The 57671-nt window shown below is 46.0% G+C and carries 38 protein-coding genes (2 of these 38 running past the window's edge); 9 read left to right on the top strand and 29 right to left on the bottom strand.

What is annotated here, in order from left to right:
* Positions 1-289, top strand: the 3' portion of a protein-coding gene (locus tag AB3N00_RS04420; protein WP_413033490.1) for a hypothetical protein. 263 nt of this gene lie to the left of the window's left edge; the window shows 289 of its 552 coding nt (coding positions 264-552); the start codon falls outside the window, past its left edge; it ends in the stop codon at positions 287-289.
* A gap of 111 nt (positions 290-400) precedes the next feature.
* Here AB3N00_RS04420 and AB3N00_RS04425 read toward each other — a convergent pair whose 3' ends face one another.
* The 4 genes from AB3N00_RS04425 to AB3N00_RS04440 all read right to left on the bottom strand — a co-directional run bounded on the left by AB3N00_RS04425 (position 401) and on the right by AB3N00_RS04440 (position 9915).
* Entirely contained in the window at positions 401-6094 is a 5694-nt protein-coding gene (locus AB3N00_RS04425; protein WP_413033491.1) for a pectinesterase family protein, read from the bottom strand.
* Between the two features lie 228 nt (positions 6095-6322).
* A complete protein-coding gene (locus AB3N00_RS04430; protein ID WP_413033492.1) occupies positions 6323-7468 on the bottom strand; it encodes a glycoside hydrolase family 88/105 protein in 1146 nt (381 codons plus the stop codon).
* A gap of 31 nt (positions 7469-7499) precedes the next feature.
* Positions 7500-8999, bottom strand: a complete 1500-nt coding sequence (locus AB3N00_RS04435; protein WP_413033493.1) for an extracellular solute-binding protein — start codon at positions 8997-8999, stop codon at positions 7500-7502.
* A 58-nt stretch (positions 9000-9057) separates the two neighbouring features.
* Positions 9058-9915: an ABC transporter permease gene (locus tag AB3N00_RS04440; protein WP_413035185.1), complete on the bottom strand. Its 858-nt coding sequence runs from the start codon at positions 9913-9915 to the stop codon at positions 9058-9060.
* A 414-nt stretch (positions 9916-10329) separates the two neighbouring features.
* On the opposite strand from AB3N00_RS04440, the gene AB3N00_RS04445 reads away from it, so the two are divergent.
* Positions 10330-11214 carry a carbohydrate ABC transporter permease gene (locus AB3N00_RS04445; protein WP_413033494.1) on the top strand — a complete coding sequence of 295 codons (885 nt, stop codon included), beginning with the start codon at positions 10330-10332 and terminating at the stop codon, positions 11212-11214.
* Between the two features lie 129 nt (positions 11215-11343).
* Here AB3N00_RS04445 and AB3N00_RS04450 read toward each other — a convergent pair whose 3' ends face one another.
* Complete coding sequence (locus AB3N00_RS04450) at positions 11344-13587, bottom strand: AraC family transcriptional regulator (protein WP_413033495.1); 2244 nt, start codon at positions 13585-13587, stop codon at positions 11344-11346.
* Between the two features lie 235 nt (positions 13588-13822).
* On the opposite strand from AB3N00_RS04450, the gene AB3N00_RS04455 reads away from it, so the two are divergent.
* Positions 13823-14617, top strand: coding sequence for an AraC family transcriptional regulator (locus tag AB3N00_RS04455; protein ID WP_413033496.1), 795 nt, complete (start codon positions 13823-13825; stop codon positions 14615-14617).
* Positions 14618-14677: 60 nt separating this feature from the next.
* Here AB3N00_RS04455 and AB3N00_RS04460 read toward each other — a convergent pair whose 3' ends face one another.
* Positions 14678-15424: an SDR family NAD(P)-dependent oxidoreductase gene (locus AB3N00_RS04460; protein ID WP_413033497.1), complete on the bottom strand. Its 747-nt coding sequence runs from the start codon at positions 15422-15424 to the stop codon at positions 14678-14680.
* Positions 15425-15746: 322 nt separating this feature from the next.
* Here AB3N00_RS04460 and AB3N00_RS04465 point away from each other — a divergent pair, with 322 nt between their 5' ends.
* Positions 15747-16193 (top strand): Lrp/AsnC family transcriptional regulator, encoded by a 447-nt coding sequence (locus AB3N00_RS04465; RefSeq protein WP_413033498.1) that lies wholly within the window; start codon positions 15747-15749, stop codon positions 16191-16193.
* Between the two features lie 78 nt (positions 16194-16271).
* Here the strand turns inward: AB3N00_RS04465 and AB3N00_RS04470 are convergent, their stop codons facing one another.
* From AB3N00_RS04470 to AB3N00_RS04525, 12 genes are all read right to left on the bottom strand, one after another.
* Entirely contained in the window at positions 16272-17825 is a 1554-nt protein-coding gene (locus tag AB3N00_RS04470) for an acetamidase/formamidase family protein (protein WP_413033499.1), read from the bottom strand.
* Between the two features lie 233 nt (positions 17826-18058).
* Entirely contained in the window at positions 18059-20611 is a 2553-nt protein-coding gene (locus tag AB3N00_RS04475; protein ID WP_413033500.1) for a glycosyl hydrolase family 95 catalytic domain-containing protein, read from the bottom strand.
* Positions 20608-21753: a glycoside hydrolase family 88/105 protein gene (locus AB3N00_RS04480; protein ID WP_413033501.1), complete on the bottom strand. Its 1146-nt coding sequence runs from the start codon at positions 21751-21753 to the stop codon at positions 20608-20610. The genes AB3N00_RS04475 and AB3N00_RS04480 overlap by 4 nt, the downstream gene beginning before the upstream one ends.
* 70 nt (positions 21754-21823) lie before the next feature.
* Complete coding sequence (locus AB3N00_RS04485) at positions 21824-23881, bottom strand: glycoside hydrolase family 65 (protein WP_413033502.1); 2058 nt, start codon at positions 23879-23881, stop codon at positions 21824-21826.
* 47 nt (positions 23882-23928) lie between these two features.
* Positions 23929-26208 carry a helix-turn-helix domain-containing protein gene (locus AB3N00_RS04490; RefSeq protein WP_413033503.1) on the bottom strand — a complete coding sequence of 760 codons (2280 nt, stop codon included), beginning with the start codon at positions 26206-26208 and terminating at the stop codon, positions 23929-23931.
* 225 nt (positions 26209-26433) lie between these two features.
* Positions 26434-27759: a Gfo/Idh/MocA family protein gene (locus AB3N00_RS04495; protein ID WP_413033504.1), complete on the bottom strand. Its 1326-nt coding sequence runs from the start codon at positions 27757-27759 to the stop codon at positions 26434-26436.
* Positions 27756-29288 carry an extracellular solute-binding protein gene (locus tag AB3N00_RS04500; RefSeq protein ID WP_413033505.1) on the bottom strand — a complete coding sequence of 511 codons (1533 nt, stop codon included), beginning with the start codon at positions 29286-29288 and terminating at the stop codon, positions 27756-27758. Before AB3N00_RS04500 ends, AB3N00_RS04495 begins: the two co-directional genes overlap by 4 nt.
* Before the next feature lie 22 nt (positions 29289-29310).
* A complete protein-coding gene (locus tag AB3N00_RS04505; protein WP_413033506.1) occupies positions 29311-30180 on the bottom strand; it encodes a carbohydrate ABC transporter permease in 870 nt (289 codons plus the stop codon).
* Positions 30180-31139, bottom strand: a complete 960-nt coding sequence (locus tag AB3N00_RS04510) for an ABC transporter permease subunit (RefSeq protein ID WP_175396576.1) — start codon at positions 31137-31139, stop codon at positions 30180-30182. The genes AB3N00_RS04505 and AB3N00_RS04510 overlap by 1 nt, the downstream gene beginning before the upstream one ends.
* 395 nt (positions 31140-31534) lie before the next feature.
* Complete coding sequence (locus tag AB3N00_RS04515; protein ID WP_175396574.1) at positions 31535-32263, bottom strand: amino acid ABC transporter ATP-binding protein; 729 nt, start codon at positions 32261-32263, stop codon at positions 31535-31537.
* Positions 32256-33701 carry an amino acid ABC transporter substrate-binding protein/permease gene (locus AB3N00_RS04520; protein WP_413033507.1) on the bottom strand — a complete coding sequence of 482 codons (1446 nt, stop codon included), beginning with the start codon at positions 33699-33701 and terminating at the stop codon, positions 32256-32258. Before AB3N00_RS04520 ends, AB3N00_RS04515 begins: the two co-directional genes overlap by 8 nt.
* Before the next feature lie 381 nt (positions 33702-34082).
* On the bottom strand, positions 34083-35318 hold the full coding sequence (locus tag AB3N00_RS04525) for an MDR family MFS transporter (RefSeq protein WP_413033508.1): 1236 nt from the start codon (positions 35316-35318) through the stop codon (positions 34083-34085).
* 147 nt (positions 35319-35465) lie between these two features.
* Between AB3N00_RS04525 and AB3N00_RS04530 the strand changes: the two genes are divergently transcribed.
* Positions 35466-37238 (top strand): ABC transporter substrate-binding protein, encoded by a 1773-nt coding sequence (locus AB3N00_RS04530; protein ID WP_413033509.1) that lies wholly within the window; start codon positions 35466-35468, stop codon positions 37236-37238.
* Between the two features lie 127 nt (positions 37239-37365).
* Here the strand turns inward: AB3N00_RS04530 and AB3N00_RS04535 are convergent, their stop codons facing one another.
* Together AB3N00_RS04535 and AB3N00_RS04540 are read right to left on the bottom strand one after the other, a co-directional pair.
* A complete protein-coding gene (locus AB3N00_RS04535) occupies positions 37366-39087 on the bottom strand; it encodes an ABC transporter ATP-binding protein (protein ID WP_413033510.1) in 1722 nt (573 codons plus the stop codon).
* A 473-nt stretch (positions 39088-39560) separates the two neighbouring features.
* Positions 39561-40187, bottom strand: coding sequence for a spore coat protein (locus AB3N00_RS04540; RefSeq protein WP_413033511.1), 627 nt, complete (start codon positions 40185-40187; stop codon positions 39561-39563).
* Between the two features lie 171 nt (positions 40188-40358).
* Here AB3N00_RS04540 and AB3N00_RS04545 point away from each other — a divergent pair, with 171 nt between their 5' ends.
* Complete coding sequence (locus tag AB3N00_RS04545; protein ID WP_413033512.1) at positions 40359-40856, top strand: spore coat protein; 498 nt, start codon at positions 40359-40361, stop codon at positions 40854-40856.
* 94 nt (positions 40857-40950) lie between these two features.
* Here AB3N00_RS04545 and AB3N00_RS04550 read toward each other — a convergent pair whose 3' ends face one another.
* The 3 genes from AB3N00_RS04550 to AB3N00_RS04560 all read right to left on the bottom strand — a co-directional run bounded on the left by AB3N00_RS04550 (position 40951) and on the right by AB3N00_RS04560 (position 49131).
* Positions 40951-41814, bottom strand: coding sequence for a manganese catalase family protein (locus AB3N00_RS04550; RefSeq protein ID WP_413033513.1), 864 nt, complete (start codon positions 41812-41814; stop codon positions 40951-40953).
* Between the two features lie 164 nt (positions 41815-41978).
* Positions 41979-44813 (bottom strand): glycoside hydrolase family 2 TIM barrel-domain containing protein, encoded by a 2835-nt coding sequence (locus AB3N00_RS04555; protein WP_413033514.1) that lies wholly within the window; start codon positions 44811-44813, stop codon positions 41979-41981.
* A 280-nt stretch (positions 44814-45093) separates the two neighbouring features.
* Positions 45094-49131, bottom strand: coding sequence for an S-layer homology domain-containing protein (locus AB3N00_RS04560; protein WP_413033515.1), 4038 nt, complete (start codon positions 49129-49131; stop codon positions 45094-45096).
* A gap of 274 nt (positions 49132-49405) precedes the next feature.
* Here AB3N00_RS04560 and AB3N00_RS04565 point away from each other — a divergent pair, with 274 nt between their 5' ends.
* Complete coding sequence (locus AB3N00_RS04565; protein ID WP_413033516.1) at positions 49406-50608, top strand: MFS transporter; 1203 nt, start codon at positions 49406-49408, stop codon at positions 50606-50608.
* The gene (locus AB3N00_RS04570) at positions 50601-51236 is read left to right on the top strand and encodes a TetR/AcrR family transcriptional regulator (protein WP_413033517.1); all 636 of its coding nucleotides are present in this window, start codon (positions 50601-50603) and stop codon (positions 51234-51236) included. Before AB3N00_RS04565 ends, AB3N00_RS04570 begins: the two co-directional genes overlap by 8 nt.
* A gap of 113 nt (positions 51237-51349) precedes the next feature.
* Here the strand turns inward: AB3N00_RS04570 and AB3N00_RS04575 are convergent, their stop codons facing one another.
* A complete protein-coding gene (locus AB3N00_RS04575) occupies positions 51350-51784 on the bottom strand; it encodes a DUF3888 domain-containing protein (protein ID WP_413033518.1) in 435 nt (144 codons plus the stop codon).
* A gap of 231 nt (positions 51785-52015) precedes the next feature.
* Here AB3N00_RS04575 and AB3N00_RS04580 point away from each other — a divergent pair, with 231 nt between their 5' ends.
* Positions 52016-53782, top strand: coding sequence for a methyl-accepting chemotaxis protein (locus tag AB3N00_RS04580; protein ID WP_413033519.1), 1767 nt, complete (start codon positions 52016-52018; stop codon positions 53780-53782).
* A gap of 195 nt (positions 53783-53977) precedes the next feature.
* Here the strand turns inward: AB3N00_RS04580 and AB3N00_RS04585 are convergent, their stop codons facing one another.
* The 5 genes from AB3N00_RS04585 to AB3N00_RS04605 form a co-directional block, all read right to left on the bottom strand.
* The gene (locus AB3N00_RS04585) at positions 53978-54322 is read right to left on the bottom strand and encodes a DUF2642 domain-containing protein (protein WP_413033520.1); all 345 of its coding nucleotides are present in this window, start codon (positions 54320-54322) and stop codon (positions 53978-53980) included.
* Between the two features lie 91 nt (positions 54323-54413).
* On the bottom strand, positions 54414-55040 hold the full coding sequence (locus AB3N00_RS04590) for an ABC-2 transporter permease (protein ID WP_413033521.1): 627 nt from the start codon (positions 55038-55040) through the stop codon (positions 54414-54416).
* Positions 55033-55899: an ABC transporter ATP-binding protein gene (locus tag AB3N00_RS04595; protein WP_413033522.1), complete on the bottom strand. Its 867-nt coding sequence runs from the start codon at positions 55897-55899 to the stop codon at positions 55033-55035. The genes AB3N00_RS04590 and AB3N00_RS04595 overlap by 8 nt, the downstream gene beginning before the upstream one ends.
* Positions 55896-56279: a GntR family transcriptional regulator gene (locus AB3N00_RS04600; RefSeq protein ID WP_413035186.1), complete on the bottom strand. Its 384-nt coding sequence runs from the start codon at positions 56277-56279 to the stop codon at positions 55896-55898. Before AB3N00_RS04600 ends, AB3N00_RS04595 begins: the two co-directional genes overlap by 4 nt.
* Positions 56280-56437: 158 nt before the next feature.
* Positions 56438-57671: the 3' portion of a PQQ-binding-like beta-propeller repeat protein gene (locus tag AB3N00_RS04605; protein ID WP_413033523.1), read on the bottom strand. Its footprint extends 173 nt past the window's final position; the window shows 1234 of its 1407 coding nt (coding positions 174-1407); its start codon lies off the right edge, out of view; its stop codon occupies positions 56438-56440.

The following is a 57671-nucleotide window of genomic DNA, read 5'->3' on the forward strand; positions in this document are numbered from 1 at the left end:
TTTTGCTGACAAACCGGTGAATTACAGCTACGTGCTCTTGGCTTTGCGTGCTGCGGGAATCCAACAAGCTTCACTTCAACCAGAAAATATGAAGTTCACGGTTTATCAGGAGCTTGAGAATTACGTAGATCTGGACTATACGATGGATCTTATGTTAGACAAGCAAAATGGAAAAATAGAACGTGTTCCATTGGAAGGCAGACTATCACTTGTAAATAAAGATGGCGCTTGGCTTATCCAAGCTGATGATTTTGACGATGCGGCTTTTTTAAAGTTAATACCTCAATAACAACAAATAAAAGGACGCCAGATGCTGGCGCCCTTTTTTTTTGCTTGAAATGTCGTAGGTGTATAGTACGTCCGACAACCTCAGATCGCTCAAACTTTACCGCCTCAACGATTAACGTTTTACAACAACTTTCACAGCTGATTTTGTTTTGTTCCCTGCTTTATCCACTGCCTCGTAAGTAATCGTATACACACGATCCTGACCTTTGCCCTTGCCTGTACGTTCGGCACGGAGCTTGAATTCGAAATCAGGTGTACCGTACGTGGCTCCTTGAATGTCAGGTGACTTGTTTCCATGACCTTTCCCCTTATCAGGCTGGTTGCTTGTAATGGATACAAGTTTGACTGATGCTACGCCTGTTCCCTGATCTGTCGCATCTGCTTTGACCCGAATGGTCTCCATTTTGTTCGCATTGGCTTTCAGAATGGGTTTATTCACTTTTAGGTTTAACACGGGTGGAGTGGTGTCCTTTGCACTTTGAGTTGTGAAGCTGATCGTATATATTTTCTCACCACCATCCTGTCCAGTAACCTTCACCATTGCCTGACCAGGTATAACGACTGCTTGCTCCACTTCCACAACTGACCTCTCGGATGCAGCATCCGCTGAAACAACAGGCAGCGTACTTCCAGCCTTAATCTCAACCTCATAATTCTTCTGAGCCGGATTAAACCCCGCCAGAAGACTGCCGTCTACGGATAAACTGGCCAGATCCCGATTGGTGCTAACCAATGGGACGTCTAATGATGGATTCCAGTTATCAGGTCCCGCAAAGTGCTGAGCCGGAAGGTAGTTTTCTGCTTCTTCCGCAGTCAACTGTGTGGACCAATGGTATCTTTCTTTGGCATTGGCACCAGGCCCAAAAGTGGCAAACTCGGCGAAACGAGCTGTCTTTTCATTATCGGCATTGCTCCAATTGTTCCATCCTGTAGGGCTAATATGTTCATCCATATAACTGTTAATGTAGGCTACGTTGGCATGCGCACGCCAAGGTCTGCCAAGAGCTACTTTCCCAGTCAGTCCGGGTTCGGCAGTGATTCGGCTATTGAGGAATACATATCCCGGCTTACCTTCGGCCGTAGAGGCCGCTGTCACGTAACCATTACTCAGACTATGGATAATGCTGTTTTCAAAGAGAGCAGCAGCGTTGCCAAATATGAAGTCCACATCGCCTTCAATATAACTGTCAACATAATACTGTCTGCCATCATTGACATACAATGTGTCTTGCCAACCCTTCAGGCTGACATCACGGAACACGAGGCGATCTCCGCGTGCAAAAAGGGCTACAGCTTGCCCGGCATTGTCACCCGCATCATTCTGAATCGTCAGATGCTCGGCTGTAAAGTCATTCGTCTGAACTCTGAAGCTGTAGCTGTTCGATGTGCCAAGCGGATTCCCATTTCCGTCAAGTGTGCTGGCCGAATCCCCGTATACTAATATCGTCCCTTCACGGCTCTCACCTATGATCCGCAGATAAGTCTTGCTGGAGGGTACGTTTAGCTTCTCACGATATATACCATCCTTGATTTGGATTACCGTTGGAACGGTAGCATTGTCCGGGCTTGCATCAATCGCATCCTGCACCTGTTCGAATTGTGCACTGCCATCCGAAGCAACCGTCAATGTCGTTGCTGGAATTTCAGATACAGGAACAGATGGCAATCCCTCTCCAGCTTCGTTGCTTGCAGTGACCATGTAATAATAGATGCTGCCATTAGTCAGTCCCGAGTCGGTGTAAGACACACCATTCAACTCCGCAGCAACGGATGTAAACGGTCCTGCGGGAGATTCACTGCGTTTCACAGCGTAGCTGTTTGCTCCCTGGACAGCATCCCAGCTTAAAATAATTTCACCATCATCCGGCTCTGCATGGATTCCTGCCGGAGGGGATGGTGTTCCGTCATCAGCGGATGGTCTTGTTCCTGTCGGTGCAGAATCAAGACTATGAGTATCTTCATTTACAGCAGTAACTTTGTAATAATAAGGCGTTCCATTCATGAGTTCTGTATCAGTGTAGGAGGTTCCTGATTGGCCCTCAGCGACAACTTCATACGTCCCGTCTAATGCGGTTGTTCTTTTAATCTGATAGGTAGCCGCTCCCTCGATCGGTTGCCATTGAATCTCGACCGAACTCGGTTGAGATTTCACTATAGGCTCAGGTGTTGACAACGCTCTGGACGGCGTAACAGCAGCAGGAGTCGAATCCGCTCCTTCGCCACCAATACCGGTTGCTGATACGACATAATAATAGGTTGTTCCATTATCCAGTCCGCCATCCTGATAGGAAGGTTCTGTTGTTTTGGCAGCCACGGTAGTAAAAGGGCCTTCTGCCTGTACGCCACGTTTTACCGTATAATAGCTCGCCTGTTCGACTGGCTGCCAGTGCAGATCTGCCTGTGCATTTCTGGATTTGGCTTGTAGTTCCTGGGGTGCTTCAGGTTTCACAGCATCTTCCGAAGGTGTCACTTCTACCCGATTGGAAGGTCCGCTCTCTCCAGAAGCACCTGATGCGGTAACGACATAATAATAGGTTGTTCCGTTGGCAACGGATTCGTCGACAAAGGTGTTACTTGCCACTTCCGAAGCGATTAATTCGTATTCTGCTTCTTCCCCTGAACTGCGTTTGACATTATAGGTTGATGCTCCTTCGGCTTCTTCCCAGTTCAGTCTGACCATCCCGTTTCCAGGCTGTGCAGTCAGTCCTTTTGGCGTTGCGACAGGCTCAACATAAAGTCGCAGGTTGTCGTAATATATCGTTCCTTTGCCTGTGCCAGGTGTTTTGGCCAAAATGCGGCCAATTCCATCGGTGAGCACATCCGCCTGAAACGGAACGTTATCTGCGACTCGCACATTATCGATATAGATATCCGCTTTTTGCGCGGCCACATTGGCAGTAATCTTCAGGTTATACCATTGATGGTTTGCAGGAGCATCGATCAACTTGTGATCCGCACCATCTCTCTTGTAAACCAGTGTATAGGTGTCTTCTGCTGCAGGAGCAGACGGTTTGCGGATTTCTATCGAAAGTGGTGTACGATTCCCTGAGCTGTTCTGCAGCTGCAATACATACGACGTCCCCGGCCAGGATGGTGACATGATATCCGTTTCCAATACAAAGCTGCCCAGCTGGGGTTGAAAAGGACGAACGAATTGCGTAATACCTGGCGCATTATCATACAGTTTCAGAGCCTTTGTTGACGTATTGCCAGTAGTCCCAGAAGGTATTTCAGCCACCTCAACTTCATGGTCTGCATCCTGGGGATCAGGGAGCACGGCATATCCAGGTGGTGTTTGGTTAACCTCTACTCCCTCATAGTCGTCATTAATGTATTCAATGGTCTCCAGTTCACCTTCCGGTACAGCATGGGCTTCGGCCGAGAAAAAACTGATTCCCTTGTCGTTCTCTGCCTTTACAACATAGTAATACGTCTTTCCAACAGTCAGGTCAGGATCTGTATAAGAAGAAGTCGTTATCCCTTTAACGAGTTCCGTGTATGGTCCTCCAGGTATGTCCGCACGGAAAACAGAATACGAGAGGGCATTGTCCACCTCATCCCAGGATAAAACGACCGATTTCGGACCTGATTCCGCCAACAGGTTGGCTGGTGCCAAAGGGAAATCTGCATCAAGCTGCCGAACGGTTGCATCGGAGAATACGGATGTGTTCAGTTTATCCACTTCGTCGTCCGGTTTGGATGCATCAGCCGCAAGTCCCAAATAAACGGTACTGCTCATTGGAAAATCTACAGCATTCATAACAGTCCAGTTGGTCCCGTCTTTGGAAACGAGAGATGTAATCTGATCACCAAGTCGGACCATTTTCACCCAATAAGGAAGAGTGATGAAGGCCTCAGGTTCCTGAATAGAAACCTCTCCCCCCTCTGTTTCACGCGTCAAACCAAGCGTTTTTTGCCCGCCTTTGACATAGGAAGTCATTAGGGCAACAAATGGCGAGGAATCGTCCAAACTCTCACGAATCATCACACCTGCTTCAGCCCCGTCATCCGTCGCCGTCACATGATCAACCCGGGCCACGATCTCGCCGTTGCCTTCCAGGGTCTGATACGCATAATGGAAACGATCCGAAGCGCCAGCAATGTCACCTGCCGATTTTACAGTTACATCCGTCTCGGCTGCACCAAGCTGTGTATGACCGGCAATGCCAGGTGTTCCGATGTCTGTTGAAGTCCATGGAGAAATACTGCCTTCCTTATTAACATGCACCGCAACATTGTTGGATTGTGTAGCCGTTCCTGTATCGTCAATTGCACGAACAGTGAGATAATGCGTACCGTCCTTCACATTATCCCAAGTTATAGAGTAAGGTGCGGAGTCATCTTCGCCTAATTTAATATCATTTTGATAAAATTCCACCTTCGAGATCGTACCATCCGGATCAGAGGCTGAGGCTGCAATTTCGATCGATGAACCCTCAGTGGCAATCGTATGGTTGGAAGGAGAATCTATGGATGCTGCGGGACTCGCTGATCCATTGCCTGCAATGCTGTTCAGATACATTTCAAGATGGGTGTAGCCCGTTTCGTGAATACCGTTTCGGTCAGAGGCATCATTCGGATTCAACCCTTGAGCTATTTCCCACTCATTCGGCATCCCGTCATGATCATCGTCTTCCAGTGTAGAGAGCACTTCCTCAAACTCCAGATATCCTCCCACTTCTTTTTGCGAATTGATATGCTGACCGGAACGGTTTTTAACATCATTAACGATTCTTGCATCAATGGCATCCCTTCTGGGGAGGACAGCACCAGCTTCAGCAAGGACACGATCATATGCCGTTTCCGCATCATCCATGACTGTTGGATTAGCCATGACTACAGGAGATTCAAGTTTGGATTCCGGATTTGCCAGTGATCCGACACCAAGCCAGTTATCGGCAGTAATTTCGGGAAATCCGTCGACGATGTTGCCTCCTACATAGAGCCGTGTATTGGCACTCACATCAAGGAAAAGTTGATCCCGCACGGAACGATACGTATTGGGACCATATTTATAATAGTTATTCATCAAATTATAGTTGCCTTCCTCGCCCCCATAGGCGGAGAAGAATCCCCAGTTGTATACGATATTGTTGTAAGATTCGGTATTAAATCCGGGGGATCCGGCAAATCTGGGGTTACGGCTTACATTATGAGCAATGATGTTATGATGGAATGAAGTATTATTTCCGCCCCAGATTCCGGCATAACCATGCCGACCCTTTTGATGGGTCGTCATTAACATACTTTCGGCAATGACGGACCATTGCACCGTTGTATTTTCGTTTACATACATGCTAAGCACTTCATCCACAGACCAGGTGAAAGAGCAATGATCGATGATTATATTTTTGCGATAACGTCCTCCAAAGACGTCATCCTCACTCGGATGTTTATCTCCCAGTCTGAAACGCATATGTCTTACGATAATGTTATCTGCTTGAAATGTAGTCCAATAATCGGATACGGTGATCCCTTCTCCAGGCGCAGTCTGTCCGGCAAGAGTGATATTGGATCCTGTGATAACCAGAGGGGATTCCAGATGAATGGTTCCACCAACTTTGAATACAACCGTTGTATCATTTTGACTGACAGCTTCACGAAGGGAGCCGGGTCCTGAATCCGCCAGCGTGGTCACTTCGTAAACAGCACCTCCCCTGCCACCAGTCGTATACATCCCGCCGCCTTCTGCTCCGGGAAAAGCAGGCAGTGCACCAGCCGTACCTGTGTCTTCCGCGCCAGCCATTGCTGGCAAAACGCTGAACAGCATCGATACGATCAAGATGAGCGATACAATCCTTTTCAATAGAATCTTCCTCCTCCGGTTTCGTATATTTCAATATTGCAGAGAGCTACACTGAGAGGCGGCTAACCTATCAGCAGGATGAATCACCCCCTTCACTCAATGTAAGCGTTATCATAAAAGATCGAACTTAATACTCATAAGACCACGTACAGGATGTATCTGATGCAAGGATGTACCCGTATCGCTCTGCTTCCATCGAACGATACGGGCATAAACAGTGAAGATGAGTTACATTTTTCGATTTAACATGTACTCGTATTCCGTACACGCCAGTAAGAAAGCTCCAAGTCCTTTTTGATCGTTGGTAATGATCGGTTCACTAATATAATAAGCATAAGTGCCGTCCCGTCTCGGTTCTCCGCCAAGACCCGCAACCTGACAATTTTTGTACAGGTTTACCCATCCTTCTTTCGTTTCCATAACAAATTCAGAAATTAACCCCGCATACGCATGTTCCAGTGTCTTCAACCAGGTGCCGTCCTGCAGCAAACCCAGCCGAATGGCCTTGGCCATGGCATACACGATCATGCTGGAAGCAGAAGCCTCCAGATAGTTTCCTTTTCGTGTTCCTTCATTAATAACCTGGTACCAAACTCCTGAAGGAGCGTCCTGGAAGTTCCGCAATGCTGACATCGTATCGTTCAGGATTTCAATCAGCTTCTGGCGGTCAGGATGGGTCTGCGGAAGCAATTCCAGCACATCTACCAGAGCCATCACGAACCATCCCATGGACCGTCCCCAGAAGTTTGGCGACTGCCCGGTAACCGGGTCACTCCATGCCTGCACACGCTGCTCATCCCAGGCGTGGTAGAGCAAACCCGTTTGTTTATCGAGGTTATGTTCTGCGCACAGCATAAACTGCCGCGTCACGTCACTGAGATCCTGCTCTTCTTCCTGCTCGAAATGAAGCATGTATTCAAGATAAAATGGTGCGCCCATGTACAGTCCATCCAGCCAAATCTGATAAGGATACACTTGCTTATGCCAGAACGCGCCCTCTGAAGTACGCGGGTGAGTGCGCAGCTGTTGCCTCAGATGAGAAGCGGCCTGTTTGTATTTCGTGTCGCCAGTCATTTGATAAAGACCAAACAACAGCTTGCCGTTGTTCAAGTGATCAATATTATGCTCATCCTGTCGATACCCACGGATTGATCCATCATTTTGAATGAAGTAATCCATGTTGTCCCGGATGTACGCTGCATACTTGCTTTCGCCAGTCACTTTCCACAGCAGCTCAAATCCCTTCAGAATGACCCCATAATCATAAGACCATTTTCCATGATACCCGTTTGCCTCATACAGTCTGGGCGTACGCTCCATAATAGTTTCTGCTGTATGCGATGCCCAAAGGTACGGAGACTGAATCTGAATCATGGTTTCTCTTCCTCCTTCGATGCGTATGATTTTATTTGTTCTGCACGGCTTGGTACGCTGCCTCGTATTCCGTAATCATTTTGTCGCCGCCGGACTTTCTCCACGTCTGAACTGCATCTTGGAATCCTTGCAGATCCAGCTTGCCGAGAATGTATTTATACGTGGCATCCGTGATGATTTTTTGCAGTTCCGATCCTTGCTCCGAGAACGTCGCGGACTCCAGGGAATACATCGGATTGAGGACGGCGTATTTCGTGTTTTCCTGAATTAAACGATCGGATTCCACTCGCAATGGGTCTGAATCATGAATATCGTATCCATTCTCATTCGGACGCGAGGAGGAGAAGGGCTGCACTTCCTGCTCCCAGAGCTTGGTGTCGGTGATCGTTGCCGCATTGCCTTCCAGGCTGTAGTGTACACCCTCGATACCATACGTCATCAACGTGTATACTTCTTCACTCATCAGATCGTCCATGAATTTCAGGACTTGTTTTAACTCAGCCTCGTCCTTTACTTCCGATTTGGGAAAAGCAAGCAAGCCTCCAACGCCATTGGATGTAGACCAGATCGCCCGGTCACTTTCGTTACCTGTTGAAGTGATGTCGTTCACCATAATCAAATCCATGTCATCCTGCACGCCTTTGGCCAGATTGAGCAGGTTTTTGCTATCAAACAATGCACCAACATATATTCCTGCTTTCCCCTGTGCAAAGCCCTCCTGCTGATCTTTTTTTGCCGTTACAGCGAAATCCTGATTGATATACCCGTTGTTGTACAGCTCCTTCATATAATCCATTGCCTTAACGTAACCTTCGGATTCAAACTCGGGCGTTACCTTGCCATCCTCGCTGACTGCCCAGCCGCTCGGAGTACCAAAGTATGAACCCAGCGTCTTGAAAGCACCGAAAACCAGATCGCTCCGGTCAATGAAACCGGTCGTATCTTTGCTGCCATTCCCATCCGGATCCTGCTCGGTAAATGCTTTGGCTACTTCCATCAGCTCAGCAGTGGTTTTCGGTACAGGCAATCCCAGTTTATCAAGCCAGTCTTTACGAATAATGACGCCGTTTCGGGCTACCTGTTTCTGCATCGGGATCCCGTACAACTTGCCATCAATGGATGCCGAGTTTCTCATGTCTGCCGAGATTTCTTTCAGATTCGGAAATTCGTCCAGATAAGGCCCCACTTCCCAGAAGACGCCAGCTTTCAGTGCATTTCGAACCGATGAATTCTCCATGATCGTTATTGAAACAATGTCAGCCAGGGAGCCTGAGGCTAAGGAGGTATTCAGGCGTTCTTCTTTGGAAGCATCCGGAATCCAGGAAAATTGAATATCCGTATTGGTTATTTCCTCAATTTTGTCCAGCACCGTATCCGTTGGCGGCGAAGCAGAATGCAGAATGTTTAACCAGCTAATGATGGGCTTTCCATCAGCATTGGTTTGTGGCTCTGCGTTCTCTTCTCCACAGGCGCTGAGCAGCAAGCTGCCACAAATCGTAAGCGCTATCAACTTTGCGTAACGGAATTTCATGTGCACTTCCCCTTTTCTATTTTAAGTTTGTTGTTTCTAATGCAGCAGATTTATGAAGTTAATAGACCCCATCTTCACCGAACTTTTTGGCAAGCTTGTTGGCTATGATTACCAGAACGAGACCAACCAAGCCCTTGAACAATCCGACGGTCGTGCTGAAGCTCAATTGTCCATTTTTCAATCCGGCAGTGAAGATATACGTATCAAAAATCTCTCCCACCTCACGGTTAAGCGAGTTGAGCAGCAGATACATATGCTCAAAACCAAGCTCAAGTGTATTTCCGATTTTCAGGATTAACAACGTAATAATGACAGGGCGAATAGCTGGCAGTGTAACATGCCACATTTTGCGCAATCGGCTTGCGCCGTCCATATCTGCAGCTTCATAGAGTTGCGTGTCAACCACCGTAATGGCTGCAAGATATATGATGGTGGACCATCCGGCTTCTTTCCAGATAATTTGCAGGATGTACATGGGACGAAGCCATTCCGGCGAGGTGAGGAAGCTGATTTTGTTTCCGCCAAAAGCAGCAATCATCTCGTTAACCACCCCGCCATCCACACTTAAAAACACATAGGTAATGGAAACGATAATGACCCAGGACATAAAATGCGGAATGTACACGATGGTCTGAATTGAATTTTTGAACATCTTGTGCCTGACTTCATTCAGCATAAGTGCAAGAATGATGGGGATAGGAAAGAAAATAATCAATTCAAGTGCAAACAATATGAGTGTGTTGCTTAGCAGCATGGCGAAGGTTGGTTCGGTAAACAGACGAATAAAATGCTTGAAACCGACCCATGGACTATCTTTAATGCCGAGATACGGCTGATAATCCTGGAATGAAATAATCAATCCACCCATCGGAAAATACTTGAAGATGACAAAATAGACAAACCCCGGAAGAATCATCAGGTATAGAAGTTTATTGGCGGCTACACTTCTCAATTGATGACCGATTCCCGTCTTTCGATGCAGTTTGCCCTGTAACGATACAACTGAGGAATTGGAATCTTTCACTGCTCGCTGACCTCCTTGATCGGTTAACATGTGTTCGAAGTCAAGCATATCCCCTGAGTCTCATTCCGTATATAATCATTAGCTATCATGCTCCAGACAATCCTTTGGAACTGGCCTCTGGCAAGGCTCTTCCCTGTAGTAATTGTAGTTGATGATTATTAACCCTGCTGATGATTATCGTGCTTTTTGCTCTCGTATTCCCCCATTAGAATGCCTGCCGTAAGGTCTTAGGATATGATTATATACGTTATCTTGAACGCTTGTTATGGTGGGATCAGACCAATTATTAAGGAGGAACCCATCATCATGGCCAAAGCCGCACTCAAGAAGGAAACGATCGGAAGCGTCGTATTTAACGTAATGAACTATACACTGCTGCTCCTCTTTGCCCTTGCCTGCCTTTTACCTTTCATCAATGTGGTTGCCAGTTCGTTTGCCTCAACACAAGAAATCGTGCAGAAGAAATTCATTTTGTTTCCAACATCGTTTTCACTCGATGCCTATCGTTATATCTTGTCCACTCCAACCATCTTCAAAGGGCTCGGTGTTTCCATCTTCATCACCCTTGTCGGTACCGCGGTCAGCATGACACTTACTGCTCTTATGGCGTACGGATTATCCAGACGTTATCTGCTGGGCAGAAACGTCATTAATTTTATCATCGTATTTTCCATGCTGTTCAGTGGAGGCATGATCCCAACATTTTTGATTGTCAAAGCAGTGGGGCTGATTGATTCCTATTGGTCCATGATTATACCCACAGCCATTAACGCGTTTAACCTGATCATCATGCGAAATTTTTTCCAGGCCCTTCCGGACAGTTTGGAGGAATCGGCCAAGATCGATGGTGCCAATGATTTCAGAATATTATGGCAGATTATGCTTCCACTGGCTTTGCCATCGATTGCCACGCTGTCTCTTTTTTACGGCGTATCTTACTGGAACACCTATATGAATGCAATTCTATATCTCAACGAATCCAAGATGTGGCCACTTCAGGTACTTCTTCGTCAGATCGTCATTGTATCGAGCGGAATGGAAGGGAATAGCTCGGCTGTTGATATCGTTCCCCCTTCTCAGACGATTAAGATGAGTGTAATCGTTGTAGCTACTGTACCCATGCTCATTGCATACCCTTTTGTACAGAAACACTTCACGAAAGGTGCTCTGCTGGGTTCAGTGAAAGGTTGAATGGCATGGTGCTATGTAAAACAATCCCCTCAGGTTACGGACCTGAGGGGATTTGTGGTACAAGTATTCCATCTGATTAATCACTAATGATACCAGTTTGGTTAATACATTTAGGTTATACATTTGCCTTCATAGTTCGAGCTTCATCTTTCGATATGCTCCTGGAGTGACATGCTCTTTTTTACGAAACGAACGAATAAAGTTCTGCGAATTCTGATAACCGAGACGTTCAGCGATATCCTTGATCGGCATGTCGGTATCAACCAGCCATTTCCTTGCAACTTCAAGCCGGAAACCCATCAGATAATCACTGAAAGTCATTCCGTATTCTTTGCGGAAAATGCTGCTGAGATAGTTGGGTGTGTAATGCAAACGTTCACTGATGGATTCAAGCGACAGTTCCTGATCATACTCCGTGCGCACAATGGTCGCGATTCGATCTGCGACCGAACGGAATTGGTGATTTGCCTTCTCTTGCATACTGACGACCATGGGATAGATTACATCGTGAACAAGAATGTGCTCAATCTCTTCCGGGTTAAGTGTATTCAGCAGCCTTTGATATAGCGTTGCATTACTTTGTGTCAGCAGCACTTCTGCTCCAATCAGCTGCTCCAGTTGGATCAAATTGTTCACGAAACGGATCAGTGTGATCTCCAGGTTCATCGGATTCTGACTATGCTTCATCATGTCAGCGAGGAGCGGGTACAGAGCACGGGATGCTTCGTCCTTGTCTCCCAGCCTGATCGCATCAAATAGCTGTGATTCCAGCTCGGTAGGATAATGCAGCAATGTTGGTCCAGTACTTCCTTGAGAAATATCCTCATAAAAAATGACTGATTCCTTGCCCAGCTTCAGGCGCTGATATAATGCTTCGAGACTCATGGCGCATGCTTCTCTGCTGTTCATCAGATCCTCATAAGGTGCACTTACGCCTGCACTTACTGAAGCATGCCAATAATCCCTGGACGAAAGGATAATATTCTTTGCGTATTTCATGATCAAGTTTCGCATCTCTGCTACCTTATCCGAGCTGCAAAACAACAGAGTCGCTTGTGTACGTTCATTTAATACAACAGGAATCATTCGCTCCGATACCGGAATAATTTCCTGCACCAATTGATTAACGGTAAGTAAAAGAACATCTTTATCCGATAAGGCTCCTTCTCCGCAGCGATCCACCTGAATGAGCATCGTGATAAAGATCGTGCTGCTGTCAACGTCATACCCAAAACGCTCTAAGTTCTTCTCCACTTCGTCTCTTGTTAATCGGTTTTGCAGCAGATTAAGAACAAATTGAGCTTCGAGTTTAGGCTTTTCGAGCTGAATGAGCTGCTCCAGATCTTTCTTTTCGGATACAATCGAATCAATGGATTGAATTATCCAATCTACTTCGTCCTTGATCATCGGCTTGGATATGTTCGTTAAACTGTTCTGTATCTTGCGGAATGGTTTGGTGAGATAGATGGAGATAATGTAGGCCAGGATAACCATTAGCGCCATAATCACGATTCCCATCACAATGAGACCTATTCGGATTGTCGTTAAGGCTCCACTGACTTCTTTTTGATCAAGCAACGTGACATAAGTCCAACTGTTGTAATCCGATCGGGCATATAGTGCGATGATTTTATCTCCTGTTGCACCTGGAATTTCTAATTTTCCAGTCAGTGCCTGATTGACGGTACGCTCACTGATGAGTTTCATTTGCTGGTTCGATAATCGCTCTTGATCTGTCTGGGTTGTGTACAACGGCTCTCCTTGTTTGTTTAAGATATATATGGATGTATTCGGTTTGGATTGCAGCGATTGATTTAGTGTATGAAGTGAAAGATCTGATACGGCGACAGCTTGTTTTTTGTTGGAGTACACGGGAAGTCCTTGCATCAGCCGGATACCATCCGTTGTTTTTGTCCAATATAATCCGTTACCTTCCTGCCCCGCAAACTGATCTTGAAAAGCATCTGTCTCCTCCGAAGTCAGCCGGGACACGGAGCCGTTGGACAAACTCCACTTCTGTTGCAGGCTGACTAACGTATACTGCACCCCTTCAAGGCCCATGGTGGCGATATAGCCCAGCTGGGATTTCAATTCTTGATATGCTTCGAATTCCTGCTCAGTCAGAGGACTGTTGATGACCGATCGGAATGATGGGGTCGTACTATAAGTGGCAAAAGCATATTCAATGGTTTGGATTTTCTGCTCCAGCGTATTTCGGATCTGCGTAATAAGGCTCTGTTGGCCGTCCCCAACCCGGTCAACCACGGAATTCGTGGTCGAGATGTATATGTAGCTACCAAAGCCGATAACAATTCCTACACTCAGGAGCAGAACCGAAATAAAAATATTGTAAAAGGTTTTACTTTTTCTCAAAGCACAGTCCTCTCCTTTCGCAAATTCACGTGATCAGAATGGTTATAAATTAGCATCATGAAATACTCACCATATAAAGTTTAATTTATTGTAAGCGATTGCAATTAATTGGGATATAGCGCATGGTAATCCCTCCATTTGGTAATATTCTCTTGAATTTTAACACAGCACATGATAAGTGTTTAGACATAAAGTATTTGAAATTAGCCAAATATTGCACAGGAGTGAATGAATCATGCTGCCGTTTTACGAGATTCGAAAAGATGATTTTACGATTTTCCGTAACGCCAAGTCAATTGCTTTTCCTGCTCATATGCACGGTGCAGTTGAGATTTTATATATCTTTTCAGGCACTCAGTGCATCGAGATTAACGATGTTTCTTACGAAATCAAGCAAGGTGAGGCAGCCGTCATATTCCCGGATATGGTTCATCGTTATTACAAAAGTGGTCAAGAAAATGCAAGTGCCACTCTGCTCATCATAAATCCAAAAGTATTTGATGGAATATTCCCCGATTTCATTAATCTTCAGCCTGCAAATCCAGTGATTCCTAAGAAATATGTACACAAGGACGCGGTATACGCATTAAAGAAAATTAGAAAAGAAGATGACTATGCCATCAAGCTTGGTTGGGCACATATCATCATGACGCATCTGATGCGTCAGATCAATCTGGAGCAGCGGCAAAGGATTCCGGTAACGGATATGTCACATAAAATTATAGAGTATCTGGCTAACCATTTTACGGAGCCCCTTTCACTGGATTCCCTTGCTGCCGAGTTCAATGTGAGCAAGTATTATATTTCGCATATTTTCTCCAAACGGATTCAGATGAATTTTCGAAACTACCTCTCCATGTTACGAGTCGAATACGCATCCAAATTAATCCGTACAACAGATGCCTCCTTAACCACCATTAGCAGCAGCGCAGGCTTTGAAAGCCAGCGTACATTTAATCGTGTTTTCCAAGCCATTTATGGAATTACACCCAGGGAATTCAGGAATAATGTAAGCAACTATATAAAATGACAAGAAATCAGGAATAAAAAAAGGCCCCACAAGGGGAGCCTCTTATCATTTGGTCAACATTTATTGGGCAAGGTATCCGCCATCCACAAGGATAGTTGTACCCGTAACAAAGTCATTTTCAGCCAGGAATACGACAGCGTGAGCAATTTCTTCCGGTTTGCCCAGTCTTCCGATAGGGTGTTTAGCAACCAGACCATCATAGAATTCACCCAGTGCTTCTTTGTTGACCATACCACTTTCCACAAATCCGGGTGCAACTGCGTTGACACGAATGTTACGATCAGCATACTCCAGAGCAAGTGATTTCGTAATCTGATTGACTGCACCTTTGCTAGCCGCATAAGGCATGGATGTTGGTTCACCAACGGAACCCAGGATCGAAGAAGTGCTGATCACAGATCCTCCGCCGGTTTTCAGCATTTCGCGGATCGCATATTTTGCACCGTAGAATACACCGTCCTGGTTAATTGCAATGACGCGTTTATATTCCTCGTCAGTCAGTTCGTGCGATGGCTTTTGAACTCCAATACCTGCATTATTGAAGATGACATCCAGTTTGCCAAATTGCTTCACCGTTTCGGCTACCAGGTTTTCAACTTGTTTTTCATCGGCAACATTGACTTTGATGAACAGTACATCATCATTATAGGTTTGTTTTAATTCTTGCTCGGCAGCTTTGCCGTGCTCTTCATTATAATCGGCAATGACAACTTTGGACCCTTTATCCAAAAAGGCTTTTACTGTGGCCAAACCAATTCCGGAAGCTCCGCCTGTGATAATTGCTACTTTGTCTTTAAGATTAGTCATGGTGATTCCTCCAGTAATTGTTGTATTTTAAACAAAACAAACGTAATCATATGTAACCAAATTCATATGACATATGCAATGACGTGTGTTTTGTCATTTATTTGACACAATTAATCGTACTCCTGTTAATGAACATTGTCAAGCTACTATATATTTATCAGTTTACATGACAAGTAATGTTTAGCAAAAATCCTAAAACCCGCTCGGTTGTAATCATTTAATTCTCTTGTTATTGTGTTCCAAAAATCAGGGATTATGTACGCCGTTAGGACGGCCAGTCTTATTTTCTGATACAATATTAAACGAAAAAGGAGTGAGACACATGCTAGATTCAATTGATAGTCATATTTTACGCAGACTGACTCAAAACAGCCGGATTTCCTATACCGATTTGGCCAAAGAGGTTGGATTATCTGGAGTTGCCGTCAAAGAGCGCATTGACCGACTTGTTAATCAAGGAATCATTGAACAATTCTCCATTGTGATTAGTGCCGAAAAGCTTGGCAAGAAAATATCTGCATACTTGGAGCTTGAAGTGGAGCCCCTACACTTGAATCAGATCATAGACGTGTTGAAAAAAAATGATCAAGTCGCCGTATTGTACGAAATGACCGGGCCCTGCATTCTCCATATCCATATTCTCGTCGAGAGTATTGCAGAGATGGAACAATTCATGAATGAATCGATCTATTCGCTGGACGGTATTGTTCGTGCTGAAACGCAGATTCTCTTGAAACGGCATAAAAACCAGGATGGGTTGAATATTTAACAAACAAGAACCGTCAGGCATGAAGACCAACGGTTCTTTGTTAATATACTAAAGTTATTATTGCACTTTTAACTTCTGTTATTTCGTTTTGGACAGCTTGGCTTGATAGAAATCAGCAAAGTACTCACTAACCTCGGCCGACTTCTGGGCATTCATTCGGATAGGAGCAATCAGTTTAATAGTTTCTCCATTAAAAGTAGCTGTCGTTTCTCCAATTGTGGCTGACAGTTTATTGTCGTTGTACAGGATCGAAACCATTTTCGTTGCCGGCTCCCACTCGATCTGGGCACCAAACTGTTCAAATCTGCTGCGTAACGGTGTCATTTCCCGTTCCGCGTCTCCAAACAACTTCTTATCAATGACCGCATGAACACCCCAGTTTCCATCAACCACCTGTGTAACTCCAAAGTCAGTGGTTACCGACATTAACGAATAAGCCTCGTCTTCGGTTAATTGCATGCCTCTCATGAGAAAGGCCTTTGTTTTGTGCGCTGCGTCTTTCATGGCCTTGTCGAGAGAAGATTGATTGAAAATTTCCTTCTGGGCATTCTCACCCAGTTCAGCCAGATAGTTCGCGTAGCTGAAACCATGGACTACCCATTCGTTTTCGTTTTCCAGCAGAGGGAAGTTCAATTCCTTCAATTTGTTATTGAGCGTATCCTGCTTATGAAGAATAATCTGAACATCTCCGGTTACAGAGGTTTCAATTGCTGTTCCGTTCAATTCAGAGTCTCCCTGCCCTGCGTGTGGATCACCGATAGACAGCAGCGCCCCCGGCACGGAAACCGGATAGTACATGGTCGCCCCTTCAGTAACGCGCCAATCATCGATGTTGCCGCCATAATATGAAGGAGGAACAGAATCAACGATGTCAGCTTCCTTCGGCGCTACGCTCATCGTTCCGAAATGGAGCCGGACAGGCACTCGCACGTCTTTCAGTACATTGTGATTTTCCTTCACCGTTGTATGATCAACAATAACACCGGGATAATCTACTGTAGGATGTACATTGCCGTCAGGATCGGTTTGGGGAGTCCATCTGTAACTATATAGTGCCTTTGCATAATCCGTTCCGCCGTCTGAATCCATCTCGTAAATCGTCACGACCTCACGCGTTACCGGTTCCTCTTCCATCTCCCCATATAAGTAACCCCAGTTTGCTGCCACGTTGGAGCCGTATGTCTTTCCCGCGTATTCGCCGTTACCGTTTGGACGGAGTTTCATATCCAAAATCTTAACTTCCAGAATATCTCCAGGTTCCGCTCCCTCCACCGCAATGGGGCCTGTCATGATATGTACACCCGGTCCACGATCAGCTTCTGTCTTCTCCGATTCGTTCCAGTGAAAAATATCTTCGATTCCTGCGTCACCTTGGATCATTCGTTCATAGTCGTCTCCGGAATGATGAGTAATCGCCTCCACTGTAACGATATCTCCCGAATTAACTGTTAATACAGCATCCCCCTTACCGATGTTTCCCCACCGGATATTTTCTGAATTCGCCTTTAGAACATGTGTCCTTGGCTCGCTAACCCCCTCAACGATGTTAGCATTAGCTACATAAGAATTAGGAATCATCAGAACAGCAATGGAAAAAGCGACAAAGACGTTCCATTTCAAATGAATTTTCATTTAAAACCCCTCCTATCAATTGATTGTGTAAAGTTATCTAACTTGTTATGATCCAAAGTATAACAAACAACATTAAGGTTAACAATATAAAGTTTTTATTGCATTTTTATTTAATTTTTAATGAAACGATTCAAAATCCATTAATATTATTAACTTTCTCAATCCTCTCATGATTCTCGGAACAGTAGATAAAAGAAAAAAGCCGCCATTTGGCGACTCCTTAGCATTTCATACTATACACTGTGCATTTCCACAGACCACGTTTCTCCCTCTTCGAGATGAAGCTGGAACGTTCCGTTCTCTATGGGTTTCGTATTGAAATCCTTACTGACATGCAGCTTACAGATCCAATCCGGGAGCTGAAGCTTGGTGGCAATTCGGTGTCTGGCGGTTAACTCCGCTTGAAACGCTCCTGTTTTGCGATTCCATGCGAACGACAGAGTTCCTCCCTGGATACGCCAATTCTGCACCTCGCCCCGAGTCCAGCGTGCAGGAAGTGCCGGAAGTACCTTGATCAATTGTGGTGATACATAGAGCAGCATTTCCTGAATTGCGTTAACCCAACCCAAATTGGCGTCAAGCTGTACAGGAGCCGCAGGCAGAGGCAAGCATATCCCCATATTGCGCCAGTCATTATGCAGCGTGAATCCATTAGGAAGCAGGCAGGAGCGTGCAAGAACATTCAGACTTTCCAGCGCGCGCCCTCCATCACCGAGTCTGGCGTATATGGAGGACATATGCGCCAGAGACCAGCCACTCTGAGCTCCGAGTTTACGCTGATGTACCGCTGTCTCGAATGCCCCGAATAGTACCGGGTCCTCCTCCCGGCTGACTTCCTGTCCCGGAAAAACAGGATACAGATGGGATAGATGACGATGATTTTGCCGATCCTCAAACGCCGGATGCAGCCATTCCTTCACTGCCCCCTCCTCGTTCAATATGTAGGCAGGCAGTCGTTTCAGCATGGCTTCCCATTGCGGAATCTGACTAGTGTGAGTCCCGACAATCCGACTTGCCTCAATGGTATGCTGCAGCAGTTCCTTAATGATGGCGATGTCCATTGCAGCATTAATGGCGGTTGGCATGGGGTGTGCCAGCTGTCTCCCATCCCTTGGCATGAAGTTTTCTGGTGTGTTCTCGGGAGAAACGGATGGGTACATCTTGTACTGACCGTTTGGATCCAACACCATAAAGTCTTCGTAGAACAGCAGCGCCTCTCTCATAAAAGGAAGAGCCTCTTCACGCAGAAACTGCTTATCACCAGTGTACTTGTAATGCTCATAATAATGTCTGGCCAGCCAACCGGCTGCTCCCGTCCAGTTCATAATCACCGGGACAATTTGATTCGGGGCACCCATGCCCGGTGTGGTTCCAGCAGGGATAAAGATCCCACGGCAGCCAAAGAGCTTGCGAGCATTATCTCTGAACGTTTCCATCATGCCATTGTAATAGCGAAACAAAGAAAGGTTCAGGCGGGATAAACCTCCGACAGTGGAATGCCAATACATCATCTGCACGTTTTCGTTGGCCATGTTATGACCCCACATTAGTCGGTAATCCCCGCCCCATAGTCCATAAAGCCCGAAAGGCGTATTGCCACCTTCCGAGATTCCACTTATGAACAAATATCGGCCATACGCCCACATCTTTCGAAGTAACCCCGTGGGAGCCTCACCTTCATAGGCATCAAGCAGCAGTTCTTCATTACAACGCCCGTCATCAGCGGTATCATCCAGATCAAGTTTTGCCGAGTGGAACAATGCCTGATGAAGTGCCTTATGCCTGGATAGCAATGCATCATAATCGGTGTCAAACACAGCGAGTTCCTGCTTCAACCGATCCCATTCCTCTTCCCGTTTACCTGTGGCAAACCATTTAATAAGAACGAGCAGATTACCTGAAGTTTCAAAGGGAAGTCTTTCGTTTATCGCTTTTTCACCACGTTTATTGGGTTGGTTTTTGCTTGAAATGGTATGGATATTTCCGGGGAAATTTAACGTCCCAGTTACCGGATTCTTCTCTGACACATCTCCCACATGGATTAGACGGAGTACTGCTCCAAAATCCTGTCCGTCGTCATTTTGGCCGCCATAGAACAGGTAATTCTCATCTTCATCTGTTCTCACGGTTACGGACATTTTCAGTTTCAAGAACTGCTCGTCTTCCCGCTCGCGGTCACCTGGTGGAAACTGAAGACCAACATTTCCGGATAACAAGGGCTTGCCCGCTGTTTCCCAGCTCCTCCCCGGATCTGACTCTCCCAATTCATCGCCCGTTATTCTAAAGACAACACAATCATCCGCGCGGGAAACAAAAATGCTTCTCGAATAACTCCGTTTTGCCTCCTCCCACCGGACATGGATTTCCCCCGTTTCCATATCCAGTTCCCTGCGATATTTACGAAAAGCATTGTCACAGGCCATGGTTAGCGTCAATGCGGTCAGAGGAAAACGGGAAGCTAGCTTGGAGGCATATCCTTTGGTTTGCAGCGCACGAGTCAGATGCCAGCTCGCCTCCGGATAATGTTCCTCATCCATCAGCTTCCGGGTCTCTGCCAGTGTATGACTGACATCAGGCAGCTCATTCTTCTGACCCCAATGCCACAGTTCACTGTGCTGAAGCAGAATCATTTCCTCCTGTATGCCGCCTTGTACAGAGGCACCCAGCTTGCCGTTGCCGGTAGGAAGTGCCTCACGCCACATCCCCTTCCACCATGAAGCGGGGTACTTGAGTATCATTTTGTTTTTCTCCGGCCTGCTGCTTTGTGATCCGCTATGTTCCTTCACGCTTGCCTTGCTCCTCGCATCTCCATTTCAATACTGGCCAGCAGGAATGGAGCTACCCCCATTTGCACGTCGCTGACGATCTGTTCGCTGATATAATAGCCGTATGAACCGTCACGATATTTCTTCCCACCGAGCCCGGCCCCATGACAAATACGGTGCAGGTGCACTCCCTGTTCATCTTCAGTAACAAAGTGCTTTAGAATGCCTTCATAAGCGCGGTCAACAACTTTACGATCCAGCTCTGCTAGATAATGCAGCCGCTGGCCTTTCGCAAGTGCATAGGTCAGCATACAGGAAGCCGACGCCTCCAGATAGTTGCCTTCCCTGCCGTTCTGGTCCATTACCTGATACCACAGTCCGCTCTCCTGATCCTGGGCATGTGCAATCGCGTATGCCATCCTCTCGAATATACCCATGATCTGACCGCGCTGCGGATGATCGATTGGAAAATGCTCCAGTGCATCCACTACGGCCATCGCATACCAACCCATCGCTCTGCCCCAGACATGAAATGATTGACCGGTGTTTTTGTCGCACCAGCGCTGTTCCCTGCTCTCATCCCATGCATGATGCAGCAGGCCGGTCTGTGGATTGCGGGTTCTTCGCTCAATCAGCAGAATCTGACGGGCTACCTCATCGAAGCTCTCGGGGTGATTGAAAGTACTTCCATATTCGGCCAAAAACGGAGAGGACATATAAATCCCGTCCAACCACATCTGGAACGGATATATCTTCTTGTGCCAGAAACCGCCCTCACTGGTACGCGGCTGTCCTTTCAGTTGGTTGACCAGCTGCAGTATCGCTTGCTGGTATTTGTCTTCGCCCGTTCGCTTCCACTCTCTAAAGAGATTTTTGCCTTCGTTGATCATGTCCAGATTGTAATCCTCAAGTCGGTAGTTCCTGATCGTGCCATCCATCTCGATTAGACCATCCATATGGTGATGAACAAGTTCGCTATATCGGGGTTCGTTGTTCCATACTGCTGCTCGTTCCAAAGCCATGAGTGTCATGCCTGCAACATAACCCCATTTCCCTGCCATCTTCGGATGATTGCCATTCTGACATTCAGAGATCAGTGTATCCGCGATTTTGGCAGACATCCTGCTATCCTGTGCATTGACCTTTGTTAACGTTTCCGCCATCATAATCCCTCCCTTGTCATTACTCCTGCACCTACAAAATCCTACGTGTGCCGTAAATACGGCTTCCTACTCAGGTTAGAGGATTAAGCCCCTCCCATTGGACTGACCAGCTGCCGTCTTGCGGGAAACCCGGATTGTTCCCGCTATCCTCACCGCTCCAGCCCGCAGCCATCATGGCTACAGCAGTTAGCAGCCCCCCATTCCCCGGCAAATATGCCCATAATCCGGGTCTCTGATAGTTGTGTCCATTGGGCAAATACGTATTTTTGGTCGCATCCATCAGCAGAAAATCTACTGCCAGCCCAGGCTCCCCGAGTCTGGCCGCTGTCATCGCGCACATGGGAAAATCCCACCCCCATGCGGATTCCCAATCCCAGCATTCTTTTACTTTAAGCAATGTATTTTTCATGATGTCTTTGTCAATCAGCGTACCCGGTAGCAGCCCTAGCGCACCGAGCATCGAAGGATGATCATGGTTTTTGTCCGTAAATGTGTCAGGGCAATTCTCGTGCGCGAGATAGACCCCACCTTCATGTTTGGGACTCGCCATATGCGCCGCAACCTTTGTCCAGTCTGGATTCGCCGGCTGCTCCAGCCGCTCTGCCCAGAGTGTCGCAATTTCCAATCCAAACTTCCAGTATTCAAGCTCATAAGGCGGATTCAGGCTTTCGTTCATGGCATGATTCTCTTGTGCAGGGATCAGCGGTGGACCTAAAACATATGCCTCTCTTTCTCCATCCCAATGAGCATAAGACACCATAAAATCAGCGGCTTCAAAAACAATCTCCTTATAGTGTTCCAGCACAGACCGCTCAGGCTGGGCGAGATAACACATCTCGGCGAGTGCCATTGGATGAGGCTGCTGCCAGATTAATCCCGGCGCAACGGGTGAAGGTGTCTGTTTTCCGTTATAACCGACCATTTTGGGCCAGCGCGCCCCATCATATCTCTGTGAGCGAGCCAGCTCACGCGCTTCCGGCAAAATGGTAAGATACCAATCCATACTGCGACGAAGCAGATTGGTACGTCCCCACAGCGGAAAATGCGCAGCATGCCACCAGTGCATTTCCAGGTGCATTTTACCGAACCAGCTGTTATACATGTAGCCCGTCTCCTGAGGCGGCATGGTGCCGCCACTGTGCACGGCGCACAGGAACTGTGACAATACGATTCGGCGTTCCAGCTCAGCTGCGCGGGGATCTTGACTGCCGGACAAGTCCATTGCAGCTCCACTGTTCCAGAACTTCTCCCAGTGGGCCGAGCTTGCATGGAATACGGCATTCGCTGGTTGAGGTACTGGATCCAAGGCAGCAAAAGCAACACTGCAGGACCAGCTGTCGGCATTTTCTAAGGCTCCCGGAAGCAACGTAAACTCATGGGCTCCGGTTTGTTCCAGACTTCCAGCGTCCCAAATCCACTTCACGGCATATCCATCCTCATCCAGTGTGCGTTTCAATGAAGCCGAACTCGAATCGGCCGTCATTAGCTCGGTATGGTGTCTGCTCTCCTGCTCCCAATCGGGGAATACAGATTTGGACCAGCTCCGATGTGTCATATCCGGACATGGGAAAACAAGGAACAATTGGAGACGCCCCTTGCCGATTAGCTCTGAATGCACACGAATGCCCATACCATCCTTCTCCGGATCACAGGCAGTCTGCACCTGAACCTTAACGCCATCCACGGTGAACTCACTGTGCAGTGAACCTGTCCAGAGATTCAATTCCTGGCATACCGGAATCACATTGGCCGCTTCTTCTTCCTGTCCGTTTTCCTTCAGGAATCGAAACGATAGTCGTCCAAGCTGAAGACGATGCGGATTCTGCCGCAGCCAGTGGTAAGCCTCTTCTCTGTTTTCTGGCTTCATGGGATACTGCACCATACGACCGTACGTTTCAAACGACTGATAGACGATATCCTGATCTCCGAAGACCTGATGGCCTCCTGTATAATGCCAACCCCAATTGGACTGTGTACCAAGCGGTATCTCATATGCCTCCGGAAAGGTCTGAAGGCCCGTGAAATCAGCACTGAACGCAAATTCTCCGTTACCAACAGACAAAGGTGACCTGGGCTCAAGCCGTGTCAAAACCGGATGATTTCTGGTGACAATCGATTTACGGTCCATGTGTAAACTTGCCTCCCTTGTGTCTTAAATACTTCATTTGAAAGAACCTAGGATTCCAGCAAGGAATCCCTGCGACTCCGCATCATTTCCCTGTATTTCCCCGGGGTGATATCCTTGGTTTTGCGATATACACGAATAAAACTGTTCTCATGCTGGTAGCCCACCATGGAAGCGATTTCGGATATTCTGTAGTCGGTATCCAACAGGAGCTCACAAGCCCGCTCCATTCGCAGCTTTGTAAAATATCCATGAATCGTATCGCTCATCTCCTGCTTGAACAACTGACTCGCCAAACTGGAGCCAATGCCCACATGCTCGGCAATGTCCTGAATGCTGACAGGGTCTTCCAGATGGTCTTTCATAAAAGCAATCATCTGTTGGCAAACGATATAATCCTTGCTAAGCTGCATGCTGTCATACCAGGCTGCCAATGCCCCTACTTCCTGCCGCAGCATAGTCCTTGCAGATTCCATATGCATCGTTCGCAAGCCCGAAATTCTGAACCCGCATCCTTCGCCATCTCGTTTCAAACGAATGCGTTCCAGTGTCTCGGCTGCAGACTCCAGAAAAGCAAGTGCCGAGGAAGGGTGCCACTGCTCTACCTCCATCCGGCTGAATGTTTTATCCATGATCTTTATAGCTTCTTCAGCGCTGCCGGCTTCAATCGTTTCAGTCAATGTGGACATGAATTCATTTTCTTCTGCAGCTTTTCCTGGCTCTGGATTGCCAGAGACATCCTCAAACTGAATCACTTGTTCATACCCGCGGTACAATCTGTATTCCAGAGCGCTGTCCGCTTCTTGCATTGCCTGTTGAAGGCGCATAAACCCTGCATGATACTCGCTTACACCAGCTGAAACCTGAAACTTAAGCAGCCTCGGAATCATCCTCAGTGCATCTCCAATGGCTGAGGCTGCTATCAAGTCCCTACCAGATTCAAGCGGTTGGAGCATCACCAGCAATCGGTCTCTGCCCAGATCCGCAGGAATGACACGCCATTCCCCGGACAGTAGTTCAGCAATGATGTTGGCAATCGCAAATTTCAATAGAGACTGATCTGACTTCTTAAATCGTTCACACCATGAATGATAGTCGTCGATAGACAGCATGGCTACTGCGAGTGAATTATCGCTCCAATCCTTGAAGTATCGGTTCCACTTTTCACCGATCTCGCGGTAACCCGTCATATTTCCTGCATAGATATCGGTCAGAAATTTGGAGGAAGCTTCCGGAAGTGTCTGTCTGAGATTTATTGCTTGCTGCGCATGATCTGTAAGCAGCTGCCCCGTTATTTTTTCGAGATCGATGAGCTCCGGACTGATTCGCTCACGGTCATAGCCGCTAAGAAGTTGTCTCATTCGTTTTACCGGTTTCAAGGCGGCTGTGTTGTAAAATGTAATTGCAGCTGCCCCCGCTGCAAGAGCGAGCAGAGATACGATGAATACGATGTTACGGATCTTCTGGGCATTGGCCAGTAAACTATCTTGGGAAATAACCGACAGGTATCGCCATCCGGTATATGGTGAAATGGTCTGCGAAGCCAGCAGCAGCTTGCCTTCGTGCTTGAACTCACCTAGTTTTTCTCCTTCGAGCTGTGTGAGAACCTGCTCTACTGCATCCTCTCCGACTGGATAATTGCCGAGCTCATACAAAGGTTTGTTGTCCGCATCCAAGATGAAGCGATGATTATCGAGGTCCGAGATGGAAGAGAGAAGCATGTGCTTAAACATCTGATCGGTCTTGAAATTGATGGCGATGATCCCCTTTAACTGACCGGCCAGCATAATCTTCCGATATAGTGTAATCTGTGAAACGGATTTTCCCGAACCTGCTGCAATCTCCCGCTGTTTCACCAACATGGGCCGGTCATCCAGCTCAGCAGCCACACCAACCCAGCCTGAATCAGGAAAATTGGTTTTACTCGAACTGTAGCCTTGAGGAAAAGCAACCATGCTCTCCCGTTCTACATCATAAATGTAAGCGCTCTTAATAAAAGGCGTACTGCTAATTAAGGTTTCAAGAAACTGCACCAATTCCGTAACGTTCCGATATGATCCCTGAAGCTCATTCGTGAGAAATCGATACACATTAGTATTCAACGCAATTTTTACAGCAATCTGGTCGCTCTCCCGGATGACTTCATCAATGTCATTCATGCTAATGCGCAGCATCTGGTGCTGTGGTTCACTGAGCTCCTGCTGTAATACCGATTTGGCAGAATAGTACGTTGTCATGCCTACCGCAATAATAATCATGAAGACAACAATGGTCAGAATTAGCAGCAGCCGGGTCTGGGTATTGGTGATATTGAATTTCAACCACTTCAAAAAGGAAAGGGTCACAGTTATCTCCCACCTTATGTGCAATATACCGCAATTATACAGTTCATGCCTGCTCAATACGACCCGGCCTTACAGCCTATTTTGCCTTACCATGGTATCCCGATCTCTTATTTATCCGCAGTTCCGGCGGTTTCCGCAGTTGTAAGATCGGCCTGCTCATTAAGCATATTCATATTCCTCAGCTCGGCTCGAAATCAATGACCCCCATGTTCACTTCCTCCTAGCATTCTGTATAGGCACTGCATTTCCCCATCCACCAAGCACAGCGTCTATGGATATGGGGCGGTGCTCGGAGACGGAACGCCATACTGCTTCTCCGGCAGCGACGGAATATGCTCCATCTGCCGCACCCGACAAAATCCGGAAGGGACGCCTGCGATCTTCACCGAGAAAAATATCCTCAAGCAGCAGGGGATCTCCTCCGCCATGTCCGCCTTCCCGGTGTACGACATGAATGGTCTCTTTGGATCCAAACAGCGGGAAATAGTCAATGGTCTGGACCGGAGTCGGAAAAGGCGTGCGGCCAGGCATATGGTATTCGAGCGTCTCCAGTCTCCCTTTTGTACCATTCACGGCCAACCGATAACCTTCATAAGGAAGCGAGAAATTGACTGAATAACTCAGAAGTGCACCGCCGTTATATCTCACTGTCGCCGTATACGTATCTTCAATCTCAATGGTGGAATCAAATATGCATTGATCCGGACGATATGATGTGTATGGAAAATCCGTATTGTCCGCTCCTAGCAGATTCAGATGGTCATCCGGAACACGGACCTGGCGGCTGCGCGGTGTCCAGCGAGAATAATAGGCACAGTCTTCCGTAACATTGCACGTACGACAGTGTCGCCCATCTTCACGGGCCGGGTTCCACTCGCCATCTGCACCGTAATAGTTTAGTGCTCCATAGGCAAAGACCTCCACCGGTTTTTGGTTAATCCACCACTGGACCAAATCAAAATGGTGGGTGCTTTTATGAACGGATAGTCCACCCGAGAAAGCCCGTTCGCGATTCCAGCGTTTGAAGTAACTCGAGCCGTGATGGGTATCGATATACCAGTTGAGATCAATTGAAGTGACACGGCCAATTTTGCCTTCCTGTATCATTTCCTTGATCCGCATGTGAATGGGCATATAACGATAGTTGAATGTAACGATTACACTCCCCTGACTCACTGCTTCTGCATCCAAAATGCGTCTGGCATCTGCCCCGGTTGTAGCCATCGGTTTTTCAGTAATCACGTCCAGATCTCGCTCGAGCGCCGCTGTTATATAGTGGACATGGGTATCATCCCTGCCAGCCACAATAATACAGTCTGGCTTTGTCTCCTCCACCATGGCAGCAAAATCAGCAGCTCCATACACAGCAATTTCGGAGTGGTGCGGAAAGCGCGCACGGTAGGCCTCGAAACGCGCAGGATCCGTATCCAGCAGTGCCACGACCTCCGAATTGTGGGAAAACAACTCATGAATCGGTTTGGCGAACTGGCCCAATGCTCTGCCACTTACCCCACAGATGGCGTATCTTTTTTTCATTTTTTCACCTTCTCATACCATTCCTGCACCCGCTGGGTGACTACTTCGCCTCCGGAGGCATTCCATTTCTTCACGTATTCATCATAAGCCTCCAGCGGCAGCTCCCCGATGACGATCTTGGTCAATACCTCCTGAAAGAGTTTGTGTGACTGAATATCAGGAAAACCCTCATACACGGAAGCCGGGAGTCCATCACCTGCAATTTGCCGGGCATCGGCTGTGCTGACTACAAACATGTCTTTTACCATCTGCTGCTGATCCTCCGGATAAGTCTCTTCAATTCGCTTGTTCATGTCATCTGCAGTGGTCAAATTCTTCATGCCCAGTGCAAGCGGTTTGTTGTCGGCCGGCGGGAGAATGACTTTGCGCCCGTCCTGAACTTCATGCTGCTCCCCTTCCAGACCGAATCGGACAAACTCATCATTTTCGGGATTGTAAAAGAAATCCAGCAGCTTCAGTGCATTAGCTGCATTATCCTGCTTGGCGGCTGGAATCATCCATTCGGGCTCCCCCATGCTCTTTTGCGTTACAAAGGCTTCGAATCCATCGGCCTTCGGCAATGGCATTGCTGCGATATAAGCATCTGGAGCCTGTGTCAGCATGGCATTATAACGATCACGGACATTTGCCGGTAAGTGATACCAGCTGCCCACCAGGTTATTGTTAATTTTGGCTTGCCACACTTCTCCTTTGTTCAGGAATGTTTCATTGTCCAGCAGTTTTTCGACATATAGCATACGGATGAACTTGATCGCCTCTCTCATATTGTCCGTCGTTCCTGCATATTGGATCTTGCCGTCGTACTCATCCCATTCCGGATACCCTTCCCACATGGCTACCCCGTACATGGCAAACAGATGATCCATCCATCTTCCGAACTCCCTTCCACTTGTCGGCAGCTCATCCGCTTTGCCATTGCCGTTCGGATCCTTGTCACGGAAGGCTTTGAGCACTTCCACATATTCATCCACGGTCGTTGGCATCTCCATGCCTACCTTATCCAGCCAATCCTTCCGGATCAAAGGTGCACGTTCCGGGACAAGGAATACTTTGGGCACATAATAAATTTTGCCGTCCGGAGAAGCTGAACGAACGATATCCCAGGCTTCCTGGGGAATACTCTCCCAGACATGCGGAGCATACTCAGGCAGCAATTCATCCAGCGGCAGTGCTCCACCCTGCTGGATCAGCGTTTGCTCTACGCCTCCAATTGGCCGTAGAATATCCGGCAGCTCATCCGAAGCGATCATCAAGTTCAAGTATTCGGATGGTTCCGAGCCGGGGGGCGTCGTAATCAGCTCGTATTGGACACCCGTCTGATCAGCGATATATTTCACGTGTGGATCATCAGGAGCCGGCATGCTCCCGATCCCCATATGGCTTTTGAATACTTTGACGATAGGAACACCGGAACCCCCCTCACCGGTAGCGTTCCCTGAATTGCTGGCGTTGGAACTGCAGCCGGCAACGACCAGCATGGCAATACTGAGTACGATGGGCACTATCTTTTGGGTCAATTGTTTTCTCATAGAATCATCCCCTTGTCACGGTTTATTCTTTCAGCGATCCTAGCAATGAACCTTTCACAAAATATTTCTGTAAATAAGGATACACCAAAATAATGGGAACGCTTGCAAAAAGAATCGTCGCAGCTTTCAGTGTGGTTGTGTTGAAGTCGTAGTCGTCCAGAAACATGTTGACCTGAGCCAGTTCTTCCGGGCTGGTCAAATAGGCACGCAGCTTCATCTGAAGGGGCCACAGATCAGGATCGCGAACGAAGAGTACCGCGCGTTGGAACGTGTTCCAGTACCCTACGGCATAGAACAGACTGACTGTAGCAAGAACCGGTTTGGATAACGGCAAATAAATCTGGAACAGGATTCGAAAATCATGACAACCATCGATCCGGGCGGTGTCATCCAGTTCCTTCGGCAAATTCATGAAAAACGTACGCAGAATCACCATGTTGAATGTGCCGATGACGCCCGGAATAATCAGAGACCAGATGGAATTCATCATGCCCAGCTCTCTTACCGTCAGGAAAAACGGAATCATCGGAGCATTGAAAATCATGGTGATCACGATACCCAGCATCACCTGTTTGCGAATCAGAAACTCTTTGCGTGATAGCGGAAAAGCCGTCAGCACGGAAAAGAGCATACTAAGCGCTGTACCAGCCACCGTAATGAATACGGTTACACCAAACGATTGCCATAAGCCCGAGCTCTGCAAAATGTGCTTCCAGGAAGCCAACGTGAAGCCGACCGGCCACAGGAAAACTTCCTTGGAATCGGCGGCAACCGGAGAACTCAGGGATACTGCAAGCAGATGAAGCAATGGCAAAATCATGGTTAAGGCCGCAGCTGTCAGGAAAACATAGTTGGCGACTTGAAAGCATTTTTCACCAAAGGTCTGTTTCATCACCACAACCCCTCCCCAGTCTTTTTGGCCAATCGATTGAAGACCCAGAGCAGGATAAACCCGATAACGGATTGGAACAGCCCAATAGCCGTGGTGACACTATACTGCCCTTGCAGAACACCTGAGCGGTATACATAAGTTTCAATAATATCCCCTACCGAATAGGTCATCGGCGTCAACAGGTTATATACCTGATCAAAACCGAGCTCCAGGAAGTTCCCGATATTGAGCAGGAACAGGATTAGGATCGTCGGGAACAACGCGGGCAATGTAATATAAATCGCTTGTTTCCACTTGTTGGCTCCGTCCATGACGGCAGCTTCATATTGGGTTGGGTCTACGCCGCTTATGGCTGCAAGATATATAATGGTTCCCCATCCAACTTCCTTCCAAATGGACGAGAGCACAACAATCGGACGGAAATACTGTTCCTGCTGCATATACAGAATGGGTTCGAAGCCGAACCATCCACGGACAGCGTTTACAAATCCACCCGAGGCAAGCACTTCAAAGACAATCCCTCCCACGACAACCCAAGAGAGGAAATGGGGCAAATAGAACAAACTCTGCAAGAAGCGTTTTGCGAGCATTTTTCGTACTTCGTTGAACAACAGCGCAAGCAGAATCGGGGCAGGAAATCCGACCACCAGTTTGTAAAAGGCAATCAGAGCTGTGTTCCGAAGAACATTGTAGAAGTCCTGATACGTAAAGATGAATTTGAAATTATCCAGACCGACCCATGGGCTGCTCCAAATACCTTTCATAATTTGAAAGTTCTGAAATGCGATTACGCTGCCTCCCAGTGGAATGTACTTAAAAATGATGTAAAACAAAATGCCGGGAAGGATCATGACATACAACATCCAATGTTTTCTCATGTTTCGCAAATACCCTTTTTTGACGGGTTTATTGACTGTAACTCCGGTTTGCCGTGCAGATGTTTCCGTCAGCTCAGCCATATGATTTTGGGCCCCCTTTAGCAAATGATGGTGTGAATGACGAGCAGGATCCTCTGTTCACATATTAAGGGCAGGCAGCGTGAGCGACAATCGTGCAATCGGCCAAACCATGAACCAATCGCTTACACAGCAAGCTTTTGCAGGATCGGTTCATTCGCTGGAGAAATGGTTGGTGCTGTCATCCGGCAAAAAAAAGGCGCCAATATGGCGACCTCAAGGCATAGATGTTTCCTATCATTGTTCAGGGTGCTCCCTTTCAAATAAAAAGACGAAGTTCAATTTTTAATAATCAATGTGCCGCTGTCATTCTGTCGTTAATTTCTCATCTTCTGATTTGGATGCAACAAAAAACCTTCAAGAACAATGTCTTGAAGGTTTGATGGTGTTTATGAGGTTTAGAGTACTTTCTCCAAAAAGCTGATTGTACGTTCATGCTTCGGATTACCGAATATTTCGGCAGGAGTCCCCTGCTCTACAATGTATCCGCCATCCATGAAGATAACCCGGTCTGCAACTTCACGAGCAAATCCCATCTCATGGGTAACGATCATCATCGTCATTCCTTCGCTGGCGAGGTCTTTCATTACACCCAGAACTTCACCAACCATCTCAGGATCAAGCGCGGAAGTTGGTTCATCGAACAGCATCACGTCCGGGTTCATCGCGAGCGCACGGGCAATCGCCACCCGCTGTTTCTGACCCCCGGAAAGTTTGTTTGGATAGCTATCCGCTTTGTCTGACAAACCTACCCGATCAAGTAAACGAAGAGCCGTTTCCCGAGCCTGCTGCTCGTTCAATTTGCCAAGCTCTCTTGGTGCGAACATGATATTTTTAAGCACGCTGAAATGAGGAAACAGGTTAAAATGCTGAAATACCATACCGATATTTTCACGTGCTTTATTGATATTGGTTTTAGGATCATTCAGATCCTGGTCATCCACGATAACCCGGCCTGCAGTAATCTCTTCCAATTGGTTAATGCAGCGCAAAAACGTACTTTTCCCCGAACCGGAAGGCCCGATGACACAAACAACTTCACCTTCGGTGACGGTCATATCGATTCCCTTCAAAACCTGATTCGAGCCAAAACTTTTTTTCAATCCTTCGACCTTAATTTTACCCACGGCGAACCTTCACCTCCAGATGGTCAGCGATTTTAGTCAATGTAATGATGACAATCAGATACATAATAGCAACCGTTAACCAAATGTCAAAAGAGGCGAACGTTCTTGCAATGACAATTTTACCTGATTGCGTCAACTCCACCAAACCAATGACGGACAAGATCGACGTATCTTTCAGTGTGATGACCATCTGATTAATAAATGATGGAATCATAATCCGGATGGCTTGAGGAATAACGATCTTCATCATGGCTTTACGATAAGGAAGTCCAAGTGAACGGGCGGCTTCCATCTGTCCACGATCAATCGATTGAATACCCCCACGAATAATTTCGGTTACATATGCCCCTGCATTCAGACTCAATGTCAAAATGGCTGCCAGGAACAATGGCATCGTGAAGCCCAAAGCCTGCGGAATCCCGAAATAGATAAAGAAGGCCAGGACAATCAATGGAACCCCGCGGAATATATCCACAAATACGGTGGCAACACCGCGAAGGAATCTATTTTGTCCCACTTTCATAAATCCGAAGATCAAGCCCAGGATAAAGGCAAAAAACAATGAAACAATGGTGTATAAGAGCGTTTTTCCCAGACCTTTGAATAGGGACGGGAGTGATTTCTGGACCAGCTCCCAGCGACCCAGGGTAGGGGTTGAAGCATTTTCACCAACATATGTCTCAGTAATGCGTTTATACTCACCGTTTGCCTTGATATTCATTAGTCCATCATTGAACATTTGTAGAAGTTCCTGATTCTGCCCTTTGCTTACGGCAAACCCATAGGAACCTCCTTTTTCTGGTTTAGTAACAATTTTAAGACCGTTATTCTGTTTGACCCCATAAGCCAATACAGGGAAATCTTCAAAACAAGCGACGGAATTACCGGTTTTGACATCATCATACATTTGTGAAGAGTCATCAAACGGCACAATGGTAAAGCCATACTCCGAAGCAACAGACTCCGCAAAAGTGTATCCTTCTGTTCCCGTTTTCACGGCGACTTTTTTGCCGCGGAGGTCTTCGTAACTTTTCACGGTATCGTTATTGGCGCTGATACCCATAACCACACCTGAATCGAAATAAGAATCTGAAAAATCAAACTTTTGTTTTCGTTCATCGGTGATACTCATCCCTGCAATGACGCCATCCACCTGATTCGACTCAAGTGCCTGAACAGCTGCGTTAAAACCGAGAGCTTTAATTTCATACTTAAAATTTTGATCTTTTGCAATGGCGTCGAGCAAATCCATGTCTATGCCTACAAAATCACCATTCACATCCTGAAACTCAAACGGAGCAAATGTAATGTCTGTGCCGATAACATAGGTTTTGCTGGCATTGGATTCTGCGTCCGCAGCGCCTGCCCATCCGGATAATCCCGTCACCAAGAGCAGCACTAGCGAAAGTACAAAAAATGAGACCTTTGTTGTTTTCATATGTCCTCCTCTTCTCGGTCCTCTACGTTTTTCTGTGTTACATTTTTTTCAGACGTATTGCTCATTATACAGTCATATTGATTTCATGAAAATAAACATTTTAAATTTTAAGTTTTCATTTCTTTTCCAATCCGACTCTTACAGGAACATCGCTTAAGTATAGTCTTGAAGACCATCTTCATTTACCGTTGTAATATGCACTCGCCCAAGTTTTTATTCCAACCGATATACATTTCTTGGTGACCATTACCTATGTGTTTTTTTCTTGCTCCATTCATTCGAGATATGTTTATCATTTACAATAATCCCTCTTTCAATTAAAAAAGTTTGACGTCAGATTAGGAGGTGCTCCCTTTCAGAGGTGCATCTTCCATTACCTTATTAAGCACTCACTTGAAACACTTTTTCCTTTTTCTCTCTCGACAGCAGACGCTGATGGGCAATCCAGAGAAAAGGCAGGCCGAGCGCTGTCATGAGAGCCAGCGGGACAAAGACGTTTAGCCCATTCTCTGCACCATACTGGCTAAGAAGCAGGCCGCCAAACACAGGTGCCATCACACTGCCCAAATGATTAAATCCAATTGTGCCGAAGTAAATGCCTTTACTTTCCGGCTTGGCTATCCGGTCGATTAACAGGTCCATCATGGTAAACAGCAGAACTTCTCCGATCGTAAACAGTATGACACTGATGAACAGAAGTGTTAAACCTTCAGCCCATCCAAACAGCAGCAGACTCGCAGCGAGCAAAATGTTGCCAATGATGAGAGAGACAATGGGCGAATAATGTCTTGCCGTTCGCACAATCGGGTACTGTACAACCAGCACGGTCACCGCATTAAGGGAGAACATGTAAGAGAAAATCCGGCTTCCATCCTCAAAATGCGGTTTCAGGGTCAGATACTGCGCTAACGTTGAACCGAAATGACCAAAGCCCAGTTCACAAAAGGTTGTTCCAATGAGTACCATCAGGAAAACCCGGTCTCGAGTGGTTGTAGCTAACGCATCTCGCAAGCTTGGGGCAGGACTTTCGGTGAGTTTGGGGAGATTGGCATGCCAAGATTGAAACTGAACGAGTAAGACCAGACCATAGACGATGTAAACCATTCCAGAAATAACAAATGGAAACGTGGATTCAGCTGATCCAAGGTAAAGACCAATGATCGGCCCAAATACAACGCCGAGGTTTATGGCAGCATATCGCAGATTGAACACAAGCAGCTTATGCTGGGAAGAAGTGATATCCGATAAAAGTGCACGTGATGTTGGCTCGAAAACGGCCCGGCACAACCCATTCAGCGTATTGGCAATAAAAAATACCCATAAGTGGTTTGCAGACGAAAAGATGAAAAACACGCCTGCCCAGCTGAAGACCGAGACCAGCATGACGATCTTGCGACCAATCCGATCAGAGATATATCCTCCGTAAAAACTGATTAACACTCCAGCCAGCGAACTTACGGCAACCGTTACCCCTGTTTCTGTTGGTGAAGCACCTAGTACGCGAGTTAAATAGATGGATAAAAACGGAATGCTCATGGAGGTCACAAGACGTCCAAACATGGTTCCGATGATGATTGTCCATGCCAAAGGGTGTATTTGTCGCAGATGATGCTTCATAATGTATGTTTCTCCTATTCCATAAATTTTGTGCAGAAGGGACTGCCTTTTGCCCGCTTCATTAGATATAATTGTATGGATCAAAGGGGGAAATAAAAGTGTAATCAATTTACGTTGTGTTTCACCCTTTATAAAGGAGCAATACATATGGATACATCGACATCCCACTATATTCGGCTTGCTACTTCAGAGGAGCTGTCCGATAAACTGAATGAACCCACTCCGGTTACGATAGAAAGCCTGTCGGCTGAGCTATTCTGCACTCCCCGGAATGTGAAGTTCATTCTACGAAAGCTGGAAGCTAAAGGTTTTATTCGCTGGCAACCAGGCATCGGCAGAGGGCATCATTCCAAGCTGACATTACTGCGCAGTGTTGATGAAGTATTGGAGGAACGGTTTCTAAGCCTCATGGAGAGAGGTAAAATGAAGGAAGCTGTCGAATTTATCGGCACTCTGAATACTCTCGACAATAATGAGGCTATTCGACAGCGGCTGTTGAGTTTGTTAAATAAACAAATGGGATTTCACAGTCATACGGAAACGAACTCCGGTCAGGATGTGCTTCGCATGATGCGATCGCGCCGCATGGGCAACCTGGACCCTGCTTCGGTGTATACTGCGTTTGAAACCTATCTGCTGGGTCAGATTGGCAGTACATTAATTACATTTGATGCCATAAACGAAACATTCCAGCCAAGTCTGGCACATATGTGGGAATGCAGCGAGGACCACAAGGTGTGGATCTTTTATCTACGCAAAGGTGTGCGATTTCATCATGGTCGCACCATGACTTCACAGGATGTCCAAGCCACTTGGCAGCGGCTGCATGATGTGAAAAGCCCCTCCATTTGGCTATATCGGGACATCGAGCATGTCGAACTCGCCGGGGATTACTGCATTCGGTTTTGCCTAAGTCGTCCCAATCGCTTTTTGCTGCACTTGTTCAGCAGTATTCCCATGACGATTCTCCCCTTCGATATTGATCATTCCAAACAACTGATTGGTACCGGGCCCTTTCAGGTCAGTGAACAGAGTGAAGATGTACTGGTACTGCGTGCATTCGATAACTATTATGGTATTCGCCCACATCTGGATCAGGTGTATATTTGGTTTCTGCCCGATTTGGGGACCCAGGATCGGTACTATGAGCTTCAAGGAACCGACCGTTTGAAAATGTCTTCGGACTATGAAAAAACTAAAGATATTGACTATCCTGCACTTGGCTGTCAGTATTTGCTGTTTAACTTTCAAAAGTCAGGCATTCATCATCACCCACATTTTCGCCATGCGATGCGTATCGTTTATGATTCTGCAGCTCTTGTAACAGAGCTGGGAGGTAGTCTGATTACACCAGCGAGCAGCTTTCTTCCTTGGATAAGTGCCGGGCAACATTGGACTGAAGCTGCACTCGATCATGCTCATGAGCTGCTGAACAGCAGTGGTTATCAGGGCGAGACTATCCTTCTGTCTTGTACAGCGAACAAGGACCGGAACGTTGCGGATTGGCTGCAGCAGCGAGGAGCAGCCATTGGACTGCATATTGAAATAGTTGCTTCGTCCGATAACCTCCAACCTGAAGAGACGACATTTGCGGATCTCATCCTGGCTGAAGAGATACTGGAGCAAGATTGGCAATACGGTATGATTCATTATTTCAAAACACTGTCCAATCAGTTCAACACGTGCATGTCAATTGAACAGCAATCTGTACTGGATCAGAAATTAGAGCATTTCCTTCAGCTCAATGATCAGGATCGGGTAGCTCTGCTCTATGAAGCCGAGGAAGAGCTGCGTACAAATTACTGGATTTTGCATGGTGCCCATCTAAATAAAAGAGCGCAGCTGAATCAAAGCCTTTTCGGTCTACAAACATCCGATTTCGGTTTTATGGACATTTCGAAGATATGGATCAAACAGTAAATGAATATCGAAACATAAAAAAGACTTCCGCCCAAAACGGAAGTCCTTTTTTATCGCTATCTAATTTTTAATTTAAAGTAACTCCAACCGACGTTTCACATGCTTAACTTATGTTATCTATCCATCATCATTCATCATGAGCCATATCGTGCTCCAACCTTTTTTTCTGCCATAGTTCCATGAATGGTTTGCAATTCCGAATCAGTTCATCGAAAGACCCGTGACCAGCAACTCTTCCGTTGTCCATGACGACGATCTGATCAACCTGCTGAAGAAAGTTCAACCGATGAGCTACAATGATGATTGTTTTATCGCTGAATTCTTGAAGGATCGTCTCCATGACGCTTTTCTCCGTAATATTATCCAGTGCTGACACAGGTTCGTCCAGAATTAACACGTTTCTGCGCTGGAACAGGATTCGGGCAAATGCAAGCCGCTGACGTTCTCCTCCAGACAACTTTACCCCTCTCTCACCAACAAGAGTATCCAATCCCTCCGGTAACTTCAGGATCGTATCTTTCAGGTACACCTTCTCCAATAATTCATAGATGGCTTCATCGGAGACGGGTTGATCAAAACAAATATTGCACCGAATGGTTGTATCGAAGATTGGGGTCTCCTGTGATAAATAGGAAATATGTTCATAGTAGGTATTCAGCTTCAGCTCATCGATGTCCACGCCGTCCAAAAGCAGCTTTCCGCTGTCCTTTTTCACCAATCCGGTCAACAACTTGATCAACGTTGATTTCCCTCCTCCACTCATGCCCACCAGTGCAACAGACGTCCCTTGGGGAATGGTCAGAGATATGTTCTTCAGGATCGAATGCTGAGCATAACTGAACGAGACGTTTCTAAATTCAATTTCACCCTTGAGGTCAGCAAGTTCACGACCTGAATCCAGGTTGCGGTCTTCCGGAGCGTGAATAAATGCTTCAAACCGTTTGTATGTCACTTGATTCAGCCGGTAATCCACGAACAATACGTTGAATATGGCAATAGGTGAGTAGATCTTCTCGATAAAAAGGAACAATGCCACGATAACGCCAATGGATGAATCACCTGCAATGACGCTTTGAACGCCGAAGAACAGGATTACGAGCTTAATGATTGTAATAAACACCTCAAATATGGCGAAAAAGGCTTCATGGATCATGCGAAGCTGCGCGCTTTTGTTAATAATCTGACGGGCAGAAGCGCTGAGCTTGGCCATCTCCTTTTCATATCTTTTATTCGTTCGAAACACGACCAGTTCCATGAAACCGCGTATGGAATACCGGGACATGGACTCCTGTTCATTCAAAATGATGGATTTCATCCGGTATAGAAATTTCAAAAGCAGGTTGGTTACCACCAAGATGACAACATAACCTATCGCAATAATCAGCATGATCCGCGGGTCATAGAAGCTGATAAACAGCAAGCTGAACAAGATGGTTGGCAGCAGTTCATGCAACGTTTTGAGGATAAATCCATATATGATTTCGTTCCCGGCTTCAGCGCCGTTCTCAATCACTTTGATCATCTGCCCGGTTCCGATGTTCTGATATGCCTGATAATCGATTTTTGAAATTTTGGCCAGGGCCATCAGTTTTAGTTGCTCGCTGATGCTCTTGGACAGATATACGCTCGGATATTCGTCCACATAATTCAAAATGACCGTCCCCACAAGCAGCAACCCGTATATGATGATGAAATGGATGATCTCGTCCATCCGGTTCGCCTGCACTGCCGTATCCAACACCTTCTGGAAAAACACGATCCCCAGGCTGCTGAACAGCTGAATGCTGCATCCCACCGCAATATATAAGAGAATCCACCATTTTAATTGAATCAGACATTGTTTTAACACAGCTCTCAAGCTCTTCTATCTTCTAAAATGAGAAAAAGCCAGACGGTTCCAGTCATGGACATGTCAAAGCCCTCATGATGAGAACTGACCTGTTCCACGATCGGTAGTGTCCTGGCTTGTACACAAAATGACTGCCTGGGCACCGTTCAATGTTTCCAGTTTCATGCGATCAAACGGGCACAGAACCCCCTTGATAGCCGGTACGCGTTTTGATCCGGCCCGAAAACTAGATACTTCGAACGATGCGGTAAGACATTCATTTCACCTCAATTCCAAAGATATGTTTCAGTATAGCCCTCTGATACCGCTAAAATCAACCTAATTATTTCCAGATTATTATTGAAAGCTGTCTTTTCTCATCCAGATTGCTCTGAATCAATACTTATAATATATGTATAACGATACACAACAACCCCCATAGCGGACCTGGTTAGGTGCCTGCTATGGGGGTTCTGGTCATTACCTTTTAAAGATTAGTGTGGCAGGTTACCACCTGTTTGCGATTCAATCATGGATGGGGCAAAACCATTCAGCATTTGCTGCATGTCTTGTTGGGCAAGTTGAGGCACTTGATAGAAACCATTTTTATTTTGATAAATGGAGATCTCATATGCCATCTCAATACAGTTCGGCAATGAATCTGCCAGTACCCGACGCACAACCGGATTGGTTGATTCCATCGCAGCTGTTGTTTTCATAACAGCACCCGATTTTACGGCATTCAACATGCTAAGCGAGATGCTTTGGTCACAGATTTCGGTAGCGGAAAGCATCGGCTTTTTCGGTTGGCTTGGTTTTAAGCCATATGTGAAGTCATTGTCCTGTTTCATTTTGTAGCTTTGCGTTGGTTTGGATGGGTCCTGTCCTGTTTTAAAGCATTCCAACGTAATGTTGTATTCTTCGGACATAAATTGCTTCTGACGCATCAAAATATCACGAAGCTCCGGATCCTTCACATGTTGGCTTAGCATGGTATAGGTGTTCAATGTATTGATTGCCCCCGACAGCACCTCGTTTACATCAAACATTTCATGTCCACCATGATTGAGTTGTGGTGGAACCGTACCTGTTTCGACGTTTTGGTGATTTTGCATTTGCATGTAGTTAACCTCCTAAAGTGTGTGTGTCTTTGCGCAGTCCGAGGTTTATTATTATTTTTATTACCCCAAGCTATTCAGATACTTTTTTAAATTCCGTGTATATTTTTTCAAAACAGTGACCTTTGTTGATACCTTGCATAGGCTGATGCATACCATTTAGGAGGGATTCACTTGTATACTTATGAAGCAAATCGACAACAACACCTGGCTTGGCATGAAACTTTGGAGCTCCATGAACTAACAGCTTTTCAGAGTAACCAGTTAACTCATTTTAAGATGGTCCTAAATGATGTAAAGAACCCTGCTCTTCATTCCTTGTATCAGGAAGCCATCCGGACTATTGAACAGAACTTAAAAGAGCTTCTTCACTACTATCCCCTCGCGCCTGTAGGAAACAGAAACAGTGGCAATGAAAAGGATATGACTGCATTCTACGCCGGACAGTTGTTGGGATTTGCCAAAACCTCAGTACGCAACTATGCAATAGCGATCACTGAAACGGCTACCCCTCAGCTGCGTGAAACGTTACAAAAACAACTAAACGGTGCCATTCAGTTACATGGTAAAGTGTTTTATTTTATGCTGGAGCAGGGGCTGTATCCTTCTTATGACCTGCCTAAGCTCCTGGCTAACGATGTTGACATGGCAAACAAAGCAATTTCTTTATAAGTTTAAAATGTTAAAACAAGCAGGCTTTCGTGGAAGTCGAATGCCTGCTTCTAGCTGTATGCTATGATTACTAAACATGTAAGTAAATAAGGATCTACACCATAGGAGACAGGCTCGCTGCCGCATTATCGTTCCTAAGGGCGTAAGGCGGAGTATCGTAGATGTATGGAGGTGCTGGTGGCAATTTAGGGGCAGCCGCAAGTGGCTGAGGATGCTGTACATATTGAAATACACCGTGCCCATCCATACTTGGTCCATGTGCCCAGCGACCGGTTGCACTCTCGTCTCCTCGGGAAAAATTAAATAACACATAGGATACTTCTTGTTTTTCCAATTCTCTCGGGAAGGTGGTTGGAACAACAATGCCTTCTTTTTCTTCCAATTCCTTAATGGCAGCGATCCATTGATTTTGATGCATGGTGTCCCGTGCGAGCAGCCATGATAGCATATCTTTGACCCCACGATCATTTGTCATTCCATAAAGTCTGGCAACCTGCAGCCTTCCCTGTGACTCAGCAGCCAGGTTATGCCTGAAATCAGCGAGCAGATTGCCGCTGGCAATCGTATACTTTGCATTCCATGGATAGCCGTTACTATCCGAGGGAGCTGCTCCCAAACCCGTAACAATGGCATGCTGAGGGTTACTTCCACCAAGAATTGCATTAATAACGGGATCTTTGGCGGCTTCTTCTAATGTGGCCAAAGGGGCATTATCCAACAAACGCGCAATCATGGTTGCAAGCATCTCGACATGTGCGAGTTCTTCTGTACCCGTATCCATAAGCAAATCTTTGTACTTACCATCCCCGCGAACGTTCCAACCCTGAAATAGATACTGCATCGCTACCGTAATTTCACCAAATTGTCCGCCAAGCACTTCCTGAAGCTTTCTCGCAAATACAGGATCCGGGCAATCCGGTTTGGCATGATACTGCAGTTCTTTGATATTAAAAAACAAACCATCACCTCATTCATTCGAATAGCAAATTCTATGTCGAATATTCGAAAAACTTGCTTGTCAGGACAAAAATACCTCATGCCGTTTTAAGAGGACTTTTTATAAGAATGCTATTTGAATATAAGAAAAAGACCACCTCATACGGGCGGTCTGTCTTCGTACTTTCAGTTAAACAGCAAACGATTCAATTCATTTGAGTCAATCTCACAGCTCGGTTGGAAATGATCACTGTCGATGTATTGCAATAGACTGTAAATAAACTGCCGACCCTCGATTTGACTGAGAAGTTGATCATAATCCAGTGCCCCTACCAACACTTTTCCCTTGCCCACTTTGACTTCAAATAACAGACCCAGCTTGTGGTTACGCTCAAAGTTGTCAATAGTCTGTACGATAGGCTGCACATCTGCGGGAAAGTTATCCAAAATGACGGAACGTGAATGGGTAACTATATTCCACCACGGATAGGTAGAGTGTTTCTCGCTCGGAAAATGCTGCAGCGCTTCATGCTCGTTCTCAATAAGCAAGCCCAGCGTCCCTACCGGAACAGGTTTATTCATACTTTCGGAAATGGACCGGAACATGGGATAACACCAGAAATCCGTACTGTACAAGCCTTCAATGGAGTTGGCGACCTTATTGAGTGCAGGCAGCAAAAGAATGGATTCTCCCTTTTCCAACTTCTGAAGGGCTTCATCATTTAGTTCCCTGTATACAGGCGCGTCGGCAAACTCAATATTATTCTGGTTAGGATAGATCCAAAGCTCATAGGTTTTATAAATATCCGTTTCAGAAATGGACAGCTTTAATGTCACTTGAGTCATTTCTACTACATTTGGCAGAGTTGCTGTAATGCTGCTGAGCATCTGATAAGGTTTCATGTGATCTTCTTTAATGAGGTGTTCACCTTCTGATATAACTCGGCTTTCATGAGTCAAGTGCCATTTCAGGGTTTTCCCTTTCAAAGGAACCTGACGGTAATAGCGCAGTTCCACCGATGCACTAAATGCTTCACCCGCCGCATAGTTGTATTTCTCGAATCGAGCCAAAAGTACAGCATCCGAGCAAAACGTTCGCCATTCTTCTGCGCTGATTAGCCCTTTCGAGTCCATAAATGCATCCAGTATGCCGACCAAGGCCGTTCCTTGTCCGCTAAAATCCTGCAAATCCAGCAGTTGGAAGCCTGCAAGCCGCTCGGATCGGAAAGCTGCTTCCAGCTCTTCCTTATAACAAGCTACGGCCAGTTGTCCGGAAGCATGGAAAAACGAGTCCGCTAGATGGCCCATTCCCTTTTCCTGCAAACGCTCTCGGAAAATCTCAAAGTTGTGTGCCTTAATCGAGCCTGTATACTTTTCAATTTCCGCAAAATTCGGATACATGGCATACTGCCCTATCTCATGAGAAACCACAGGAAGATGCGGATTGAGCTCCTTGTCTGTTGCGGCCGCTTTCACAGTTTTGGAAACGGTCCCATATTGGATCTGAATCTCCTGCTCCTCTGCAACGGAATCCTGAAGATTACTATGTTCGGGAGGCAGGATATGATCGTCATAATCTTTCATGGTGCTGGGCAGATCTGTCTGAACATGTCCGAGTGGTGCATCACACATTGCATAGGAACCCCTGATCAGCCGGTCACGAGAAAAGCGTACACCACTAAAGAAATCTTCCTCTTCCAATATTACCGGGGTAAACTGAAAATTATTGGAGCCTTGAGTATATAGATGCCGCGAATCATATTGCTTGTACTTTTTCAAAATCGCATTCAGCCTTTCCTTGCTCCCCCATAACTCATTACCCAGTGACATCATGACAAATGAAGGATGATTCCCGAAGGTGCGAAGAATCGCAAGTCCCTCCTCAATCAAATAATCTTGCTCTGCCTGATTATGGTTGGGGTCTGTCTCATCTGTAATGGTTCCCCAGAATGGAAGCTCGGGTTCCATGTAGATTCCCAGCAGGTCAGCCGCAACAAATGCTGCTTCAGGTGGACAGCAGGTATGGAAACGGTAATGATTAATGCCGTAGGATTTCGAGATGCTCATGATTCGTACCCATTCGTTAACATCCGTTGGTGCATAGCCTGTTAACGGGAAAATCAGTCCGTCATGCTTGCCGCGCAAAAAGGTTGGCCGTTCGTTCACTGTGAACGTGTCTCCCTTGGCCTTGAAATCCCTCAGCCCGATGACCATCTCCCGCATGTCGAGAATCTCCCCATTCTCGTGACGCAACGTTATGGTAAGCTTATATAAATGAGGTGCATCGTCACTCCATAAGAGCGCTTCATCACCAAATTCATAAGAGAGACGGTTTTCGTTGTTGTCACATGGGTAAATACGCTCAGCGACTTGGTGTTTGTCTGCCGCAGACTCAGAAGTCTGCTCATATATTGCGAAACTCTGCGCGGAAACTGCAATAGCTGTTCCTTGAGTCTCCCCGCTCAGATTCACCGAAAGCGTTATCGATTTATTCATCGCATCTGGATAGATCTGAACTTCCTCCATCCGTGCTGCATGACTGAATCTCAATTCTATTCTTCCAGTGATACCGTTCCAATTCGTTTGGGTATCTTTGGAGGTCAGATGTCCGCCTTTGGTTGGGTAGTTTGTGTTGTCTACCTTAATTTTAATCGTGTGTGTTCCAGCAGACAGACCTTTCTTCAGAACGTATTCATGCGGCGTGTTGAGACTGTTTCGTGTTCCAAGTGGAATGTCATCGATCCAGACCGTCGTAACTCGTGTACGTTCCAGATGCAGACAGCAGTGTTTTCCTTCCAACTCCTCCGAAACGACAAATTCCCTCTCCAGCCAGAGCCAGCCCTCGAAAGTGTATTCGTCTGTGAGCGCTCCAATCTCAGCCAGATCATTTCTCTTTCCCTTTCTGGCATGGGACGTGGTATTTGGCATGGTAATCGTGTCGTTATACGGGAGCTTTACTCCCAGCTTGTTTTCGTCAAGCTGCAGCTTCCAGATCCCTTGCAAGTTTATGATTGGCAACATGATTTCAACTCCTACATTATGGGTTAATCGCACTTGTCTTTTATTGTATCAGAGAATGGAGTACCTATCTGTTAAATTTAAATCATCATTTTGCATCATTCGATCCCACTCGCTCCGGGGTATAATATATAGACGAATAGGACCATTTCGATCTATATATTGAAGATTGTAAGTCGCTTATTGGATTTATGCAAAATGCTAAAATATGGTTAGTTCTGTTTATAAAAAAACCTGACCCCCAAGTAATCCTTGCAGGGTCAGGTAGACTAACAACGTTAAATTAGTTTTGTTCCAGAAGACTCAAGATTAATTTAACGGATTCTGCCCGCGTCGCCGTTTGCAATGGTGCAAAACGATTACCGCCCACACCGTCAATGATTCCGGCTTCAACCATGGAAGCCACGTAAGGCGCTGCCCATGCAGGAATCTGATCACGGTCTTTAAAAGAAAGCATAGCCGATGAACCTTCAGATGTGCTGCTTGCACGAGCAATCATGGTCACCATTTCAGCACGGTTCAGTGGTTTATTCGGCTTGAATGAGCCGTCAGCGTATCCACTGATTATGCCTGCTGAAGCCGCTTCAACAATGTACGGAGCAGACCAGACTGGAATTTGCTTCGCATCGGTATAGGTCGCTACCATGTTGGTCGTGTTCATTTTCATGGCTCTGCCCAGCATGGTAATGAACTCCGCGCGGGTTACTTTTTGATTCGGACGGAAGGTTTCATCGCCATACCCTTGCACAAAGCCTGCAGCCAGGGCTTGATCGATGAGCGACTTCGCCCAGTGACCTTCCGTGTCTTTCAGCTGCGGTACATTTCCGTTGTTGTTGCCGTCAGTCGTACCGCTTCCGGATTGTCCAGGGCTGCTGCTATCCGAATTGCCATCCTGCTCTGTTTCAGGCTGTGTCGGCTCAGATCCCGTTCCGGATGGCGGGGTACTGCTTCCTGAACCGCCTCCGGATCCAGGGTTCGATGTACCCGGTCCTGGATTCGGCGTTTCCGAACTGGACTTCTTGATCATGCCGAATTGATCAATAATAAACGGTTTTGCATCATTCACATTCTGGTCAATTTCATAAGTAACCGCTGTAAGTTTGTCCCCATCGATTGTGATGCCCACAAAGTTCTGAACCTGACCGCGTTTTGGGCGACGATTGTCGTTCGGATCCGGTCCATATTTCTCAGCGTGGTTTTCTTCTGCCCGTTCGAACAAGCTGTAATACGCATCTCCAAGAACAGGATCCTGATTTTTATAGTACACCTTCGGTCCGGCTGTTGCCGGGATAAGGTAGATGGTACCATCCGGGTTCACCGTGTATTCAATCTTATCACCGTTTAATGTTTCCGTAATTTTCACGGCTTCCTTCGCTTTCCCGGTCGCGTCAATCGGTTTGGTCCGGGCGTAGATATGATCATGCCCCTGTAACACAAAATCGATATCCAATTCTGCCATAAGAGGAGCGATTTTGTTACGAACCCCGTTCGGTCCGATGATATCCGAGTCTGTCGCATGATTGGAGGTCGTATAAGGACCTTTATGAATATTGACGATGATCCAGTCTGCGCCGTTTTTGCGAGCCTGCTTCACGTCTTCCTGCAGCCACTGTACCTGTTCTGCCGAGAAATTATTAAACTCTTCAGAATCCTCATTCGAATTCAACACCACGAAGTGTGCATTGCTATAATCGTACGAGTAGTAAGCGCCTGTCTCTGTTGCCGAGTTCACGGGTACATCCAGGTTGAAATGGTCAATAAATGCGTAGTTCTCGTCCTCATGATTACCCGCTGAAGGAACGATTGTTGTATTCAATAGTCCTGATTGAGAATGGCCCAGCAACCAGTTCCATTGCTCCTCTTTTACACCCTTATCGACAATATCTCCATTGTGCACCACGAAGTGTGCGTTAGGAATCGTGGCCAGTGCCTTGTCCAGTGTTTCGGAGGAAAGGATGGCTTCATCCTCGTCCTTCGCCTGCGTGTCTGCCAGGTCAATGAACGTAAAGGCTCCTGACTTCGGCGCTGTACGGAACGTACCCGTCTTGCTCCAAGTATTGCTGGAAGCGTCACCTACTCTGAAGTAGTAGAGCGTATCTGGCTTCAGATCCGCTCCTTCAGCTTTGTGTACACGTTCAGTAGGCGAATTCACAGACAGGCTGGAACGCCCTTCAAAAGAAATTGCATTGGTGAAGTCAACGGTGTCCACTGTTTTTTCAACGACCTGAAGGTCACTTCCTGTCACTTGCTCAGATGTGTACCACGCAAAACCTTTGCTGGTTGTTGGATCTCCATTAAACGTAACGGTAACCTTACCCACTTGCTCATCGTTGGCTGATGTGTCTTTAGTAATTCCAAATTTATCGACGATAAAAGGTGCTGCATTATTTTTGTTCTGATCGATTTCATAAACGATCGCTGTAAGTTTGCCGCCATCCACAGTCAGTGAGGTGAAGTTCTGTACCTGTCCTCTTGCTGCACTCGTTGTGTCTCCATACACACGTGCATGATTCTCTTCTGCTCTGTCAAACAGACTAAAGTAAGCTTCACCCAGTTCTGGTTTCGTATTTTTGAAATATACCTTGGCACCAGCCGTACCTGGAATCATGTAAATGGTTCCGTCCGGGTTAACGTTGTATTCAATGCTTTCTCCGTTAAAGGATTCTGTAATTTGGGCAGCTTCTTCCGCTTGTCCATCCTGCTTAATTGGTTTCGTACGAGCATAGATGTGATCATGTCCTTGAAGCACGAGATCAATGCCAAGCTCGTTCATGAGCGGAGCAATTTGTTGTCTAACACCGTTCTCGCCAATAATGTCCTTGTCGGTAGCGTGATTGGACGTTGTATACGGTCCTTTGTGAATATTGACGATGATCCACTCAGCTCCAGCGGATTTGGCCTGCTCCACATCCTGCTTCATCCATTCCACTTGATCGCTTGAGAAATTGGCATACTCCGCCGAGTTTTCATTCGAGTTCAGAACGATAAAATGTGCATTGCTGTAGTCATATGAGTAATACGCCCCGGTGACAGTTTCCGCATTCTCTGGTTGCTTTACGTTAAAGTGGTCATAGAAAGCGTAGTTTTTGTTCTCATGATTACCGGCAGAAGGTACAATCGTGGTTCTCATCAAGTCGTTTTGTGAGTGACCAAGGAGCCAATTCCATTCCTGCTCGGAAGTTCCATTTTCGACGACATCTCCGTTATGAACGACAAACTCTGCATTCGGAACGGTAGCGAGTGCCTTCGACAGCGTAGCCGCTGATAAAATGGCCTCTTCTTCATCCTTCGCCTGAGTATCCGTTAAGTCAACAAAAGTGAATGCTCCATCAACTGGAGCTGTCTGGAACTCACCTGTTTCACTCCAGAGCCCAAGTGTCTCGTCACCCACACGATAATAGTATGAAGTATCCGCTTCAAGGCCTGTAGCTTCTGCTTTATGAACCATTTCACCCGGAGAGTTTCTGGAGATGATCGCTTCACCGCTAAAGGATTGCGCCATGCTGAAATCGGGAGCTCCATCCTGTTTCTTGACCACTTGGACATGACTGTTGGTCGAAGCAAGCGGTGTATACCAGGTAAACCCTTTGCCCGATTTGGCGTCACCATAGAACGTAGCTGTTACTTTGCTAATATCGATAGCTGGTGCGTCAGCTAACGCTCTGAGCTCCATATCGAAGTACAGATCCGAGCTTCCATCGCTTTGCTGATGCACCTCGACTGCAACAATATTATCTCCTTCATGCAGGAGTGTTTGGAGCGGTTCGGTAAGATCCACATCTTCATACATGACAGGCAGATCCTTAGAAGATGCTGCTTTCGTAGAATAGTTAATTTCTCCTTCCGGCATTCCGAACCTGCGCACTTCTTCTCCATTCACATAAAGTACAGCGCCATCATCAATGCCGAAGGTACCCAGAATTTGACCATAATTTTGAATTTGCTCCTGGCTGACTGTCAGCGTTGTCCGGAAGTATGTAGTGCGGTGTTTCAAACTTTTGTCGCCACCATAGTCCACTTCAGTTTGCAGTGGACCAAAATATGTCGTTGAAATGCCGTTTCCGTTGTCTTTGTAGCCAAAAGGTGCATTGCCTTCCGGCCAGGTTGCATCTTCATAGACAGTCTGCCACACGGACATCAAATCCTGTCCTTGATCAAAGTACTTCCAGTTCGAATTTTTACTTAACAAAATGTCCGGTTGAGGATCAGCTGCCGCTTCTGCCTTAACGATCGGCCCTGTTCCTAAACCTCCGAACCATCCTATCACCAGTGCAGTTGATAGCAGAATGGCTACAATCTTTTTGTACAATGGGTTAATCATCATGTTCTCCTCTCGTTTGGCAATAATGTGAATCTAGTATGCTTTCATTTAACGATTACTAGATTAGCCAGATATATCATACGAGTGGTACATGTTGATTCTTGCATGTTTATGTAAATTACATGTAAATAAAGTCATATCCTATTTTGCTCATTAATCCTCTCTCCATTGGATTTATGGAAAACTGTTCATTTACAATCGATAATTTTTGATTTAATATGATTTACACAAAGTAACTGTTTACACGATGTAAACCAAAGGAGTGTCCTCTGTTATGAGCGGCTTACCGAAGTCAGCTAGATTTCCACTGTTTATTTTAATGCTGAACTTATTCATTGCTTTATTGGGTCAAGGCATGGTTATTCCCATTTTGCCTGAATATTTGAAAGAATTTAATGCTGCAGGAGCAGCAGCCGGTTACCTTATTGCCGCTTTCGGAACCGCACAATTTATTTTTTCACCTATAGGTGGGCAGCTTTCGGACCGATGGGGACGAAAATCAATGATCATTTCAGGCCTTTTTCTAACGGTTATTGCTGATTTGCTGTTTGCCTTATCTACAACCCTACCCCTTCTGTATATTGCACGGTTTATTGGTGGTATCGGAATCGGTTTGATGGTCCCCGCTAACATGGCCTATGTGGCAGACATCACTACACCTGAGACCCGCGCCAAAGGGATGGGCTACCTGGGTGCATCCATGAACCTCGGAATGGTACTCGGTCCGGGACTCGGCGGATTAATTGCAGAACTTGGCATAAGAGCACCTTACTTTTTTGCCGGAGGACTCGGTCTTGTAGCTACTTTGCTTAGTCTGTACATGCCAGAGACCCTTCCAAAAGAGAAACGGAAACCAGCAAGCACCTTGGTTCGTCGCGAGCCGATCCGCAACCAAATCATGAATTCATTTCGCACACCCTATTTTCGCTACTTGCTCCTCATCCTGATCATGACATTTGGCCTGATGAATTATGAAACCGTATATGCACTCTTTGTGGAACAAAAATACGGGTTTGATGCCACCAAAATCTCTCTCATCATCACGGTAGGTGCAGTGATCGGTATCATTGTGCAGATTTGGCTGCTCGATATTCTCATTAAGAGACTCGGTGAAATGAAACTTATTCGGATATCTCTAATCATGACTGCTGTCGCATTGTTGTTAATGATCATCAAGATCAATTTAATATATTTGTTAATCGTATCAGTGCTGTTTTTTGCCTTTAATGCCTTTTTAAGACCTACAGTAAGTACGTTGATTGCCAACGCTGCCGGGGATCGGCAAGGATATGCTGCAGGATTGAATACGACCTATTCCAGCATAGGTAACATTATCGGTCCACTTTTTGCCGGGTTGCTGTTTGACAAACACATTTCTATTCCTTATATTGTTGGTGCACTTATCCTTGGATCGGCCTTTTTCCTGACTCTGCCAAAAACAAAAAATGTGAAAGAACAGGTTGTCTCCTATGACTGAAAACTGGCACCAAAATTTCAAAAGCAAAAACCGGGAAGCTTTAATTGCTGCAGCCAAAGTACTTTTTATGAAGCAAAGCTTTCTGAATGTGAATATCAAAGATGTATGCAGCGAGGCTGGCATAAGCCGGGTTACCTTCTACAAACATTTTCAATCCATGAACGAGCTGATTCTGGAGGTCCAGGTTGAGATTCTGAAGAGTATGACCGGATATGTGAAAAATGCTGCTGATGCCGAAATGAGCGGAAAAGAGATGCTTGCTTCCATGCTTGAGGCATGGGTAAGCTACGCTTCCGAACATCTGGGTTACATCAAATTCGTTTTACTATTCGACCTGCATTATGAAGCTTATGATTCAAGTAAAGAGTTGAAAGAACAATACAATCTATTTATTAACCGTGAAAAAGAACAGCATTTCCTATTGGATGCGCTGCAGATTGGGTACATGGATGGAACGTTAAAGCCCGATCCGGATCCTTTGAATACAGCCCATTTTATCTTTGTATCGATGATGAGTTTGCTGCAGAAAATGAGCCTTGTTTCAGAAGCTGATCAGGAAACCGCCCAGAGTGATCTGAGATTCGCCAAACGATTTGTGGAGATGCTAATACACCATTTGAGCATCTAAAGAACGGGTATGGAATTACTCCTTGTAAGCAAAAAAACTTGCGTTTGCTAAATGGAACAAATCAAAACAGACCAAGTCCAACCGGATTTGATCTGTTTGGCGTAGATTCTATTTCACTTCAAAAGGTTCGAATAGTTCCAGGGAATTGCGTTTTTATTGGGGCCGTCTCGATGCTGGTAAAGAGTCAGCTTTACATTGAATGGAGGAGAAATCTGATACGTGAATACATCTTTACCGACGACAATGTGTGGACCGACAGTAGGAGCGGCTTCAAGAGTAATCTGAAAAGTAAATCCGCGAAATCCGTCCACCCTTTCGATATCCAGGATATCAACATCATATGGATACAAATTAGGAGATGTTGTTAACACATCTGCATATGCTTTTTCAAGTTCTTTTTTCATGTGCGAGTACAATGATAATACGATCATATCTTGCAATTGCAGCTCTCTTGAATCGGTTTGCAGATTATCAGAGGATGGGTGTTTAGAAGGCAAGATTCCAGAAGCAAAAAGAGTTGATATCATTAAAATCATTATAAACCTCATGTAGTGACTCCTCTCCCTCCGTTGCAGTAATGTCCCTCATCTTAATGGATATAATCCCCTGATTCCTTAAACATAATCTAAAATCATTGATTACTACTTTCGCTCTTCACATACCCATATGTAAATACAAATCTAGGATTGGTCTTCATTTAACCCTCTCATTTTACGATAAATAATATGGGGTTATACGGATAGCATTGTTGATTTACCACATCCAAGGGGGAACAGAACGTGAAACATACTCGTAAAAAAATGGTTGATCTAAGGTTTAAACTGTATCTAATCATTCTGGTTCCGCTGCTGGCCATGGGCGGACTAATTATGTGGACCACTATTGATTCTAGTGAGAATGCGTCATTAATGACGATGCAGCATAACAATCAGCAGTTGGCAGTAAACACTGCGTCACTGCTAGGCCAGGAATCGGAATTAATCAAGTCGTTATCCTCCACTGCTTCGGAGGAGAGCAACGAATACAAAAGTCTGAGGGACGAGCTCGTCAAAGTTAGACTTCAATCAGGAGCCCTCTATGTTTATATGTATAACAAAACGTCTGACGGATGGTTCTATACCGTAGATGGAGCAGATTGGGACGATCCGGAGTATAGTCCTTACGGGACTGAAATGGAATTTAACCCCCAGATACAGGAACGCTTGTTAAGCGGTGAAGTTGTTACTACAGGCATTGTGGATGATCCAACCTGGGGACAGCTAATGTCCTCCTTTTCACCGATCAAGGATTCGCAAGGTGCTGTTATTGGCTATCTGGGCATTGATATTTCCGCTGAAGCAGTGAATCAAGTATCCGCGACATCAGTGAATAATGCATTTCGGACCGTTATCCCGATTTTTGTGGTTGTACTGATTTTATCTCTGATTATGATGCTATTCGTGGTAAGAGGCATTCTCAGACAGGTACGCGATATTAAGACGAGCCTCGAACAGGTTGCTGAAGGAAATCTTAACGTTGTATCCACACATATTACGAACGATCAGCTCGGCGAAATCAGTGAATTGATTAATGTCATGGTTGCCCAATTAACGAATATTCTTCTAGGCATACAGCAAGGTTCCAATACGCTGCAGCAGTCCTCGAAAAACATTGCTGCAACAGCTCAGACGAATCAACGTCAAACGGAGGAGCTTTCCAGAGCTATTGAGGAAATTGCCATAGGTTCCATGAAACAGGCCGAAGAGACTGAACACTCCGTCCAACATTCAGAGAATCTCGGTAAAATCATGGATGAAGTTGGTTCATATGTTCACCAGTTTACCAATACTTCAGAGCAGCTATCCGCTGTGCAAGTACAAGTTACTCGTGAACATGAGGTTCTGCTTGAGAAAGGCCGGGAAAATGCCAAACGGGTTGAGCATCAGCAGGAAATTTCCAGGTCGCTGACGACTCAATCGGAGCTCGCTTCATCCATCAGCGGACAGATTCACAACATTTTGAAACAAACTCAAATCCTATCGCTGAATGCTTCAATTGAGGCAGCCAGAGCTGGCGAAGCGGGTAAAGGCTTTGCGGTCGTTGCTGGTGAAATGGGACAGCTTGCCCAGCAATCCGAACAATCCATTCAGGAGATTGATGCGATCCTGGGTTCCTTTGTACAAGAGATTCACCGTATGGGCAGTCATTTTGATGCGAATATGGTGGCGGTTAAGGAACAGGAGAATCAGATTGCTGATTGCCTTCAGGCATTCAAACAGGTTAGCCGTTTATCGGCTGAAGTACATGAACTGGCTCAGAAGTTGCAAAGCCGAACAACGGACATGCACTCCATTCGTCAGGAAGTGGAACAACATTTGAGCTACATCGCTTCGGCAACCGAGGAAACTTCAGCAATGGCTGAAGAAGTAACGGCCAGTGCTGTGGAACAGCAGCGATCTGCCGAAGAGCTATCGAATATCTCCGGGCAGCTCGCTGGACTTGCAGGTGATCTCAAATCATATTCCGATCAATTTCAGATTGAAACTCACAAATCAGATCAATCATGAGAAAGACCCCCGTCATCAATTTAATCAGATGCCGGGGTCTTTCTTGTGTTTAGGATCCCTGGACTGAACATGCCTCGGGCTGTAGACGAATTTTAATGTGATACGACAAAAAAGCCGCCATTTGGCGACTCTTAAGGGTTATGGTTTCTCTTCTCTCTCTACAGAACACAATGAACATGCGTCGTACACCATAATTTATCGGTATGAAGTAGATGGTCCCTCAAAATAAACGATTTGTGCAATACGAATATGCAGCGAGCGATGTTCTGCATTGATTTGTATGTGATCGATCGCAACACCGGCCAGTACACCGGTAATTTCACCTACGGTTGTCATGATCGTGAACGTCTGTCCCTGATGTCTGCTCAAATGCTGAACAAATACCGGCTCAAGAGATGTTACATATTCACCAGGCTGGGGAATTCCTGTTATGGCACATATGGGAGTATGCATCGCATATTTCTGATTGACATAGCCAGGTTGATCCACAGGCTTTTGTACCGCATGAGTCGCAGGGTCAAAATGGTTATTGTTCGTCATCCCAATCGCTCCTCGCTGTTTTCATCACCTCTAATCCATATGGAATAATTGCTTGACTTATGACTTTCAATAAAACTTCCTCTACCGCATCCTATAAGTCTTTTCTGGAGAATAACCGAATCGTTAATAAATAGGAGGCACAGAACATCAGTATAACTCCGATTGAAATTGCAGTGATAACCTGCCCATTAATCATACCTTCCTTGTTTACCATACTCATGAATAGAGCAAAGGGTTGTGCAAGAACAATGAGCGAGACCATAAATACCCCATTGATAATCCCGGCTCCCTTTTTACTGAGTGCATAAAAAAGTGGCATATAGATAGAGACCAGGACGAGCACCATTCCCACTGAAACCATAATGTCCAAAACCGAATAATTCGGTTTATTCAGCTCAGGGAAATTTAAGTCAACCAGCCAATGAATCCCGAATGAAGCGAAAACTCCAAATAACGTAAACAGAATGGACGACAAGTACTTGGCTTGTACGATGTTTTTGCGGCTAACCGGGAGGGTGACCAGAAAATTATGGTTATGATTTTTGATATCAATCATGGTCGCAAGAATAATCGAACCGAATGCGGTATAGATCCCGACAAAATACATCGACATTTCACTTTTGGGTATAAATGCGAAACTGAAAACGACAAGATATAGAAGAATCGTCCACAGTGAACTCCTGATTGCTATGAAATCTTTGCGCAGCAAATTAAGCATGTTTGCGTCCTCCCTTGGCTGTAAAATAGATCAGATCTTCTAAGGACGGCCTTTGCAAAAGGGCAAAGCTGCCAAATAACCGTTCTGCTTCCTCCTTATTACGTGCCAATCCTTCAAAGCCGACAGCCGTCTCACGAATTCCGATAAACTGGTCTCGGGTATCCGAATCAAGAAGTTCCATGTCACCTTTGACAATCGTATATCTCTCAAGCACGTCATCCTTGGTTTCATTAAATACGAGCTTGCCCTGATTGATGAACGCAATATAGTCTGCGATACGCTCCAGATCCGTCGTGATATGGGTAGAGAAAATAATGGATTTTGTCTCGTCCTGTATCAGATCGGAGAGCAGATCAAGAAGTTCTCTTCTAAACACAGGGTCAAGACCGGATGTCGGCTCATCCATAATGAGGAGCTCAGCGTTGTGAGACAGTGCGATAGCAAGAGAAAATTTGATTTTCATCCCTTTGGACAGATCTTCAATCTTCTTTTTTGGAGACAAATCAAATTGCTCAAGATAGCTGTTAAATTTCTTTTCATCCCATCTCTTATAGAATGGTGCAATCATTCTTTTCATTTCCCGAATCGTAAGATGTTCATAGTAAAAGCATTCATCTGACACGATACCAATGCGCTGCTTAATGTTAATTTCCTGTGAGGGCATCTCATTACCCAATGTCTTTATGCTCCCGGAATCAGGACGGATTAGACCAATGATCATTTTAATTAGTGTGCTCTTTCCAGCTCCATTTGGTCCGATAAGACCCGTAATGTACCCTTGTTTGACATTCAGAGATACATTATCCACCTTAAATAAGGGATACGTTTTGGTTAGATTTCGCAGTTCAATCGCATTCATGGTGTATTTTCCTCCTCATACAACAATGTGAAATGATTGATTACCTCTTGCTCCGTCATGCTTAGTTCCTTGCTCTCACGAATGATGTCCAGCATTTTCTCTTCCAGTCGTTTCATGCGCTGTTCCCGAATAAAATCCTGATTGGCACCTGAAACAAAACACCCTTTTCCTACAACGGAATCAATCAGTTTCTCTTTCTCGAGCTCTTCATAGACGCGTTTGGTTGTTATCACGCTAACTTGCAAATCCTTGGCGAGCTGCCGGATTGAGGGAAGACTATCGCCCGCAACCAATTCCCCACTCAAAATGCTCTGACGTATCTGATTCATAATCTGCATATAGATTGGATCGCTCGAAGCGTTGGATATGAGAATTTTAATGGCCCTTCACCTCATTGGTGTTTATTGAGTATATAGTGTGTATATATAATATATACACTATATACTCATTTCGTCAATCCAAATTTGCCCATTTATTCGAAACATCTGCACAACAAAAAAAGAACGGAAAAACTCCGTCCTTCGACTCTAATTCACGATTATTTCAGAGATGCTGGCAGCTTGACCCCGATCAGTTTGTCTTCGGCTTGTATGATGATCATTCCGTTTGTCTTCAACGTTGCTTCGTGCAGATCCGCCCCGGTTTTCACGCTAAAAACCGGCTTGGACGTCAGCATATGAATACCGAGCAGTGTTCCGTTACGCTGCGCACGATAGACCCCTTTACCGTACATGCTAACCTGGGACACAGGGGCATCACCGTTCCATTGGACCCCACTACCGTTGACCAGTTTAATGCCTGTCAATTCACCTTCCGTTACGCTGCTTCTGTAGATAAGTCGTTCCTGTACAATGCCCATCAACTCTCCATCTACCCCGTAAGGACGCTGAAACGTCCGCGAAGGAGCATCACCCGTTTTGTAAGTGTCCAGATTGTATTCCGATATCTGATCGCCTTGTTCAACGTACAGCTTGCCTCCACTTGCTAATACGCTTCCTTGACCCCGATCATATGGTGGGTCACCCGGCATTTTCCAATTGAATTCAAGAGTTCCTTTTGTCGCACCCGTCTTGAGGTTATACGCATTTATCTGCAGTTTCCGATCCGGAACGGATTCGTAGTCGGTAAGCAGCGGAGAGTAATAATCAACTGAGTAGACGAGACCGCCTTTAATTTGAATTGCCTCTCCCTGACCAAAGTCGCTCCAGAGCTTTTTTCCTGTTTCCTTGTCATACGCGTTCAGTTGAATAGAAGTTAGTGCCCCCTGCACAAAAAAAGTTCGCAGCACAACTCCATCCGATTCCTGAAGGTAAGCGGTACCATTCCCTTCGGCCTTTGCTTCGTCAGCCTTCCACCGCAGCTTCCCGGTCTTGCGTTCAAAGGCAAACGTAGTACTTCCCTTGATCACGTAAAGTGTGTCTGCAGCAGGCACCAACGCCTCTGTACGTTCACGTGTATCAATCCATGTGGATGTCCCCGATTGCCATACGGCCTTTCCTGTCTTGGCATTCACTGCATATGGCTTATGATTTGAAGACAGTCCATACAAAATACCGTCATCATAGACAATGCTCGGAGTTAGATGATTACCGAATGTCCATAGCTGCTTGCCTGTTGCAGCATCCAATGCGATTAGCTTGCTTTTTGAAAAAGCAAATACCTTGCCCTCCTCGGCTACTGCCTGATGTCCTAAAGAGGTCTCATTCATATTTAAATAGTTGTCTACCTTCACTGTCCAGGTAGGCTTTAATTCAGGTACGGTGAAACTCGGA

It is taken from the genome of Paenibacillus xylanilyticus (assembly GCF_047246825.1).
GTDB lineage: Bacteria > Bacillota > Bacilli > Paenibacillales > Paenibacillaceae > Paenibacillus > Paenibacillus xylanilyticus_B.

Excerpts from the sequence above, each read along its gene's own strand:
- AB3N00_RS04430 (WP_413033492.1), bottom strand. The coding sequence starts at position 7,468 with ATGATTCAGATTCAGTCTCCGTACCTTTGGGCATCGCATACAGCAGAA.
- AB3N00_RS04435 (WP_413033493.1), bottom strand. The coding sequence starts at position 8,999 with ATGAAATTCCGTTACGCAAAGTTGATAGCGCTTACGATTTGTGGCAGC.
- AB3N00_RS04440 (WP_413035185.1), bottom strand. The coding sequence starts at position 9,915 with ATGATTCTTCCGGGGTTTGTCTATTTTGTCATCTTCAAGTATTTTCCG.
- AB3N00_RS04445 (WP_413033494.1), top strand. The coding sequence starts at position 10,330 with ATGGCCAAAGCCGCACTCAAGAAGGAAACGATCGGAAGCGTCGTATTT.
- AB3N00_RS04455 (WP_413033496.1), top strand. The coding sequence starts at position 13,823 with ATGCTGCCGTTTTACGAGATTCGAAAAGATGATTTTACGATTTTCCGT.
- AB3N00_RS04460 (WP_413033497.1), bottom strand. The coding sequence starts at position 15,424 with ATGACTAATCTTAAAGACAAAGTAGCAATTATCACAGGCGGAGCTTCC.
- AB3N00_RS04465 (WP_413033498.1), top strand. The coding sequence starts at position 15,747 with ATGCTAGATTCAATTGATAGTCATATTTTACGCAGACTGACTCAAAAC.
- AB3N00_RS04470 (WP_413033499.1), bottom strand. The coding sequence starts at position 17,825 with ATGAAAATTCATTTGAAATGGAACGTCTTTGTCGCTTTTTCCATTGCT.
- AB3N00_RS04480 (WP_413033501.1), bottom strand. The coding sequence starts at position 21,753 with ATGGCGGAAACGTTAACAAAGGTCAATGCACAGGATAGCAGGATGTCT.
- AB3N00_RS04485 (WP_413033502.1), bottom strand. The coding sequence starts at position 23,881 with ATGGACCGTAAATCGATTGTCACCAGAAATCATCCGGTTTTGACACGG.
- AB3N00_RS04495 (WP_413033504.1), bottom strand. The coding sequence starts at position 27,759 with ATGAAAAAAAGATACGCCATCTGTGGGGTAAGTGGCAGAGCATTGGGC.
- AB3N00_RS04500 (WP_413033505.1), bottom strand. The coding sequence starts at position 29,288 with ATGAGAAAACAATTGACCCAAAAGATAGTGCCCATCGTACTCAGTATT.
- AB3N00_RS04505 (WP_413033506.1), bottom strand. The coding sequence starts at position 30,180 with ATGAAACAGACCTTTGGTGAAAAATGCTTTCAAGTCGCCAACTATGTT.
- AB3N00_RS04510 (WP_175396576.1), bottom strand. The coding sequence starts at position 31,139 with ATGGCTGAGCTGACGGAAACATCTGCACGGCAAACCGGAGTTACAGTC.
- AB3N00_RS04520 (WP_413033507.1), bottom strand. The coding sequence starts at position 33,701 with ATGAAAACAACAAAGGTCTCATTTTTTGTACTTTCGCTAGTGCTGCTC.
- AB3N00_RS04525 (WP_413033508.1), bottom strand. The coding sequence starts at position 35,318 with ATGAAGCATCATCTGCGACAAATACACCCTTTGGCATGGACAATCATC.
- AB3N00_RS04530 (WP_413033509.1), top strand. The coding sequence starts at position 35,466 with ATGGATACATCGACATCCCACTATATTCGGCTTGCTACTTCAGAGGAG.
- AB3N00_RS04540 (WP_413033511.1), bottom strand. The coding sequence starts at position 40,187 with ATGCAAATGCAAAATCACCAAAACGTCGAAACAGGTACGGTTCCACCA.
- AB3N00_RS04555 (WP_413033514.1), bottom strand. The coding sequence starts at position 44,813 with ATGTTGCCAATCATAAACTTGCAAGGGATCTGGAAGCTGCAGCTTGAC.
- AB3N00_RS04560 (WP_413033515.1), bottom strand. The coding sequence starts at position 49,131 with ATGATTAACCCATTGTACAAAAAGATTGTAGCCATTCTGCTATCAACT.
- AB3N00_RS04565 (WP_413033516.1), top strand. The coding sequence starts at position 49,406 with ATGAGCGGCTTACCGAAGTCAGCTAGATTTCCACTGTTTATTTTAATG.
- AB3N00_RS04570 (WP_413033517.1), top strand. The coding sequence starts at position 50,601 with ATGACTGAAAACTGGCACCAAAATTTCAAAAGCAAAAACCGGGAAGCT.
- AB3N00_RS04575 (WP_413033518.1), bottom strand. The coding sequence starts at position 51,784 with ATGAGGTTTATAATGATTTTAATGATATCAACTCTTTTTGCTTCTGGA.
- AB3N00_RS04585 (WP_413033520.1), bottom strand. The coding sequence starts at position 54,322 with ATGACGAACAATAACCATTTTGACCCTGCGACTCATGCGGTACAAAAG.
- AB3N00_RS04590 (WP_413033521.1), bottom strand. The coding sequence starts at position 55,040 with ATGCTTAATTTGCTGCGCAAAGATTTCATAGCAATCAGGAGTTCACTG.
- AB3N00_RS04595 (WP_413033522.1), bottom strand. The coding sequence starts at position 55,899 with ATGAATGCGATTGAACTGCGAAATCTAACCAAAACGTATCCCTTATTT.